Here is a 55190-nt window from a genome sequence, read left to right on the forward strand (position 1 = left end):
GAGCGGCTTGCCCGACATGCGACTGGCCGATCTCGCCGCACACGGCGAGCTGCTGCAGGCGGCACGTGACGACGCCAGGCTGGTCATCGACCGCGACCCCGACTTGGAGTCCCAGCGCGGCGCCGCTCTGCGCGCCCTCCTCTACCTCTTCCGCCGCGACGACGCGGTGCGGACACTGCGGGCGGGGTGAAGCGGAGGCGTCCTCGGTGACGAAGACGTTGCGCGCAACGGCCACCCGCATGGGATCGAACACATGGCCCGCCGCCTCGAGCTCATGCCGATACAGCGCGATGCGCTCCCCGATCTGCTGGGGCGACGCGAACTGGTCGAGCAGAAGATTGGAACCGCGCCGCGCGCAGGATGCGATCGAGCCTGCGCTGCCGGCGCCCTGCCAGAGCGGCGGATGCGGCCGCTGGTGCGACGGCGGCTCCACGACGATCTCGTCAAAGCGGAAGAAGCGTCCGCGGTGGGAGAAGGGCTCGTTCGAGCCCAGCGCACGCACCATGACGTCGAGCGCCTCCTCGTAGCGCGGCTCGGCCTCTTCGGGTGGCATGGCGAATCCGGCGAACTCGTTGTGCCGGTAGCCTTTGCCGACGCCGAGATCGAGCCGGCCGCGCGACAGGATGTCCAGAGCTCGGTGTCAAGAAATGCGGGTGGCCGACTCCCTTCGCTGGGACCGCCCGACTCCCGTGGCGCTGTCTCCTCCTCCCCAGCTTCGCTGGGGAGGTGTCGCCGTCTTCGGCGACGGAGGGGTCGTTGGCCATGGGCCCGCCGTCTCTCATGACTCATGACCCCTCCGTCCGCGAAAACGCGGACACCCAGCGAAGCTGGAGAGAAGAAGACAGCGTCACTGTAGGCGGAGGTTACTTCGCTTGAGGTGGCGCCGTCCCAGCGGATGACCTCGTTAGCCGAGCTGAGCTACGTACGTGCGCAGCGCATCGCGTGCCGCCTCGACGGCCTTGTTGGCCTCGGCGCGGCGCTTGGCGATCGCCTCGAGCTCGGTCTCCTGCTTGTCGAGCGTCGCGAGATAGCGGCGCTGCAGGTCGCTGTTCGCCGGCACGCGGGCAAGATTGTCCCGCAGCCGCGACTGTTCCTGCACGATCTGCTGGCGTTCCTGGTCGGCCTGCGTCACCCGGCGCTGGGCGTCGGCGACACCGGCCTGGAGCTGCAGCACGCGGCCCAGCGCCTCGCGCGTCTTGGCATCGAGCTCGCGCGCGTCGACATAGACCCGGATCTGATCGGCCGACGCGTCGACCAGGCGCAGCTCCTGGCGCTGGGTCTGCTCCTGCACGACCTCGAAGACCTGGGTCTGCTCGCCGCCCGGCAACTGGAACGGGATGCGATAGTTGCCTTCGCTCAGCTCCACGCCCTTCGCCTCCGGCTTGACCAGGGTCCAGCCCGGCAGGCGGCGCTGCACGACGATCAGCTGGCGCGGCTCCTTGGCCGGACCCTTGACGCGGTAGGTCATGGTCTGGCGGGCCACGCGCGAGATCTGAAGGGCGCCCTTGACGATCGTCCCGGTCGCCAGCCGGTCGGTCTGCGCAGCCTCGCGTTCGATGACGATCTTCTCGTCGAGCGCGTAGGCCAGCAGGCGGGTCTCGCCGATCGGGAATGCCGACAGCCGGGCGTCGCCGACATAGGCCACCGCCCCCGCCTTGTCGCGCTCGTAGAGTGTGATCACGCCAGGCGGCAGGCCAGTGTCGCCGTCATTGGTCAGCCGGATCGCGGCCAGCGGATTGCGCCCCGCCGTCTCGGCTTGATAGAGCGCCAGCCGCATCGCCGGCACCTGGCGATCGATGATCGGGATCGAGAGCGTGCGCCCGTTGTCGACGGTGACCGGGCGCGGAAACTTGAACACGACCTGGGTCGCTGCGTCGGTCGCCTCCACTTGGTCGGCGGCGGCTGCCATCTCGGCCGGCGGCGCACGGCCACCAGCTGCAGACTCGGCCTGGTAGCGGCGGGTTTGCGCCGGCGCGGCGGCCGGGGCCGGCGGAGGTGGCGGCGGTACGTCCTTGGCACGCTGCCGGGCCGCGTCGACGCCACCGCGATCGACACCGGGCATCAGCCTGCCGGCGACCTCGATCGGCACCTCGGGCCGGGCCACGTAGTAGGCATTGTAGAGGGCCTGGCGGAACGCCACCGGACGGCCCGACACCAGGGTGAGCTCGACATTCTTCCAGTCCTGGCCACTCATGTTCTCGACCGTGGCCCAGCCCTGCAGGCCCGAGCGCGGCGCCGTCGGATCAGCAGCAAGGGTCAGCCGATACGATGCCTTCCACACTGGCACCTCGACGATGTAGGCGACGCGCACCGTTCGCCGCCCCTCGCCGCGCATCGCGAGGTCGAGCGTGCGCGCCTCCTTGGCCCGATTGGTCTGGATGGCGAGCAACGCCTGGCCAACCTTGTCGCGCAGGCTCGCGTCGGCGAACTGCAGGTTCTCGGCGTCCTCGAGAATGAACTGCTGCAAGCCGCGATCGGTCAGCAGGGTCACGCGGGTGCGGGTAGTCGTGCCCTTGCCGTCGCCGAGTGCAACGGTCTCCTCCTGCACCGAGACGATCCGGCCAGTCATCGTCCGCCCGCCGCCCACGGTGACCTGGGCACCCTTGAGGGTCGACAGCAGCTCTGCGGGCGAGCCGAGCGAATCCTGATCGAACGGCAGGTCCTTGAACGCCTGCGCCAACGGCTCCCGCCCCGGCAGGCTCAGTCCACCGACGCCGCCCTTGTCGTCATAGACGACCAGGCTTTTCAGCACGTCGTCGACCTGCTGCAATCCGACCGTCAGCTTGAGCGTGGCGTCGCCCTCGACAGTGGCCTCGTACTCAAAATACCCCAGCCCGCCGGACGACAGCATGACGCGCTTCAGCGCAAGCTCCTGGGCGGCGGCCAGAGCGGGAAACGCAAGCAGGCCCACGAGGGCCATGACGGACAGAAGATGGTGCATGAGCTCTCCCGCGCGATGCTCGACTACCGTGAGCGTCGAGTGTGACACCACCGGGGCGAGAGCGCGACGAAACTAAGCGTGCTGATGCGTCGCCCTATCTCGCCTTCTCGATCGCCCGTCTAATGACGCGGGCCAGGTCCTCCTTGCGGAAGGGTTTCGTCAGGATGTCGAAGTCGGCCACGCGCTCCGGGGTGTTGGCATCGGGGTCGCCGGCATATCCCGTGGTCAGCAGGACGCCGAGAGTCGTCCAGCGTTGGCGAACGATCCGGCCGAGCGCCGGGCCGTCGATCCTGCCCGGCATGACCATGTCGCTCATCACGAGATCGAACCTGCCGGCGCTCTCCTCGAGCAGCTTCAAGGCGGCATCACCGCTGACCGCTTCGGTCACGCGATAGCCCAGCGACTTCAGCGTTTCGGCGACGGTTTCCCTCACGGCATCATTGTCGTCGACCAGGATGACGCTTTCGGTGCCGCGCGGGTATTTCGATACGGCAGGCTTCACCAGGATCGCCGATTGGACGACGGAGCGCGGCAGGAAGAGCCGCACCGTCGTGCCCTTGCCCACGATGCTGGCGAGTCGGATCGCTCCGCCCGATTGATGCACGAAGCCATGGACCATGCTGAGGCCGAGACCGCTGCCCCGACCGGCGCCCTTGGTCGAGAAGAAAGGATCGAAGGCCTTGGCCAGCGTCGCGGCGTCCATGCCGCCCCCGCAATCCCTGACCTCGACCAGAACGTGATCTCCGGCCGGAGCGTCTACCATGTCCCCAGGTGCGTTGAGCACCTCGATCGTAACCGTGCCGCCCGACGGCATGGCATCGCGCGCATTGTTGGCAAGGTTGATCATGGTGCTGTCGAGCTGCGCGCCATCGATCTTGACCGGCCACAGATTGGGAGCCACTCGCAGTTCCAGCGCGATGCGCTCGCCGACCGTGCGCCGGAGCAGCCGCACGACGTCGCCGATGCGCTCGCCGATGTCGAGCACCTTGGGATCGAGCGGTTGACGGCGCGAAAAGGCGAGCAGGCTGCGTGTCAGCTCGGCGCCGCGTTGCGCCCCGGAGATCGCGGCCTCGACCAGCTTGGTCGCTTCCGCATCGCCCTGTCCACGCTCGGCCAGCATGTCGAGGTTGCCCAGGATCACGGCCAGGTAGTTGTTGAAATCGTGCGCCAAGCCGCCCGTCAACTGGCCGATCGCCTCCATGCGCTGGGCCTGATGAAGCTGCTGCTCGACCATCTTGCGGTCATCGATATCGAGCACGACACCTTCGAGCGCCAGGACCTCGCCGCTCTCCGAGCGGATCGCCCTGGCGCGATCCAGAACCCACCGCCATTTGCCGTCGGCCCGACGCACCCGGTACTCCGCCTCGAAGGAATCGCCGAGATCGAGATCGGCCTTCACCTTGGCTCGAACCGCCGCGTGCTCGTCGGGGTGAATCAGCATCTGCGCCTGTATGCGGCCACTCATGAGGTCTTCCGGGGCAACGCCGATCAGCCCACGGCTGCCTTCGCTGGCGAACTCCACTGTCCAGAGAGCGCCTTCCTTGATGGTGCGATAGACCATCCCCGGAACGTTCGACATCAGGGTGCGCTGAAAGCGGTCGCTCTCGGCAAGCTCTACCGTCCGCTCGGAGATGCGTCTTTCGAGCGTTTCGTTGAGGTCGGCGAGGGCCTGCGCCGCCTCCTGCCGCTCCCGTTCGCTGCGCTTGCGCTCGGTGACGTCGAGATATATCGACACGGAGCCGCCTTCCGGCAGGCGGCCGCGGTGCATCTCGAAGGCAAGGCCGTTCGGCCGGACATGCTCGGCGAAATCCATCTCGCCGGCCAGCAGTCTCGCCGCCACCTGGTCGGCCAGCGCCTCCGGATCGACACCTGGGCCGTACTCGCCGGCACTAGCGCGAGCGGCAATGATCTCGTGTGCCGTCACGCCGAAACGGACAATGGACGGGTCCACTCCGACGATCTCGATCCAGCGCTCGTTCCAGGCGATCAGCTCGGATTTTCTGTTGTAGACGGCGATTCCGGCCGGAACGTTTGCAAAGATGACTTGCAGCAGGTCCGATTGACGCTGGAGCTCGGCCTGGCGCTGCTCGAGCGCCTCCCGTGCCTCCACCAGCGCCGTGATGTCGCGGCCAACGCCGCGATAGCCATCGAAGGCGCCGGTGGTGCTGTCGAACTTCGGATTCCCGCTGATCTCGCACCAGCGCGCAGGACCATCGCCGTAGGAGACGACATAGGGCAGGTTGCGAAACGATTCGCGCGCACGCACCTTAGCGTCGATGCATTCGAGCCGGGCGAGGTTGTCGGGGTCCTTCCGGACGAAGTCGCTGCGGACACGCCCAAGGAAGCCAACCAGGTCGAGGCCCTGCTGCGTCTCGGCAGTCGAAAAGTAGGTGAAGCGACCTGCGCTGTCGGTCTCCCAGAACCAGTCGGCGCCCATGAGCGCAAACTCCTGGAAGCGCTGTTCGTTGAGCATCGACATACCCCCACAGCGAGACTGGTCGAGCGCTGTCCTGGATGCACTCCCCTGCATCACCCCGCGATCGGGCGCCCCCGTCATGCCTTGGGGTCATCATAGCCCAGTTCCGATTTTCTGTCGTCCCGGGAAGAAGCTACGAAGCAGGCCTCAAGTTTTGCCAGTGAACTGGTGATAAACCGCTTCTGCGATCGGCAGCAGATCGGCCCGGCTTTCCATGCCTGTCACCGCAAATCCGAATCCTTGATCGATCCAAGCAAAGGTCGCGGTATCTCCTTCCTGCTGGAAGCGGAAGGCGGTCTCCGTTCCCGAAGCCGCGCGAACGTAAATGGTAAGTCGCCGACCGCTGGCGTCGTCGTACATCAATTGCGCAGCAGCGCCACTCTCGGCAGGCAGCAATCGCCCTCCCATCAGCCTATAGCCAAACTGTGACAGGTTCGGCGCCGCCAAAGGTCGACCGAGCCTCTTCGAAAGCCACTGCAGCAGGTGAGCTTCCTGCAATGCGGTCACTTCGACGGGATGGGCGACCTCGACAACGAAGGTGCGATAAGCGGCAGTCGCACCGTCGGTGATGCCCATGGTCCCGGGGATTTGGATGTCGGCGGGCTTGGCCGGCAGCAGTGCGCTGGCGAACCAACCACTGCCCGCACCGACGATGAAGATCATCAACCCTGCTGCGATGACCCGGGCACCTCGCACCCTCTGCGCTCGTCGTCGCGCCTGCACACTGGCGATTCGGAGTCTGGCGGGAACAGGTTCGGCGAACTTGCCGTCCAAACTGGCGCGAAGCAATGCAACATGGCGCCGCTCACCTGCGATCTGCTCGCGAACCTCGGGACGATCCGCAAGATACGATTCCACGGCTTCCCGACGTGTTTCGGGGAGGCGTCCATCCACATATGCCTGCAAGTCATCATCGCCAATGGGAGGTCCCGGCGAGGTCATTTCACTCTCCGAAGCAATGTCGCACGACCTGTCTCCAGAATCGATCGAAGCTTTTGCCGCGCGCGCGACAGCCTGGACATTACTGTCCCCAGCGGAATACCCAGTACGCGCGATGCCTCATCATATGAAAGATCCTCGACTCCGATCAGCAACAGAAGGGACTTCTGCTCTTCGGGAAGCTGATCGAGTGCCCCGAGGACGTCGTGGACCTCGAGCCCGACTTCCTGTCGGGCAGTCAACGCGGGTGATGCGATGCTGTCCAGACTGACATGCGGCCCGCGGCGTTGCCGTTGTCGGTAAGCGTTGATGAAAAGGTTGCGCTGAATGGTAAACAGCCAGGCCCGAACATCGGCGTCCGGTCGGCGCAGCGCCCAGCGCGACAAAGCCCGCTCGAGCGTGTCCTGCACCAGGTCGTCTGCGGCGTCATGGTCGCGCACGAGCGCGTAAGCATAACGTCGCAACGCAGGAATCAAAGGCTCCAGCTGGGATGTCGGATCGGCCATGTGGCCCTACTCTATCAGCGGCTGCCGGCCCCGAGGGCCGGCACCGCCGGGCCGGACGTTTATCAGGGCTTGGCGATGTGCCAGGCGCCGTTCAGGAATCCGTCGCCTGTAGTATCGCCCGGCTTGGTGTCCTTGATCCAAGCGTACACCGGCTTTCCTTTGTAGGCCCACTGCTTCATGCCATCGTCGCGGGTGATGAACGTCCAGTCGCCCGCGGGCTTGGCACCATCCCCGACGATTGCCGGCGGCCAATTGGTGGCGCACTGGCCGTTGCACATCGACTTGCCAGCCGTGTCCTTGTCGAAGGTGTACAAAGTCATACCCTTGGCCGTGACGAACATGCCGCCTTTGGCCGATGGGGGGACGGCACTCGCGGGTTCAGCCGCGAGAGCGCCTGGGGCCGCAAAGGCTGCGAGCAGAGCAGCGCCACAGAGTATTGATTTGAGCATCTTGGTCTCTCCTGTCTGAACGTGGTCAGCAGCGAAGAGACGTTTGGCAAGGGGCCGCTATTCCAGGTTCATGGAAATAAAAACCACGCCCTAGGTGAGTGCCTCGCCAAGAGCTTCGAACGGCAGCAGGACGCATTCCTGACGGGATTTGTGCGTTTTCACCGGAGCGAAGGCGGCAAAGGGTTCGGCTGCCTCTCCAGACTCGCGCCCGATGGCGCGTTCGGCATCGTGGCGGAGGGCGGCGATGCCGGCCTTGTCGCGGCCCACGGCAACCGAGGCCAGGGCGGAGGCCGAGGCCTGGCACAACAGGCAGCCACGGACCTGGTGAGCAATCTCGGCAATGCGGCCGTCGTCGCCCAGCCGGACGTCGATGGTGACGCGATCGCCGCACAGCGGGTTGTCGCGGCGCGCCGACCTGGCGGGCGGCGCGAGCTTGCCCGCTCCCGTCCTGGCCTTGGCCAGGGCGACGATGCGGTCCTGATAAAGCTGGTCGTTCATCGAAGGGTACGGGCAGCGTGCTTCACACCGGTGAGCAGCGCGTCGATATCGGTGTTGTCGTTGTAGGGCGCCATCGAGACGCGGGTCGTGCCGTCGAGGTCGAAGCGATCCATCAGCGGCTGGGCGCAGTGGTGGCCCGCCCTCACGGCGACGCCGAACGAGTCGAGCGTCTGGGCGACATCGTGCGGGTGCACGCCGTCGAGCATGAATGACACGACCGGGTAGCGGCTCTGCAGGCTGGCCGGCCCGAGAATGTGCGTGCCGTCGATCTCCTGCAGGCCGTCCAACAGGCGCTGCACCAGCGCCATTTCGTGGGCATGGGCTCCGGGCCAGTCGAGCCTCCGCATCCAGGCGCAGGCAGCCCCCAGGCCGATCGCCGGCCCGATTGGCGGCGTGCCGGCTTCGAAGCGCCGCGGCGGCGGCGCCCACGTGGTCTCGGCGAAGGTGACCCGGCCGATCATCGAGCCGCCGCCATGGAATGGCGGCATGGCGTCCAGAAGCTCGGGTCGCGCCCACAGCACGCCAATACCGTTCGGCCCGTAGGCCTTGTGGCCGGCGAAGACGTAGAAATCGATGCCCAGGCCCGGAACGTCTACCGGGCCATGCGGCGCGTACTGCGCGCCGTCGAGCATCACCCGCGCGCCGACCGTCTTGGCCGCGGCAACGACCGCGCGCACGTCGAGCAGCGCGCCCGTGACATTGGAGACATGGGCCAGGGAGATCAGCCTGGTACGCGACGTCAGCAGGCGCGGCAGGATCTCGAGATCGATGCGCCCATCCAGGGTCACCGGGATCACGTCGATCTCGATGCCGCTGCGGGCGCGCAGGAGCTGCCAAGGCACGATGTTGGAATGGTGCTCGAGCTCGGAGAGGATTATGCGATCACCGGGCTTCAGCAGCGAACCGTAGGAATGGGAGACCAGGTTGATCGCCGCCGTGCAGCCGCCGGTGAACACCACCTCCATCGGCGCAACTCCGAGGAACGCGGCGACCTCGGCGCGCGCATTCTCGTAGGCCTCGGTCGCACGCTCGGCGAGCCGGTGCACGCCGCGCAGCACGTTGGCGCGTCCGGTGGTTTCGTAGGTGCGTACCGCGTCGAGCACGGCGTCCGGCGTCTGCGCCGAGGCGCCATTGTCGAGATAGTGGACGGGTTGCCCGCCAATGATCGCCGACAGGATGGGAAACTGCCGGCGAATGCCGGCGACGTCGAACTTCATGGCGTGCTCCGCGCGCGCCAGGCGGCGAGCGCCTCTGGTGTATCGATGTCGGTGACTGCCGCTTCGCCCGTCATCTCGACCTCGCACACGAGGTCCGCATGCTCTCCGATCAGGTGCTTGGCGCCGCTGTCGCCGGACAGCCTGGCGATCTCCGGGAAGAAGCGGCGAGCCCATAGCACCGGATTGCCGCGCTTGCCGCCGACGGTCGGTACGCAGATAGAGCGCCCCTCGACCGGGCTGAACGCCGCCATCAGGCGGTCGAGCAGGGGTGCGCCGACCCCCGGCATGTCGCCGAGTTGCACCACGGCGGCATCGATCGTCGCACCGAGAGCAGCGATGCCAGTGCGCACGGAAGTGCTGAGCCCGTCGGCGAAATCGGGATTGACCACGAAACGCAGGCGAGCGCCGGCGGGAATGGCCTGCTCGATGGTGGCGCGCACCTCCCCTGCCATGTGCCCCAGCACGACCACGACCTCGACGGCCTGCGATGCGAGCGCCGCCTTCACCGCATGCACGACCAGAGGCTCTCCATGGGCCTCGACCAGCATCTTGTTCGGCCCGCCCATGCGCGTCGAGCGGCCGGCGGCCAGCACGAGAACGGCAACCCGCGGCGCCTGTTGCGGCCCCTCGCCTTCCGCCTCGCTGTCATCGCGCGGCTGCGGACGGCTCGCGATCTCGGCCAGCAGGCCACCCGCCCCCATACGCACGATCTCGGCCCGTCCGACCGGCAGTCCTGCCGCCAGCCGCTCCAGCACCATGTCGAAGCCGTTGTACTTCGGCGACTTGGCGCAGCCCGGCAGGCCGAGCACCGGCTTGCCGTCGAGCCTGGCCGTGAGCAGCAGGTTGCCCGGATCGACCGGCATGCCGAAATGGATGACCTCGCCGCCCGCTTCCTCGATGCCGGCCGGGACGACGTCGTGGCGGTCCACGATCGCCGACGCGCCGGCGATCAGAAAGATATCGCAGCCTTCGCCCTTCAATTCCTTGAGGGCGCCCGCAATTGCCTCTGCCTCGTGCGCCACGCGGCGCTCACCGACCAGGCTGCTGCCGAGCGAGGTGAGACGCTTGGTCGTCGTGCCCACGGCCTTGTCGAGCACCTTGTCCCGCGTCCCGGGCAAGCGGGTCTGGACCAGGCCGGCCCGCATCGCCTTGAACGGTGCGACCGAGACCAGCGGCTGGTTGGCTTCCTTGGCGACCTCGAGGGCGCGCTGCACGGCCGTACGCGGCGCGGCATAGGGAATGATCTTGACGGTCGCCACCATCTGACGAGGCTCCACCCGCGCGAACGGAGGCAGCGTGGCGACGGTGACGGACTCGTCGAGCTCGTTCAGAGCATCGATGCGCGCATGGTCGACCACGGCCAGCCCCGCGTCGCGGGCAAAATGGTTGCAGCGGCCGGTGAACGGCGCTGTGACCTCGATACCCTCGCCGGCCAAGGCGCGGGCCAGGGTGGCCGCCGCCTCGTCCTCATGCACATCCTCGGCATCTAGGCGGGCGGCAATGACGCTTTCAGCGCCGGCCGCCTTGAGCTTGGCGACGTCGTCACCAGACAGCACGCGACCCTTGGCGAAGTTGACGCCGTTGGCGCGCCAGCTGTGCGCGAGGATGGCGCCGGTCGCCTCGTCGATCGGGGTTTCGCCGAATCTCACGCTGCTACCACCTTCGGACCGGCCAGCTCCTCGAGACGGCGCGCCCGCACCTCGACGATCTGGCCCATGATGGATACCGCGATCTCGGCCGGCGACTTGGCACCGATATTCAGCCCGACCGGACCATGGATGCGCGCGAACTGCTCGTCGGTGATGCCGGCCTCGGAGAGGCGCTCCTTGCGCTTGGCGTGGGTGCGCCGGCTGCCCAGCGCGCCGACATAGAACACGTCGGACTTCAGCGCCGCCTCGAGCGCCGGATCGTCGAGCTTGGGATCGTGCGTCAGCGTCACCACGGCCGTCGAGGCGTCGAGGCCCATCTTCTCGAAGGCGTCGTCTGCCCATTCCTGCATCACCTTCACGCCGGGGAAGCGGCTGTCGGTTGCGAAGGCGCGGCGCGGATCGACCACGGTCACGTCGAAATCGAGCAGCGACGCCATCGGCGCCAGCGACTGCGCGATGTGCACCGCGCCGACGATGATGAGACGCGGCGGCGGGACGTAGACATTGAGGAAGATGCGCTGGCCGCCCACCTCGATCGTCTCGCTGCGGCCGATGCCGAGCGCGCGCCGGGCTGCGGCGACTACGGCCGGGTCGGTCGCGAGCGCGCCTTCGGCACGGTCGGTGTAGATCAGCGCTTCGGCGGCATCGCTCAGCCGGGTGGCGAGTGCCACTGCCTGACGCTGCGTCCGGGCATTCTGCAGGGCAGCCAGGGTTTCGCTTTTCATCGTCAGTTCACCTTCTCGACGAAGACCTGGACCTTTCCGCCGCAGGCCAGGCCGACATCCCAGGCCTGCTCGTCCGTGACGCCAAAATCGAGCAGCCGCGGCTGGCCGTCGGCGATCGAGGCCAAAGCCTCCTTGACCACCGCACCCTCGATGCAGCCGCCCGATACCGAGCCGACCATGGCGCCCGTGTCGTCGACGCCGAGCTGGCTGCCGACGGGACGCGGCGAGGAGCCCCAGGTGGTGATCACCGTGGCAATCGCGACGCCCTTGCCGCTCGCCTTCCACTTGCCGACCTGGTCCAGGACATCGAGTGCGTCGCTCATGGTCTAGTTCCTCTCCTTGCGCAGTTCCGTCTGCCAGCCCGCCAGCCGCCTGTCGCCGGCCGTCGGTGCGGTGCCCAGGGCCGCGATCAGTCCCGCAAGACTATCGAGATTGTGCACCGGGCGGAATTCATCAACGTGAGGCAGCATCGCCTTGTTGCCCTGAGACTTGGGCTCGTAGGCGCCATACCGCAAGAGCGGGTTCAGCCAGATCAGGCGTGAGCAGGATTTGTGCAGCCGTTCCATTTCCTCGGCCAGGCCGGCCGCACCCTCGCGGTCGAGCCCGTCGGTGATCAGGAGGACCACGGCACCCTGCCCCAGCACGCGGCGAGACCACTTGTTGTTGAACTCGTGCAGGGTCTGGCCGATGCGCGTCCCGCCGGACCAGTCCTCGACCTGGGTCGAGGCCTTCTGCAAGGCGACATCGACATCCTTGCTGCGCAGGGCCCGGCTGACGTTGCTGAGTCGCGTGCTGAAGGTGAAGCAGTAGACGCGGTCGCGGTCGTTGGTGATGGCGTGCATGAAATGCAGGAACATGCGCGTGTAGCGGGCCATCGAGCCGGAAATGTCGCACAGGATGACGAGCGGCGGTGGCCGCCGGCGCGGCTCGCGCTTGCGAAGCTCGGTCAGGCCTTCCGGCCGCAACGCGCGGCGCAGCGAGGCACGAAAATCCACGCGCGGGCCGCGCCGCGCCGGCTGGTAGCGCCGCGTCCGGCGCTCCGGCACGGGCAGGCGCAGGCGGGAGATGGCGCGCAACGCCTCGTCGATCTCGGCCTGCGACATCTGCTCGAAGTCGCGGTGCTGCAGCACCTCGCGATCGGAGACCGTGAACGTCGCCTCGATCTCCACCTCAGGCGGCTCGTTGTCGTCCTTGGGCGCTTCGCCGCGGCCGGGTTGCAAGGCTTCCTGCAGGCGGCGGCTGAGCTGCTTGCCCTTCTCCTGCTGCCCCGGCACCTCGACGTGCGGCAGCAGCATCTCCATCATCTTCTCGAGCAGGCGCGGATTGCGCCAGTAGACATGGAAGGCCTGGTCGAAGATCTCGCGCTGGTCCCGCCGGTTTACGAACACCGAATGCAGCGTCCAGTAGAAGTCATCACGCTTGCGCAGGCCCGCCGCTTCCACCGCCTCGATGGCGCGCAGCACCTGGCCCGGGCCGACGCGCAGGCCGGCCGTGCGCAACGTGCGCGCGAAGTGCACGATGTTGGTGGCGAGCCGGCCGGCCGGCTCGGGCGGTTCGGATTGTGTGACGACGTTCATGGTCGTCCGGATCGCGGGCGTCCGGACCGCCCGGCGCATTCATATGCGCCGATCATGAGCATGAGCGGGCGGGACGCCCGCGGTCCGGAAGACGCCCGCGGTCCGGAAGACGCCCGAGGTCCAGAAGATGCCCGCGGTCCAGAAGACGCCCGTAGTCCGCGAGAGGCAGAGACTCTCTTCACCGCCTCACCCCAGCGGCTCGGCGGCGATATCGGACTTCACCTTGCGCAGGATCTCGGCCGCCTCCGTTCCCTGCAGGCGCTGGATGTCGTCCTGGTACTTGAGCAGGATGCCCAGCGTGTCGTTGATGGTGCGCGGGTCGAGGTCGAGCTTGTTCAGCTCCGACAGGGCGGTTGCCCAGTCAATCGATTCGGCGACGCCCGGCGACTTGAAGAGGTCGAGCTTGCGCAGCTCCTGGACGAAGCCCACGACCTGGCGCGACAGGCGTGCGCCGGCGCCGGGCGCCTTGACCTCGAGGATCTGCAGCTCGCGCTTGAGGTCCGGATAGTCGACCCAGTGATAGAAGCAGCGCCGCTTCAGCGCGTCGTGGATCTCGCGCGTCCGGTTCGACGTGATGATGACGATCGGAGTCTGCGCCGCCTTGATCGTGCCGAGTTCGGGAATGGTGACCTGGAAGTCGGACAGCAGCTCGAGCAGGTAGGCCTCGAACGGCTCGTCGGTGCGATCGAGCTCGTCGATCAGCAGAATCGGCGCACCTTCGGTGTGGGGTTGCAGCGCCTCGAGCAGAGGTCGGCGAATCAGGAATCTTTCATCGAAGATGTCGGCGGCAAGCTGGCCGCGATCATGCACGCCCTGCGCCTCGGCAAGGCGAATCTCGATCATCTGGCGGGCGTAGTTCCATTCGTAAACCGCCGAGGCGACGTCGAGGCCCTCGTAGCACTGCAGGCGGATCAGCGGCCGGCCGAGCGTCGCGGCCAGGACCTTGGCGATCTCGGTCTTGCCGACGCCGGCTTCGCCTTCGCAAAACAGCGGGCGGCCGAGCTTGAGGGCGAGATAGAGCACGGTCGCGAGGCTGCGGTCGGCGATGTAGTTGCCGCCCTTCAGGAGGTCGAGGGTGGCGTCGATGGAGGCCGGCGTGGCGGAGGACATGAAACTCCCGGGATGCATGCGGCGCCCGACGGCGCCGGGACGCAGTGTAGCCGATGGGTGGGCGTGCCGATATGGTAGGAATTGGTAGCGAATTCAAGGATTTGGGAGGCAGCCATGCACGGCGAGATGTTCAAGGGCCGGACCGCCATCGTAACCGGCGGCGCGCGCGGAATAGGCCTTGCCTGCGCCGCCAGGATTACCGCTGGCGGCGGCCGCGTCGCCCTGTGGGACCGCGACATGACACGTGCCCGCCAATCGGCCGCCTCGCTGCCCGGCGCGCTCGCCGTCGAGGTCGACGTGACCGACGAAGGATCGATCAACGACGCCCTGGGCGAGACGGAAGCGCAGATCGCCCCGCCCGACATCCTGGTGGCGAGCGCCGGCATCACCGGCCCCAACACCACGGTCGTCGCCTACCCGGTCGATGCGTGGAAGCAGGTGATCGACATCAACCTTACCGGCGTCTTCCTCTGCAACCGCGCGGTGGCCGGCGGCATGGCGGCGCGCGGGCGCGGTCGCATCGTCAACATCGCCTCGGTCGCCGGCAAGGAAGGCAATCCGAATGCGTCCGCCTACTCGGCGTCGAAGGCCGGCGTGATCGGCCTCACCAAGTCGCTCGGCAAGGAGCTTGCCACCACCGGTGTGCTGGTGAATTGCGTGGCCCCTGCGGTGGTGAAGACCGAGCTGTTCAGCCAGATGACCGAGCAGCACATCCAGTACATGCTCGCCAAGATCCCGATGAACCGTTTCGGCGAAGTGGACGAGGTCGCCGAAATGGTCGCCTGGCTCGCGTCGGACCTCTGCACCTTCTCCACCGGCGCCACCTTCGACCTGTCAGGAGGGCGGGCGACGTATTAGCTTTAGTCTTCCTCCCCCATCAGGCTCAGAGCTATCGCACATGGAAAAGAATTCCGTCCTCCCGACAGGAGCCGAGCGTAGCGAGGCGTAGTGGAGGGACCTTTCTTTTTGCGGTGTCAGCAAGAAGGGTCCCTCGACTGCGCCACCCTTCGGGCGGCTCCGCTCGGGATGACGGCATTTTTTCAGTATGCGATAGCCCTGCCCGTAAGACAGGGCAAATGAGAAGGACCCCCCACCATGAACCTGCATGATCTCACCCTGGCCGAACTCGGCGCCGGGCTCGCCGCCAAGCGCTTCTCGTCGCGCGAAATCGTCGACGGGCTGCTGGCGCGCATCGAGAAGGCCGACGGCAAGCTGCATGCCTTCACCGAGCTCTACGCCAGTGAAGCCCGCGCGCTCGCCGATGCGGCCGATGCCGCGCGCGCCTCGGGCTTTCCACTCGGGCCCCTGCACGGCCTGCCGGTCGTCTACAAGGACCTGTGCGACATCGCCGGCAGGGTCGGCACAGGCGGCTCCAAGATGTTCGAGAAGCGCGTGGCGAGCGAGACCTCGAACACCGTCGAACGGCTGACCGCCGCCGGCATGGTGCCGCTCGGCAAGCTGCATATGGTCGAGTTCGCTTTCGGCGGCTGGGGCACCAACCCGCTGATGGGCGCGCCGTGGAATCCCTGGGACCTCGCCACGCATCGCGTGCCGGGCGGTTCCTCCAGCGGCACCGGCGTGGCCGTCGCCGCACGCCTGGCACCGGCCGGGATCGGCAGCGACACCGGCGGCTCGGTGCGCATTCCGTCGGCCTTCAACGGGCTCGTCGGCCTCAAGGTCACGTTCGGCCGCATCGGCCTCCATGGCACCATCCTGCTGAGCTGGACATTCGATTCGATCGGCCCGATGGCGCGCTCGGTCGAGGACTGCGCCCTGATGCTGAACGCCCTCGCCGCGCCCGATGCGCGCGACCCGACGACGCTAGGTCAGCCGCTCGAGGATTTCACCCTTGCCGCTCGACCGGGCTCGATCGAAGGCATGCGCGTGGTCATGCCCGATACCGCACAGCTTCCGAACTTCATGCACCCGGACGTGGTCAAGGCCTGGCAGGCGGCAGGGCTCACCTTCGAGAGCCTGGGCGCCACGGTCGAAGCGGTACGTGTGCCCGACTGGTTCTTCGACCTGTCGCGCCCGGCCGGCACGCTGATCGCCTCCGAGGCCTACTCGCTGCACCGCGACTACATCGAGGATGCCAGCAAGCCGATCGGCCCCGCCGTGCGCAGCCGCACGCTCGCCGCCAAGGGACTGCCGACCGCGGCCTATGCCGAGGAACTGCGCGCCGTTGCCGACCGCCGCCGCGCCTTCGCCGGCTGGATGGCGCCCTACGATGCCCTGCTGCTGCCGACCGTCGCCGTTCCCGCGATCCCCCTGGCCGAGGTCGACGAGACGTCCCCCATCCCGGGCTATCTCACCCGACCCGCCAACTACCTCGGCCTGTGCGGCCTCGCGATGCCCTCTGGCAATTCCGGCGGCTTGCCGCTCGGCATCCAGATCGTCGGCAAGCCATTCGCCGAAAGCACGATCCTGCGCCTCGGCAAGGCCTTCCAGGACACCACCGACCATCACCGACGCGCGCCGGACCTCACGGGTTTGGGATTGTAGAGACCTATGGACGCAATGCCGCTTCGAAAGCTCGAGCTCTACATCGACTACAAGAGCCCATATGCCTATCTCGCCAAGGGTCTCGCCTATCAGCTGGAGCGCGACACCGGGACCGAGATAGACTGGTTGCCGTACGTACTCGACATCCCCGCCTACCTGGGCAGCGCGAGGGTCGATTCCGAAGGCCGTGTACTGGAGCAGGACCGCAATGCCCACCAGTGGCGTCGGGTCAGATACAGCTACATGGATGTGCGCCGCGAGGCCAACCGGCTTGGGCTGACGATCCTGGGCACGCGAAAAATTTGGGCCTCTTCGCTTGCCGGCATCGGACTGCTCTACGCGAAACGGAGCGGCGTGTTCCGGGCCTACAACGACGAGGTGTTCGAGCGGTTCTGGAAGCGCGATCTGGACATCGAGAATCCCGAGGCTCTGAAAGACATTCTCGGCCGTGCGGGAGCCGATGCCGATGGATTCGACGCCTTTCGGACGGGCGACGGAGAACGCGAATTGAGAGCGGTTCAGGAGCGGGCCGAGGCGAACGGTGTGTTCGGCGTGCCGAGCTTTCTCTTCCCCGACGGTGATCTCTATTGGGGACGCGAACACCTGCCGCGTATCATCGAGCGACTGTCTACTTAGACTTTTCGCAGAGTCGGAACGCCGATGCACTGCCTACCTTTGAGAAATCCGGGTTAGCGCCGCGCCGGGGCGCAGGCGCTACTGCCGGCGCTGTGGCATGCCCTGCGGGACGACGGTCTCGATGATCGAGGAATCGAGCGCCTCGAATTCGTGATAGCCGATCGTCTGGTAGAGCTCGGCGCGGGTCTGCATGCGGTCGAGCATGTTCTGGGTACCGCCGTCGCGCCGGATCGCCGCGTAGAGGTCGGACTGCGCCTTGTTGGCAACCCGGAGCGAGGAGACTGGCCAGATCACCATCCTGTAGCCCATCACCTCGAACTCGCTTGCGGTGAAGAACGGCGTGCGGCCGAACTCGGTCATGTTGGCGAGCAACGGCACGCCCGGCATCGCACGGGCGAAAGCTCGGAACATCTCGGCGTCGTGCAACGCCTCGGGAAAGATCGCGTCGGCGCCGGCGGCAATGTACTGGCGCGCCCGCGCCACCGCGCCATCTAGGCCTTCGCTGGCCGCCGCGTCGGTGCGGGCGATGATGAACAGATGCCGCCGGGCCTTCGCCGCCGCCGCCACCTTGGCCGCCATGTCGTGCGGCGAGGCGAGCTTCTTGTCGTTCAGATGGCCGCACTTCTTGGGCAGGATCTGATCCTCGATATGCACCGCGGCAGCGCCGGCATCCTCGAATGCGCGCACCATATGCATCACGTTCAGCGCCTCGCCGTAGCCGGTGTCGCCATCGACCAGCAGCGGCAGGCCGCTGGCACGGCTGATCTGGCGGACGAAGAACGAGACGTCGTCCACCGTGATGACGCCGAGATCGGGCAGGCCCATCGAGGCCGACATGGCTGCCCCCGACAGGTAGAGCGCATCGAAGCCGGCGGCGCGCGCCTGCAGCGCCGCCATACCGTTGTGGACGCCGGGAAGCTGCAGGATGCCGGGCCGGGCCAGCATTTCGCGAAAGCGCCGGCCCGCGGGGGCGCACGGCAGGTCGGCGGCGACGAGATAGGGCATCCTCTCCTCCTTGGCCTCAGTTCTTGCGAGACGGCAGCCCAACCATGAGGCCGGCGCCGACGATGAGGCTCGAGCCCAGCCAGACGTACAGGTCGGGGACCTCGGAAAACATCAGGTAGCCCACGATCACAGAGCCGATCATCTGCGTATAGTTGAATGGCGCAAGGAAGTTCGCCGACGCATAGGTCATCGCCTGGGCGATGCAGTAGTGACCAAGCCCGCCCAAGGCGCCCAGCGAGCAGAGCAATGCCCAGTCGGTCCAGTTGGCCGGCGTCTTCCACACGAACGGCACCACGATCGACATCAGCACAGTCCCCAGCAGTACGCTGTAGAAGATAGACGTCGCCGGATGGTCCGTGCCGGCGACCCGCCGAATGATGATCTGGTACATGGCATAGCAGAGCGCGCTGCCGACCAGCAGCACCGAGGCCCACTCAAACACGGCGCTGCCCGGCCGGATCACCACCAGCACGCCGGCGAAGCCCAGCAGCACCGCGCCGAGGCGCACCGGCGTGATGCGTTCGCCGAGCAGCGGCCAGGCGAGGAACACGACCACGAGCGGCGCCACGAAGCTGACGGCGATCGCCTCGGCGACCGGGATGTCCTTGACGGCAAAGAAGAAGCAGAGCGTCGACAGCAGCATCATGACCGAGCTCGCTGCTTGCAGGTCGATGCGCCGCGTGCGGAAGAGTCCGAGGCCCAGCCGCGGCACGAACACCAGCGGCACCAACACGAGATGCATGGCGATGCGGAACCAAACGATCTGCGCCGGATCGTAAGTCGCGGCCAGCAGCTTCACGAAGCCGTTCATGATCGGGAACAGGGCACAGGCCGCGCACATCAGCAGCAGGCCCATGACCGGTCGCGACGCCCGCGCGGGCGCCTGGGAAGCCGCCATCGCCGTTCAGCGCAGGAAGCGTTCGAGGGAACCCAGCAGCAGGGTGCCGGCGGTGGCGATCACGATGAGCGAGGCGGCAATCGCGGTGTAGCGGCCGATCTCGCGCGCGCTGCCCTCGCCGATGATCAACCGGTGCGCCAGCATCGAGGCCATGCCGATACCAGCCAGGGTGATCGCCATGCCAAGCGCGATGGCGAGAACCCCGACCACACCGGCCCAGATGACGCCCAGCGCGACCGAAAGCAGGACAACCACCAGGGCGCCGGCACAGGGCGCGATGCCGGCCGCGGTCAGCAGCAGCCAGCCGGCGATCGTGCGCTGGCGTTGCCCATTGCCGCCATGATGGTGGTGATGATCGTGACCGTGGTCATGGCCATAGTGGTCATGATCATGGTCGCCGTGGCCATGCTCGTGGAAGCGTCCCGTGATGCCGGCCCACAGGCGCCAGATGCCGATCGCCAGGATCAGCGTATAGGAGACGATCTCGACATTGCGCACCTCGCGCAGCGCCCCGAACAGGCCCACGACAGAAAAGACCTTCAGTGCAGTGGCGAGCAGCAAGGCGGCGAGCGTGTGGGTGAACGCAATCCAGGCGCCGGCCAGGACGCCCTCGATCCAGGCACGCGGCCGGCTGCTGTCGAGGAAGTAGGCGACGACCACGGCCTTGCCGTGGCCCGGCCCCAGCGTGTGCACCACGCCATAGCCGAAGCAGACGACGACCAGGGTCCACAGGGCGGCCGAGCCGGAGCCCGACTGGACATCGCGCAGCGCCGTCGACAGTGTCCGCTGGATGCGCTGCTGGTAGTCAGCCGAAAAACGCGCCAGTTCAGCCACGCCGTCGCTGAAGATCAACGCGCCCACCAGAGCGACGACCAGCAGGATTCCGATCCACAGGAACGGCGAGCGCAGCGCGATCGATTTCACGGTGGTCGCCCTCATGGCAAACGACAGGTCACGCTATCGGCAAAGACCGGGTAGCCGCGCACGAACTCGGCCTTGTACGACGGATGCTTGGCCAGCGTGCAGCCGGCCGGCAGCGAGGTCTTGTCGACCTCGATGCGCATGAAATCGTCGGGGTCGTAGGTGGTGATCGACACGGTTTTGGACGGCTCCGGCAAAGCGAATCGCATGATGTAGACGAGATTGCGCGGCCCCCTCTTCTGCGGCGGCGGCGGTTCATTGGCGCGCTTGTTGGGCGGCATTGCCATGCCGCTATCGCCGGCCGAGCGATCCCAGTCGGGCAAGGTGAAGCTCGCCGGATCGTCGACGCGGGCGGAGAATTGCGGCAGCTTGGCCGGCCGGAAATCCTTACCGCCGGTGCTGAGCCAGGTGAGGTAGCCGATCTTGGCCAACTCGGGCAGCATCTCGCCACCCAGCACCTTGACTTCGCGGGTCGAGAACTTGCCGTCCTTATCCTCGTCGATCAGCGGGATCTCGATCTCGCTGGAGAACGGATCGAAGCGCCATTCGATCTCGACATGGGTGTACTTGCCGTCCTTGGCGACGACTCGCACCAGTTGCTGCAGCCAGAGATGCGGATGGGCGTGTGCGACGCCGGCGGCCAGCCAGGCGATGACGAGGCTCACCACCGCGAGGGCGCGCCACATGCTAGGCCTCATGTCGCCATCCCGGCCGGGACGGGCCGCGGCCGCCCCTCCTCGTCGATGGCGACGAACACGAAGGTGCCGTGGGTGACCTGGATGTCGGTCGCCTCGTGCCGGCGCTGCACCATGGTCTCGAGGTCGATGGTGATCGATGTGCGGCCCACCTTCTTCACCTCACCGTAAATCGACACCATGTCGCCGACCTTGATCGGCTGGACGAAGGTCATGGCGGCGATCGCCACCGTGGCCACCCTGCCCTTTGCGACCCTGGCCGCCAGCGCACCACCCGCGACGTCCATCTGCGACAGCACCCAGCCGCCGAAAATATCGCCATTGCCGTTCATGTCGCCAGGCTGCGGCACCGTCCTGATGATCGGGTCGCGGCTCCTCTCGGCCATCAAACCTTCCCCGGATATGGTTGATTTTCTGCGATTTTCCTACCATATCGATCCTTGACCGGCCATCAAGCGATCCCCTCGCGCGGCCGCGGAAAGACAAGAAGCATCCATGGCGAAAGAACGCGATCTGTTCGATCGGGCTGGCGGCAAGCGCGCAACGGGCAAGGACAACTCCTACACGGCGCGCGACATCGAGGTTCTGGAAGGCCTGGAACCCGTCCGCAAGCGCCCCGGCATGTATATCGGCGGCACCGACGAACGGGCCATGCATCATCTCGTCGCCGAGGTGCTCGACAATTCCATGGACGAGGCAGTGGCCGGCCACGCCGACACGATCCATGTCGAGCTGCTCGAGGGCAACCGGGTGCTGGTGCGCGACAATGGCCGCGGCATGCCGATCGATCCGCATCCCAAGTTCAAGACCAAGTCGGCGCTCGAGGTCATCCTCACGATGCTGCACTCGGGCGGCAAGTTCAACAACAAGCTCTATGCCACGTCGGGCGGCCTGCACGGCGTCGGCGTGTCGGTGGTCAATGCGCTGTCCGACGAGCTGGTTGTCGAAGTTGCACGCGACCGGCAGGCGTGGGTGCAGACCTACTCGCGCGGCAACCCCGTGACCAAGCTCAAGTCGGCCGGCGCCGCGCCCAACCGGCGCGGCACGACAGTGACGTTCCGTCCCGATCCGGAGATCTTCGGCAAGCAGACCTTCTCGGCCGAGCGCCTCTATCGCATGGCACGCTCCAAGGCGTACCTGTTCCGCGGCGTCGAGATCCGCTGGCGCTGCGACAAATCGGTGCTGCCCAAGGGCGGCGGCGTGCCGGAGGAGGAATCGTTCCACTTCCCCGGCGGCCTGAAGGATTACCTGATGTCGGAGGTCGGCGAGCGGCCGACCGTGGTGCCGCAGCCGTTCGCCGGTGAAGCCAGGAGCGAGACCAACGGAACAGCGGGCGGACGCGTCGAATGGGCGGTGTGGTGGCCGACCGACGAGGAAGGCTTCATCCGCTCCTACTGCAACACCGTACCGACGGCTGAAGGCGGCACGCACGAATCCGGCTTCCGCAGCGCCCTGGTGCGCGGCCTCAAGCGCTACGCCGAGCTGACCGGCAACCGCAAGGGCTCGATCGTCACCGCCGACGACGTGCTCGACGGCGCGGCCGGCCTGGTCTCGGTGTTCATCGAGCAGCCGCAGTTCCAGGGTCAGACCAAGGAGAAGCTGGTCAGCGTCGAGGCGACCAAGCTGGTCGAGACGATTGTCGGCGACAATTTCGAGCACTGGCTGACCGGCGACAAGGAAGCCGGCAACGTGCTGCTCGAGCACGTCATCGGCAAGGCCGAGGAGCGTCTGCGCCGCAAGCAGGACCGCGAGCAACAGCGCAAGTCGGCGACGCGCAAGCTCCGCCTGCCAGGCAAGCTCGCCGACTGCAGCAACACCGCGGCCGAGGGGACGGAGATCTTCCTGGTCGAGGGTGATTCGGCGGGCGGCTCGGCCAAGGCCGCGCGCAACCGCGAGACCCAGGCCATCCTGCCGCTGCGCGGCAAGATCCTGAACGTGGCCAGCGCCAGCGCCGAGCGCCTACGCGAGAATCAGGAGATCCAGGATCTCATCCAGGCGCTGGGCTGCGGCACCGGCGCCCACTACAACGACGAGCGCCTGCGCTATGAGCGCGTCATCATCATGACCGACGCCGACGTCGACGGCGCGCACATCGCCTCGCTCCTGATGACGTTCTTCTATCGCGAGATGCCGAAGCTGATCGAGAACGGCCACCTGTTTCTCGCCCAGCCGCCGCTGTTCCGCCTGAGTCGCGGCGACCGCATCGAGTATGCACGCGACGAGCAGCACAAGGACGAGCTGATCCGCGACGTATTCGGCGGCGCCAAGGTCGAGATCACCCGCTTCAAGGGTCTGGGCGAGATGCAGTCCGTCCATCTGCGCGAGACCACCATGGATATCACGCGGCGCACCCTGCTCAAGGTCGACGTGCCGACGGCCTCCGATGTCGAAGCGCGGACCGACGCCATGAAGACGCGATCGCTGGTCGAGGACCTGATGGGGCGCAAGCCGGAGAAGCGCTACGCCTTCATCCAGGAAAACGCCAGGTTCGCACGCGATCTCGATGTCTGAGGCTTTTTTACGTCCGCCCCCAAGGACCACACGCAATCTTGTGACGTGAATTGAAGGCCGTCCCCGCCTATCATGGCTACCGGCTACAAGAGAGGACGTCCGCAATGCGTCTCAAGAACAAGCTTGCCGCAGTCTTGCTCGGCCTGATGGCAATCCCCGCGACGGCGGCGGCGGCCGTCATCGGCGGAGTGTACTATGCACCGCAATACGACTATCGCGAGTTTTTCGCGGCAACCGACGGCCGCAATTTCCAGGTCATATTGGCCGGCACCCCCTTCCCCGGCGCTGATCCCAACACGGTGGCGCGCGACCTGTTGCCCATGATGCAGGCTGCCAAGCCGCGGCCTGCTCTCACTTTTACCTATGACGCGCCGCTCGAACGGCCGCGCCCGGACTACCGGCTGGTGCTGGTCTTCGACCCCGCGCTCGACCTGAACGCCGACACGGTGTGCAGGGGCGAGACCCGCTTCCGGCCGGGAAGCCCGGGCGTCTTCTATCTCTTTGCCGTCTATTGCCGAAACGACATGTCGATGTCGCAGACCACGGCGTGGACGCCGGCCAGCAGCCCGAACGACCCGCGGATCGGGGAGCTGTTCCGCGAGCTGTTCATGGTCGTGTTCAGCGATTCGCCGGCGCTGCGCCCACAGCTGGGCAAGGATCGGCGCTGAGCGACGAACGCTCCACAGGCTGGGTCTGGTAACCAGACGGCATGGCCGTCTGGTACACCCTTGCCAACCTCTACCTCTCGCGTGTCGACCCCGAGAGGGCCCATGCCCTCGCCCTGAAGGCACTGGCGAAAGGATGGCTTCCGGCTGACCCGAAGCCCGACCCGCCGTCCCTCGAGACTCATATCTGGGGAAAAACGCTTCCCAATCCGATCGGCTTGGCCGCCGGCTTCGACAAGAACGGCGAGGTCCCCGACGCCCTTCTCGGTCTGGGCTTCGGCCTGGTCGAGATCGGCAGCGTGACGCCGCAGCCCCAACCCGGCAACGATCAGCCGCGCCTGTTCCGCCTGCCCGCCGATCGCGGCGTCATCAACCGAATGGGGTTTCCCGGCCAGGGACTCATGACGGTGCGCGGACGCCTGGTCGGCCGCAAGCGCAGGGGCTTTGTCGGCATCAATGTCGGCGCCAACAAGAACAGCCAGGATCGGGTGCAGGATTACGTCGCTTGCGCCGCGGTCATGGTGCCTCATGCCGACTATCTCGTGTGCAACGTCTCCTCGCCCAATACACCGGGCTTGCGCGACCTGCAGGGGCGCGCCGCCCTCGCCGAGCTCCTGAGGCGGGTCCGCGAGGTCATCGGCGTCAAGGCCCCGCCGCTCCTGGTCAAGATCTCTCCCGATGCCACGGAGGATGAACTCGACGACATCGTCGCGGTGTGCCGTGATCAGCGCATCGACGGCATCATCGTGGGCAACACGACGCTGTCGCGGCCGCCGTCGCTGCGCAGTGCCCATCGCGGGGAGGCCGGCGGGCTGTCCGGGGCTCCCCTCATGGCGCTGTCCACCGAAGTGCTGCGCCGCACCGCCCGCCGGGTCGAGCGCCAGTTCCCGCTGATCGGCTGCGGCGGCGTGGGCTCGGGCGCCGACGCCTACGCCAAGATCCGCGCCGGCGCCAGCCTGGTGCAGCTCTACTCCGCCCTGGTGTTCGAAGGCCCGACACTGGTCCGCCGCATCAAGCGCGAGCTTGCCGCCCTGCTCGCCCGCGACGGCTTCGCCTCGGTCAAGGACGCGGTCGGCGCGGATTTGTAGTCGCTGGGAGCGCGCCACTTTGTGGCGCTCATGCCGACCGCGGGCGTCTCGCCCGCTCATGATTCATGAGCATGAGCGGGCGACACGCCCGCGGTCCAGAAGAGCATGAACGTGCGCCGCTACTCCACCTTGGCGCCCGACTGGCGGATCAGCTCGGCCCAGATCGGCGTTTCGCGGGCCAGCACGTCGGCCAGCTCCTTGGGTGTCGAGCCGACCGACGTCTGTCCCTGGGCGACCATCTTGTCGGCAACGGCGGGCAGATCGATCACGGCTTTGATGGCCTGCTGCAGACGGTCGATGATGTCGGCCGGCGTGCCGGCGGGCGCGTAGGCGGCGACGAACAGGTTGAGGTCGAAGCCGGCGACAAGCTGCTCGCCGAAGGTCTTGAGATCGGGCATCGATGCCGAGCGCTTGGCGCCGGCGACGGCCAGCGGCTTGACCCGGCCGGCCGCGATCTGCGGCTTGGCGCTGGTCGGGCTCGCCCAGGTGATGTCGAGGGTGCCGTTGGCGACATCCTGCAGTGCCGGCACATCGCCTCGGTATGGCACATGGTTGTACTTGCCGCCCAAGGCGCTCTCCAGCATGAGGCCGTACAGATGGCCGCTCGAGCCGATGCCCCAGCTGCCGTACGTCGCCGGCCGGCCGAGTCCTTTGACCCAGACCCCCATGCCGCGCAGGTCGTCGAACGGCGCGTCGGCCTTCACTGCCAGCAGGATCGTGCCCAGCGAGATCAGCGATACCGGGATCAGCTCCTTGGCGGGATCGAACGGCAGCCTGACGTAGAGACTCGGATTGTTGGTGTGCGTCGAGTTGGTCGTGATCAGGAACGTATAGCCGTCCGGCGCCGCCCGGGCGACGATCTCGGATCCGACGATGGTGTTGGCGCCGGGCTTGGGATCGACCAGCACCTGCTGGCCCAGTCGCTGCGTCAGCCCCTCGGCGATGACCCGCACCAGCGCATCGATGGCACCGCCTGGATTGAACGGCACGACGATGCGGATCGGCCTGGTCGGCCAATTGGCCTCGGCGCGCGCCGCGAACGGCATCGCCAACGCGCCGGCGACAAGGGCCCGTCGTCCGATTTCTCGTTTCATGGTCACGCTCCCCCCCCGACGTCCCGAGTATCACACCTTTCTGGCCCAGAAATCATCAATACCGAGGTGAGATCGCCAGCTCGCCGTGGCCGCTGCCTTTTCCGGCTCCAGACGGATGCCCGAGCCGTCGGCGACGCGGGTGATGGCATCGAAACCGGCGATGACGGCGGCCGCGTCCACCATCGCTGGCTCACCGAGGCGATCAACGACCGCATCGCGCGACTGGTCAAGGTCCGTTGCGCCGTCGATCACCGAATCGGCGAAAGCGAGCAGCGCCTTCTCCGCGGCAACGCCGCTGGCAACGCGATTGGTGTCGTCGCCCTGAACGATGCCGGTGAACTCGTAGTCCTTGCCGCTATGCCTGCCGCTCGCCCCGAGCAGGGCCAGATGGCTGGTCGTTCAATAGACGCACTGGTTGCGAACGGCCACGCGGGCGGCAAGCATCTCGATCTGGGCATGCTCGACGGCACGGTACTCGCGGGCGAAGTCCCGCATCGCGTCCTGCGGCAGGTACATCGTCTCGAACAGGTCCCAGAACTGCATCATCGCCTGGGGCACCAGGCTGAGCGCGCGATGGACATTGCCGCCGCTGCGTCCGGCCGAGGTGTAGAGCGGCGGATCCTCGGCGCCGACATCCTCGGGCGCGAGCATCGGCATCCAGCCGAGCCCGGACTTCGCCCCCTTGGGACGCCGTCGTGTCGGCGCCCCGGGCTGGGCCTCGGGCAGGGTGCGCGGCGACGAGCCACGGCCGCGATCGAACGTGTCGACCGCCGTCGTGATCGCCACGACCGACAACAGCTCGACATAAGCCTCCTCGCTCAAGCCTCCGCCGACTTGGCCGCCCTCGACGATCTCGCGGAACCAGGCCTCGGACAGCCGGCCGGGGTCGGTGACGATACGATGGATCGCCTCGACCGCAGCCCGCGGCAGGTCGGTCGAGGACTGATGCTCACCGGCAATCGTGCTCGGCAGCAGAGCTGCCTTGCGTGTGCGCCGCACAGCGCGCAGGCCCGGGCCGCACGCACCTCGCGCGCGATCGTCGTGCGCTCGGCGGCGGTCCACCATTCACCCGGGTCGCCCAGCGCTCGCCATGCCGTCGAGAGCGCATCTCGCAGTTCTTGTCGCATCGTGAAAATCAATCTAGCAGACGCCGGAACACCGACGCCATAGACTGGTCGGCGGAGGAACCGTGCCGCTCTGGATACCGATAACCGTCTTCGCCGCGCTCTGTCAGAACATCCGCACGACACTGCAGCAGAAGATTCGCGGCGTGCTGAGCGTCGACGGCGCGAACTTCGTCCGCTACCTCTATGGTGCGCCGCTGGCGCTGGGGACTCTGGCCTTCCTTGTCCTTTTCACCGGTCGACACGTGCCCGCCCTGTCGGCGTCGTTCCTGCTCCTGGTTACGATCGCAGGGGTTGCCCAGATCGTGGCGACGTCGCTCATGATCCATGCCTTCTCGCTGCGCAACTTCGCGGTCGGTACGGTCTACTCGAAAACCGAGACGGTGTTCGTGGCGCTGTTCGCCACCTTCATCGCCCATGAGCCCCTGAAGCTCGGAGCGTGGACCGGCATCCTGATCTGCCTGGGCGGCGTGGCGATCCTGAGCGTGCGCGGCTCGTTCGCCAACATCCGCTCGGTGCTCGCCGACCTCACCCACAAGGGCGCGCTCTACGGCATCCTGTCGGGTGCCATCTTCGCCATCGCCGCCGGCACCATCCGCGAGGCCTCCAAGCTGCTGCCCGACGGCGACTTCATGATCCGCGGGATCACCGTGCTCGCCTGCATGAACACCATCCAGGTCGTGCTCATGGCTGCCTACCTGTCGCGCCGCGACCGACCGCAGCTCGGCAAGGTCTGGGTCAACTGGCGCTCCTCGGCGTGGGTCGGCATCTTCAGCGTGCTCGGCTCGGCCGGCTGGGCGCTCGCCATGACGCTCGAGAATGCCGCCCTGGTGCGGGCCGTCGGCCAGATCGAGCTGGTCTTCACCTTCATTTCCTCGCACATCGTCCTCAAGGAGCGGCCGTCCGCTGGAGAGTGGATCGGCAGCGTTCTCGTCGTAGGCGGCGTCGTCCTCATCCTGATCTTCCGGTGACCCAATGAGCGAAACCAATCCGCGGCCCCTGCACGGCGTCCGCGTCCTCGATTTCTCGACCACCATCGCCGGCCCGCATTGCAGCCGCCTGCTGGCCGACATGGGCGCCGACGTCATCAAGATCGAGGCGCCCGAAGGCGAGCTGATGAGGAGCCGCCCGGTGCAGCGCAACGGCGCCGGCACGATGTTCGGCCAGCTCAACGCCGGCAAGCGCTCGATCGTGCTCGACCTCAAGCGGCCAGAAGCGGTCGCCGCGGTGAAGAAGCTGGCGGCCGGCGTCGACATCGTCGTCGAGAACTACCGGCCGGGCGTGATGAAGCGGCTCGGTCTCGACTATCCGGAGCTGGCCAGGATCAATCCGAAGCTCGTCTATTGCGCCATCTCGGGCTACGGCCAGACCGGGCCGGGCGCCGGTCGGCCGGCCTACGCGCCGGTGATCCATGCCGCGACCGGCTTCGACCGCGCGCATCTGTTCTACCAGCAGGGCCGCGAGCGGCCGGACAATTGCGGAATCTTCGTCGCCGACTATGCGAGCGGCGCCTATGCGCTGGGCGGCATCCTGGCGGCGCTGCACCAGCGCCACGTCACCGGCAAGGGGCAGATGGTCGACGTCTCGATGTTCGAGGCGCTGGTCGGCATGCTGCTGGGCGAGGTCAATCGTGCCCAGTTCGATTTCGAGATGCCGTCTCGGCCGATGTACGGCCCGGTCGAGGCCAAGGACGGCTACGTCATGCTGGCCACGGCGAGCGAGCGCACCTTCCAGGACATGGCGACGGCGGCCGGCCGGCGCGACTGGCTGACCGATCCACGCTTCGAGAAGTACGCCGACCGGCGCATGAACTGGGACCAGTTCGTCGACGAGTTCGAGGCGTGGTCCAGGACGCTTACGGTCGAGGAGTGTGTAGCGGTCCTCGACAAGCATGGCGTGCCGTGCTCGCCCTACTACACTGTTACCGAGGCCCTGCAGGATCCGCAGGTCGCCCATCGCGGCACGCTCTGCACCATCGAGGACAGCGCCGGCTCCTATAAATCGCCGGCTCCGCCCTTCCGCTTCTCCGGCTCTGCCCTGCAGAGCGGCCCCAGGGTTTCGAGCCTGGGCGAGCATACGCGGGAGATTCTCGAGGAAGCCGGCCTCTCGCCCGCCGAGATCGAGGCGCTCGCCAAGTGATTGATCCGCGCACGCCCATCCTGGTCGGCTGCGGCCAGATCACGGATACGACCGGCCAGCCCTCGAGCGCACGGTCGAACGTCGCCTTCTCCGCCGAGGCGGCCCGCCTCGCCCTCGCCGATGCCGGCGCGTCGATCGGCGCCGAGGCCCTGGGTCGCAAGATCGACGCGGTCGCAGTGCTCGAGTTCTTTCCCGACGTCAGCCCGCGCTTCGCCTCGCCTTTCGGTCGCTGCACCAATCCGCCCAAGGCCGTCGCCAACCGCCTGAACGCGACGCCGCGCCAGCTCATCTACACCCACCAGGGCGGCAACACGCCCCAGTACATGGTCAATCGCTTCGCCGAGGAGATCGCCAGCGGCGAGACCGGGCTGGCGCTGATCTGCGGCGCCGAGCTGCTGCGCTCGACTCAGAATGCCCGCAAGGCCGGGCTTGCCATTGACCACAACGAGGATCCCGGCGGCGAGCCGATGCGGATCGGCGACAAGCGCCTGGGCTTCTCCGACGAGGAGGGGCGGCACGAGCTCCGGGCGGCCATCCACTTCTACCCGCTGCTGGAGAACGCGATCCGCGGCGGGCTCGGGCGGGATGTCGAAAGCCACTTGGCGACCATGGGTCGCCTGTTCGAGCGCCTTGCCGCCGTCGCCCGGGACAATCCGCTGGCGACCCGCCGCGAGGGCTACAGTGCGGAACGGCTGGCGACGATCTCCGACGACAACCGCTGGATCTGCTTCCCCTACCCGCGGCTGATGAATGCCAACGCCATCATCGACCAGGCGGCCGCCGTGCTCGTGACGTCGGTCGAGAAGGCGCGCGAGTGGGGCATCCCGCCGGTGCGGTGGGTGTTCCTGCACGGCTGCGCCGACGGCACCGACACCTGGGTGGTGTCCGAGCGCCCGCGACTGGACGCGTCGCCGGCGATTCGTGGCTGCGCCCGCACCGCCCTCGACATGGCCGGCAAGTCGGTCGCCGACGTGGCGGCCTTCGATCTCTACAGCTGCTTCCCGTCGGCGGTCGAAGTGGCGATGAAGGAGATCGGCCTCGCCGAGGACGACCCGCGCCCGATCAGCGTCACCGGGGGCCTGCCCTTCTTCGGTGGCCCGGGCAACAACTACGTCACCCATTCGATCGCCGAGATGATGAACGTGGTGCGCAGGAAGCCCGGTTCGTTCGGTATGGTGACGGCCAACGGCAACTATCTCACCAAGCATTCGGCCGGCCTCTACTCGACCGCGCCGGTGCACGGCCCGTGGCGGCGCGAAGACCCCAGGAAGCTCCAGGCCGAACTCGACGCCGGCGCCAGGCAGCGTGTCGACACCAGGCCGACGGGAACCGGCACGATCGAGACATACTGCGTCGCCTACGGCAAGGATGCCCCCGAACGGGCCTACGTCCTGGGCCGCCTCGACGCGACCGGTGACCGTTTCATCGCCGTGGCCCAGGGCGACCCGGCGCTGCTGTCCGACATGCTGACGCGGGAACAGCTGGGGCGTAAAGTAACCGTGTCCGAGAAGGACCGCCGCAACGTGTTCCGGCCGGTGTAGAGTTTCGTCTGTTGTCCGAGCTTTCTCAGTCGTCCTGAGCGCAGCGAAGGACCTTATCGCCGCCGGCTACGGATTGTTCCAAAGCTTCTGGCGATGAGATCTTTCGCTTCGCTCAGGGTGGCGCAGCGACCGTTCCGGAGATCAGCATGTCGCGAGCCATTGTCAGGCGCTGGGGCAAGAACCTCGCCGTTCGTGTTCCTCACGACGTCGTCGAGCGAACCGGACTGGTCGACGGCGAGCGCGTGGCAGTCGAAGAACAGGATGGCAACATCGAGATCCGCCGGGCCGCAAGCACACGCGACGCGATCGCGGCGGCTGAAGAGACTATCAATGAACGACTGCGCTATCGTCGCGACCGGAGAGCTATATCGCGGCTGATTGCCGAAGGCCGACGCGGACATTCGAGCTGACAAGCAGCGAGGGAACATGCCGAACCAGCTAAGCCAGGCGCAGATGGCGGAATTCGACGACAAGGGCTTCACCTACGCGCGCGGCCTGTTCGCCCCCGACGAGATCGACCTGCTGACGCGCGCCATGGAAGAGGACCCCGCGGTGCGTGGCAGCATCCTCGACCGGCGCGATGGCGAAGGCCGCTCGACGCGCATCGCGCTCTGGAACCGCGCCGGCGACAGCGTCTACGGGCTGGCGGCGCGCTGCCGGCGCATGGTCGACACCTCGGTGGCGCTGCTGGGCGGACCAGTCTACCACTACCAGTCCAAGCTGACTGCCAAGGAGCCTGAGGTCGGTGGCGCCTGGGAATGGCACCAGGACTACGGCTACTGGTACTACAACGGTTGCCTGCGGCCCGACCTGCTCTCGGTGATGATCGCGCTCGACAAGACGACATGCGAGAATGGCTGTCTGCAGATCGCCACGGGCTCGCACAAGCTCGGCCGCATCGACCACACGCCCTTGTCGCCGACCCAGAACGAGGTCGACCCCAAGCGCATGCCCCACATCTTGGAGAAGTGTCCGATCGAGTATTGCGAGCTCGACAAGGGCGATGCGCTGATCTTCCACTGCAACGCCATTCACCGCTCCGACGCCAACCGCTCCGCCAACCGGCGCTGGACCCTGCTGATCTGCTACAACCGGGTCGACAACGACACGTTCGTCAAGGCCGACGACCGCTACTTCGTGCCGCTCGAAGCGGTCGACGACGACGCGCTGCGCACCGCCGGCCTGCGTTTCGCTCGCGGCGACAATCAGGAGCACTTTGCCAGCCGGCCCTACGTGCCGGACCTGCGCAAGGCCTCATAGCCGGCGGCGGCTGCCTTGGAGGTCCGCAAAGCCCAGACGGCCGATCTCAAGGCGACCGTCGAGCTGGCGGAACGCAGCCGCCGGCCGCTCCACAAGTACCAGCCGACTTTCTGGCGCAAGGCGGCGAACTCGACAGCGGCAACCGAGACATTCTTCACGCAGCTGTTGACCGAGCCGGACACGATCTTCCTGGTCGCCGTCGAGGGAAGCCGGCACCTGGGTTTCCTGATTGCCCGCAAGTTCCCCAACCCGCCGGTCTTCGATCCGGGTGGCGATACCTGGATAATCGACGATTTCTGCGTGGCCGAGCCGCACCTCTGGCTCAGCATCGGCGAGGCGTTGCTTTCCTACGTCTCCACCCTGATCCACGAACATGGCGGCGTGCAGATCGTCGTCGTCTCGGCCGACCGCGACCTCGCCAAGACCGAGATGCTGCGCCGCTCCGAGATGACCATTGCTTCGAACTGGTGGACCAAGCCGTTGCGCTGAAAGCCAACGCATATGCTCCGGCAGGTCGTTTCGTCCTTCAGCACCTCTGCCCGTCCGGCATAAGATCGACGTCACAATCTTCTCAGAATTTCCGTCGCCGCCTCGATCAGCCGATGGGTATCCTCTTCCGTCCCCACGGTGATGCGCAGATAGGGCGCCGTGCGCGGTTTATTGAAATGCCGCACCAGCACCGCGCGCTCGCGCAGCGCCGCCGCGAGCTCTGCACCCCCCTGATTCGGATGCCTCGCATAGACGAAATTCGCGCTCGAGGGCAGGACGGCGAAGCCCAGCCGGACAAGCTCGCGCGTCATTGCTTCGCGGGCCGCGACGACCCGGGCGCAGCTCACGCGGAAGTAGGCGTCGTCGCGCACCGAGGCCGTCGCGCCCGCCTGGGCAACACGGCCGATCGGGTAGGAATTGAAGCTGTCCTTCACACGGCGCAGCGCCTCGATCAGCCCCTCCTCGCCGAGCGCGTAGCCGACGCGCAGGCCGGCGAGCGCGCGTGACTTCGACATCGTCTGCACGACCAGCAGGTTCGGATGATCGGCGATCAGCGGGGCCGCGCTCTCGCCGCCGAAATCGACATAGGCCTCGTCGATCAGCACCGGAATGTCGCGATGTTCGTCGAGCAGCCGGGCGACCTCCGCGCGCGGCAGCGCGATGCCGGTCGGCGCATTGGGATTGGCGATCACGATCGACCCGGCCTCGCGCCGATAGTCCTGGACCCGCACGCGCATGTCGTTGTCCAGCGGCACGGTCTGGCAGGCGATGCCGAACAACTGCCCCCACACGGGATAGAAGCTGTACGTGACGTCCGGATACAGCAGCGGCCTGGGCTGCTTCAGCAGCGCCACAAAGGCGTGTGCGAGCACTTCGTCCGAGCCGTTGCCGACGAACACCTGCTCCGGCCTGACGCCGTGATGGTTGGCCAATGCCTCCCGCAATTCGGTCGCCTCGGGATCGGGGTAGAGCCGCTGGCTGTCGGCCGCGGCGGCACGCATCGCCTCGAGCGCGCGCGGCGACGGCCCGAATGGGCTCTCGTTGGTGTTGAGCTTCACCAGATTGGCAATGCGCGGCTGCTCGCCCGGCACATAGGGCGAAAGCTCGCGCGCGATCTGGCTCCAGAACGGGTTCATCGGGAGGTCCGTGGTGAGATCGAGCGGCGGCTTATGCCACTGACGAACTGGCTGCGCCAGCTTTAGAGCCCACTGTCGACCATCGCGAGCGCCTTGTCCTCCTGAGCGCAGCGAAGGATCTCTTCGCCCGCAGTCCCAGAGCGCGCCGGCCACCTCCTGCGATGAGATCCTTCGCTGCGCTCAGGAGGACGGCCAAGCCCGACGCAATATCTCGTAGTTTCGTGCCCGGTACTTCGACCCGTCGCTTTCGCCGATTGCCACGAAGTCCAGCCGGCGCATGAGGCGATGCGAGCGTTCGTTCGGCAAGTCTACGCCGGCCAGGATGCGCGGGAGTTTCAGGACCTCGAAGCCGTGGCGCAGGGCCGCCTGGGCAGCCTGGTACGCCACGCCCCTGCCCCAGCAGCGTTCGCTGATGACGATCAGAAGCTCCCGATCGGCGCCGGTCGGCCGCAGCGACGTCAGACCGACGATCACGCCATCGAGGATGATCACCCAGGCGCCGTGCTCGCACGCGGCCTCGACATGCGCCTGCGTCTGGTCGCGGCGAAGCAGGATGTCGTCGAACAGGTACTGCTTCACGCCGTGTTCGGTGAAGATGGCGTGCAGCTCATCGCCATCCCCAGGCTCGACGGGACGCAGGGCCAGGCTCAAGCGCGCGCTCTCACGCCCTTACCCCCATCACGCCCCTTCACGCCCCCAGGCGCTCCAGCGCCGCGCTGAGGCGCGCGCGCGTCTGCTCGGCGGCTTGGCGGCGCTCGCGCTGCTCCTCGACGACTTCCTCGGGCGCGCGCGAGACGAAGGCCTTGTTGCCGAGCTTGGCGTCGATCTTGCCGACCTCGTCGCCGAGCTTCTTGATCTCCTTCTGCAGGCGCGCGCTCTCGGCCTTGAGGTCGATGACCTCGCCCACCGGCAACGCATAGGTCGCCTCGCCGACGACGATCTGCAGCGCCGCCCTGGGTGCCGCCGCGGCGGGCCCGACGCCCTCGATGCGGGCCAGGCGCTCGATCGCAGCGCGGTGCGTGTCGAGGCGCTGGCGCGTGGTCGCGTCGGCACCCACCACCAGCAGCTTGAGCTTGGCGCCCGCCGGCACGTTCAGCTCGGCGCGCGCCGAGCGGATGTCGGAGATCAGCTTCACCAGCCAGCCGATCTCGGCGTCGGCCGCCCGATCGGTCGGCGCCGGCACGGGCCAGGGCTGCCTTATGAGCATGCCGTGCCGGGCGCGATGGCCGAGCTTGTCCCACAGCTCTTCGGTGATGAAGGGCATCACCGGGTGCAGGAGCTTGGCGGTCTCGCGGATCACGAAGGCGGTGACGGCGCGCGTCTCGTCCTTGGCCAGACCGTCCTCGCCCCCCAGCACGGGCTTGCTGAGCTCGACGTACCAGTCGCAGACGATGCCCCAGATGAATTCGTACAGCGCGCCGGCCGCCTCGTTCAGGCGGAACTCGGCGATTGCCTTGTCGATCGCGGCGTTGGCGCGCGCCAGCTCGCCCAGCACCCACTTGTTGATGGTCAGCCGGGCGCTCGCCGGGTCGAAGCCTTCCGGTAGCGCGGCGCCGTTCATCTCGGCAAAACGCGTCGCGTTCCAGAATTTGGTGGCGAAGTTGCGCGAGCCTTCGACGCGCGCCGGCGCGAGCCGCAGACGGCCGGCATTGTTTGCGGCAAGCGCCGTCATGGTGAAGCGCAGGGCATCGGCGCCGTACTTGTCGATCAGCTCCAGGGGGTCCATGGCGTTGCCCTTGGACTTGGACATCTTCTGGCCCTTCTCGTCGGTCACCAGGCCGTGCAGGTAGACGGTGCGGAACGGCACGTCCTTCATGAAGTACATGCCCATCATCATCATGCGGGCGACCCAGAAGAACAGGATGTCCCAGCCGGTCACCAGCACGTCGGTCGCGTAGTACTTTTTCAGGGCGGCGGTCTCGTCGGGCCAGCCCAGGGTCGAGAACGGCCACAGCGCCGAACTGAACCAGGTGTCGAGCACGTCGGGGTCACGCTCCAGGGTCACGTCCTTGCCGTAGTGGGCGCGCGCCTCTTCCTTCGCCTCTGCCTCCGACATCGCCACGAAAATCTTGCGGTCGGGTCCGTACCAGGCCGGGATCTGATGGCCCCACCAGAGCTGGCGTGAGATGCACCACGGCTCGATGTTCTCCATCCAGCGGAAGAATTCCTCGCGCCCGCGTTCCGGTACAAAGGTCACGCGGCCGTCGCGCGCCGCCGCGATCGGCTGTTCGGCGAGTTTCCTGGCGTCGGCGTACCACTGCTCTGTCAGGAAAGGCTCGACCGGCACGCCGCCGCGATCGCCGTAGGGCACCGAGTGGGTGTGCGGCTCGATCTTCTCAACCAGTCCCGCCGCCTCCATGTCGGCGACGACCTGCTTGCGCGCATCGAAGCGGTCGAGGCCGCGGTATTTCTCCGGCGCCTTGTCGTTCAGCCGCGCGAACTTGTCGAAGATGCCGATCGCCTCGAGCTTGTGCCGCCGCCCGACCTCGAAATCGTTGAAATCGTGCGCCGGCGTGATTTTCACCGCGCCCGAGCCCTTCTCCGGGTCGGAATATTCGTCGCCGACGATCGGGATGCGCCGCCCAACCAGCGGCAGGATGACGTGCTTGCCGATCAGGTGCTTCCACTTGGGATCGTCGGGGTGCACCGCGACGGCTGTGTCGCCCAGCATCGTCTCGGGCCGCGTCGTCGCCACCACGATGTGCTCGTCGCTGCCCTCGATCGGGTACTTGAAATACCAGAGATGGCCCTTGACCTCGTGCTGCTCGACCTCGAGGTCCGAGATCGCCGTCAGCATTTTCGGATCCCAGTTGACCAGCCGGTTGTCCTTGTAGATCAGGCCGGCCTTGTAGAGATCGACGAACACTTTCAGCACGGCCGCCGACAGGCCCTCGTCCATGGTGAAGCGCTCGCGGCTCCAGTCGCAGGACGCACCGAGGCGGCGCAGCTGTCCGGTGATGGTGCCGCCCGAAAAGGCCTTCCACTCCCAGACCTTGGCCAGGAATTCCTCGCGCGTCAGGAGCTTCTTGTTGCCGTCGCTGGCGGTTGCGCCCTCGACGGCGAGGCCGATGCCTTCCTGCGCCAGATTGCGCACCACCACCATCTGGGTGGCGATGCCGGCATGGTCGGTGCCGGGCTGCCACAGCACGTCGTCGCCCTTCATGCGGCGCCAGCGGATCAATACGTCCTGCAGCGTGTTGTCGAGCGCATGGCCCATGTGCAGGCTGCCGGTGACGTTGGGCGGCGGGATGACGATGCAGTACGGCGGCTTCGCCGACTCGGGATGGGCGCGAAAGGCGCCTTCGCTCTCCCATTGCGGATAGAGGCGGGCTTCGATTTCCTTCGGGTCGTAGGTCTTGTCGAGCATCTCTAGGCCTTCAAAACAAAAACGCCACGGTCCTGGCGCCGTGGCGTTCAATTCGGTGGGCGCCTGGGGTCAGCGGCGTGTCAGCCGGACAATCTCGCGTTCGACATAGCTTTCGACGATGCCGGGCAAGTTGCGATCCAGCCAATCCTTGAGCATCGGCCGCAGCATCTCCTTGACGAGGTCCTCGATCGTCTGCGGTTTGCCGCCGACCAGCATTCCCGGGTCGCCGGCGGCGGGCATAGGGACACTTTCCTGCACCGCCAGGCTCAAGCGGGAGAATGCGTCCGTAGCCGCCCCGGCCGCCGACCCGTCGATCAGAGGCGAGTCGGGGCCCAGGCCGACGCCCGCCGGGCGCGCCGGCTCCGCATCTCGCACGGCCGCTTCGGCGAGGCGCGACGGCTCCGGCGGACGCGCAGCCTCCACCGCACGCGGGAGTTCGCTGCTCGACTGCAGGCTGAGCGGCGCCACGACCTCGGCGGGACGCGGGGTGGTGGCCTTGGGGTCTTCCATCAGATCCTCGGTGAGCAACAGCACATCGTCATGCTCTGCCGAGCGCATCCTTGACTCCGGCCGCGGAGGCTCGGGCGGCGGCACGACCGAGAGCCTTGCAGGCTGGCCGGGCGCCTGCGGTCCGCTCGTCCTCTGGTTCGTCATCTGGGCTCGGGCCTCGTCGTCGGAAATGATCTTGCGAATCGATGCCAGGATATCGTCCATTGACGGGTCGCCACCGCCATTCCTGGGATCGCTCATCATCTGCTCCCGAAAGGCGGGCTGGTCGTCGTGGTCGGCGCGGGCATCGGGGGCTTGCCGCCCGAATCACTGGTTCCCCAACCGATCCACTTGGACCCGACCTCGTTGTAGTACCTCTCCTCATCATAATACTCGACCGGAAGGGTCAGTGCACGAGCGGTCAGCCGGCCGACGCCCGCCAGAACACTGTAGTAGGCAACCTGAACCGCGCGACGCGCCTGCACCAGGCTGACCTGGGCGTTCAGCAGCTCCTGTTCCGCGTTCAACACGTCGAGCGTGGTGCGCGAGCCGACCAGTGCCTCCTGGCGGACGCCGTTCAGCGCAACCTCGTTGGCGCGGACCTGGGCTTCGAAGGAAGTCACCTGCGAGCGCGAGGAGTCGAGCTGCCGCCAGGCGCGGATCACGTTCTCGGCGACGGCGCGACGGGCGCTGTCGAGTTCGTTGCGGCGCTGGGCGACCAGCTCCTTGGCCTGGCGGACGCGCGACCATTCACTGCCGTTCTGATAGATCGGCACGACGGCCTGCACGCGGATGCCGTAGGTGTAGTACTGGTCCGTCGGCACCGACAGGTCGAACTGCTGCTGGATGACACCCACCAGGTTGACCTGGGGCAGCAGGTCGCCGATCGCCGTGTTGACGCTGTAGCTCGCCGAGGAGATGCGATGCTGCGCCGTGACCGCACGCGGCCCCATATCCATGGCCAGGCTGATCGCCTCGTCCTCGCTGGCCGGCAGCCCGCCGACAAGGGGAATCTCGCCCAACCGGCCGGGCTTCTGGCCGATCGTGCGCTGGTAGGCTGCCTCGGCGATGCGCACGTCGGTCTCGGCCTGCACCAGGCTGGCGCGCGCGCCTTCGAGACGCGCCTCGGCCTGGGCGACGTCGGTAATGGTGAGCTCGCCCACCCGGAACCGTTCGCGCGTGGCATCGAGCTGCTGGATCAGCACCTTGACGTTGTTCCGCCTGGCCTCGGCGATGGCGATGTTCTGCACCAGGTCGGCATACGACGTGACCGCTGCCAGCAGGACGCTCTGCTCGGTGTCGGCGAGCGCGGCGCGCTGCGCCTGGATGTTGGCTTGGGCCGTCTTGGTTTCCGAGATGGTCTTGCCGCCGCGGAACAGTGGCTGGATGGCCTGCAGGGTAGTGAACCGGCCGTTCAATATGTAGTAGCTCGGCGCCGTGCGGATTGGGATCGAGTCCTGCTCGACCTTGTTCCACTCGACGGTGAGCGTGATGCGCGGGCGCCAGTTGGCAACTGCCTGCGCAAGACCTTCATCGGTCTGACGCAGGATGGCACGGGAAGCCAGCAGATCGGGATTACCATTGTAGGTCGTCGACAACGCCTCGATCAGGCTCTGCGACCAAGCATTGGAGCCGAATCCCAATCCGACGGCGAGGGCGCACACAGCCAGTGTGCGCGCGACCCTCAAGCTGGGTCGGATACGCATTGCAATACCCTCATGTGTTGATCGTAGCCTACCACTGGTCGGAACGGCATGGGTAGCCTCGCAACTGACCAGACAACGTTTCAGAATGTAAAGCGCGGCGGCGGCGCGAAGCCGGGCAGCAGGGGCGTGCCGGCATCGAACAGCGGGCGAGCCGACGCCACGTCGCCTTCCTTCACGAAAAGCTGGGCGACACCGAGCACGCCCTCCGGTCCGGCGACGACGGTGGCCAGGCGTCCGCCGGAGGCCAACTGGCCGAGAATGGCCTGCGGCACTTGGCGCACGGCGCCCTCGATCAGGATCGCCTCGAATGGCCCACTCCACCTGTCGCCGTCCTCCAGCGGGCCCACGACCTGCCGGACTCCCGGCAGCGCTAACTCCTTCGCCGTCCGCTCGGCCGCCGCGGCGAGATTGGCATCGCTCTCGACGGCGACCACCGATTTCACCAGCTTCGACAGAAGCGCCGCGCCATAGCCACGCCCGGAGGCGACGACCAGTGCCTTGTCCCCGGCCTGCGGCTGCAGTGCCTGGATCAGGCGCGCCAGCACCATCGGTTCCATCAGGTAGCGGCCACCGCCCAGCGGCACGTCGTCGTCGGCGTAGGCAATGGACTGCAGGCCTTCCGGCAGGAAGCGCTCGCGCGGCAGGTCGTTGACCGCCGCCAGGAGTTGGGCATTGGTCACCCGGTTGGGCCTCAACTGACCGTCGATCATGTTGCGCCGCGCCAGAGCAAAATCCGCCATGCCTACCTCAAGATATCGTACGATCTTATACGCATCAGGCAGCGAGAGCGTCAAAGGTCGCGCGGTCGCGCCGGCTTGACCGGCTCGCAGGCCGTCTGCATCCCCGCGCCTACATTGACGGGCGCGAGGATGGATTTCCCCGCTGTCGCAGCGAGGGGCGGGTTGCCGGCGTGGACGGCGTCGCTCTCGAGCAGCGCTCGCCGGGCGGGGACGCCGGCGCTTCAGATGACGTCGAGACGTCGACGTCCGGCCTGAACAATTGCTCGCATGTGCCTGCCTGCCGCTGTCGATGAAGTGAGTGCCCTGCTTCGTGGGGAAAGGCTGCGGAGCGTCACCCGCCTGTATCACGTCGAAACAGGCTTCGACCCTGTGGACACGCCGCGCACAGGAACCGCAGGTGAACATCGCACTTCCGCTGTGCCCGAACTTGTGTCACAAGACGCCGCCTTGCACTCAAGGGTCGAAGCTAACGCTTTGATTTCGTTGGCAAGGGCCTGGTGGCAGAGTGGTGATGCAGCGGACTGCAAATCCGCGAATGCCGGTTCGATTCCGGCCCAGGCCTCCAGCGCGCGGACGTTTTGATCGCAGGCCTTGCGTGCGCAGGTCGGCTCTGTCAAAACACCGCGCCTTCGCACCCGGTCTACCGCGCCGGCGCGGGGGCTCTTGATCCGGGGTAGCTCAGCGGTAGAGCAATCGGCTGTTAACCGATCGGTCGCCGGTTCGAATCCGGCCCCCGGAGCCATTTCGGGCCGCTCTCGCAAGAGAGCGGCCCTTCTTGCATCCAGGGTCCGTTCATGTCGTCTCGTCCCTTGCCCAACGAAACCGTAGAGCTGGTCGATCATGTCGTGGCGTTCCAGGGTTATTTCAGGGTCGGCCGCTACTTCTTTCGCCATGGCCTTTACCAGGGCGGACAGAGCGGCGTGCTGCGGCGCGAGGTGTTCGAGCGCGGCCAGGCGGCTGCAGTGCTGCCCTACGACCCACGGCGCGACGAGGTCGTTTTGATTCGCCAGTTCCGGGCCGGCGCCTACGTCGCCGGACGGCATCCCTGGACCTGGGAGATCGTCGCCGGCATCGTCGAGGACGGCGAGACGCCCGAGGCGCTGGTCCGCCGCGAGGCCGTCGAGGAGGCCTCGCTCGAGCTGCGCGACGTCGTGCCCGTGCACGATGTGATCCTGAGCCCCGGCGCCTGCTCCGAAGGCTGCTCGATCTTCGTAGGCCACGTCGACACGACCAACGCCGGCGGCGTGTTCGGCCTGGAGTCGGAAGGCGAGAACATCCTGGTCAAGGTCCTGTCCTTCGCCGAGGCGCGGTCGATGCTCGAGCACGGCGAGATCGGCAACGCGATCGGCGTGATCGCCATCCAGTGGCTCGCCCTCCACCGCGACCAGATCCGGGCACGCTGGAGCTAGCCCGACTCCTACGTTGGGAGCGCGCCACTCCGATGGCGCTCATTGGATGAGCAATCATCAAGAAGAGCGCCATCGGAGTGGTGCGCTCCCAGCGAATGAGTTGCGCTGGCCTCGAGCCACGAGGCAGCCGCCGACCGTATGGGTGCAGGCCTCGACGCGCGCGCCATAGGCGCAGGGGCAGCCATCTACCGTTTCGCCGGCAATCCCCCCTCTCCTCTCGTGGTTGCCTTCGAGGCGGGTCCCTGTTTACCGTCCGGCAGGGAAGCAAACGGCCTAGCAGCCTAGCAGAGCGAGCACTCCATGAACGTCCGGTCGGGTTTCATCGACAGCATCGGCAACACACCCCTGATCAAGCTGCGCGCCGCCTCGGCGGCGACCGGGTGCGACATCTACGGCAAGGCCGAATTCCTCAATCCCGGCGGCTCGGTGAAGGATCGTGCCGCGCTCGCCATCATTGAGGACGCCGAGAAGCAGGGTAAGCTCCGGCCCGGCGGCGTCATCGTCGAAGGCACGGCGGGCAACACCGGCATTGGCATCGCCCTGGTCGCCAATGCGCGGGGCTACCGCTCGGTCATTGTCATGCCCGAGACGCAGAGCCAGGAGAAGAAGGACATGCTGCGCCTGTGCGGCGCCGATCTCCGGCTGGTGCCCGCGGTGCCATACGCCAATCCCGGCAATTACGTGCGCTATTCCGGCAAGCTCGCCGAGGAGCTCGCGGCAACCGAGCCCAACGGCGCGGTGTGGGCGAACCAGTTCGACAACACCGCCAACCGCGACGGCCACTACCGCACCACCGGACCGGAAATCTGGGAACAGACCGAGGGCAAGGTCGACGGGTTCACCTGCTCCGTCGGCACCGGCGGCACCCTGGGCGGCATTGCGCGTGCGCTGAAGGAGCGCAATTCCAACGTCAAGATCGCCGTCAGCGACCCGATGGGCTCGGCGATCTACAACTGGTTCGCAAAGGGCGAGCTGAAGGCCGAGGGCAACTCCGTCACCGAAGGCATCGGAAACGGCCGGGTGACGGCCAACCTCGAAGGCACGCCGATCGATCTCGGCTACCAGATCACCGACGAGGAGGCGCTGCCCGTCCTGTTCGACCTGATCGAGCACGAGGGCCTGGTGCTGGGCGGCTCGACAGCCATCAATGTCGTCGGTGCCATGCGGCTCGCGCGCGATCTCGGGCCGGGCAAGACAGTCGTAACCATCCTCGCCGATGGCGGACAGCGCTACCAGTCGAAGCTGTTCAATCCGGTGTTCCTGCGCGAGAAGAACCTGCCTTTGCCGCCCTGGATGAAGTGAGCACCTTCTCCGACGGGCACCTTTCATGAGCCAGGGCATTAGCAGATGTAAAAAAATACCGTCATTCCGAGCGGAGCCGCCCGGAGGGCGGCGCAGTCGAGGGACCTTTCTTGGTGATGCTGCAACAAGAAAGGTCCCTCCACTACGCCTCGCTTCGCTCGGCTCCGGTCGGGATGACGGTTTTTTTGCAATGTGCGAATGCCCTGCATCATGAGCCGGGTCGTCGTCTGTGGCAGCCTCAACATGGATGTCGTGGTCCAGAGCGCGCGTCGGCCGGCGACCGGCGAGACGCTGCTGGGGGCCACGGTATCGTTCCTGCCGGGCGGCAAAGGGCTGAACCAGGCCGTCGCCGCCGCGCGCCTCGGCGCGCCGACGGCGATGATCGGCGCGGTAGGCAACGATGCCTTCGGTAACGGCCTGCGCAGTTTCCTGGCGAGCGAGGACATCGACGCCACCGGCGTTCGCGAGATCGACGGCCCGGCAACCGGCGTTGCCCTGATCCAGGTCGCCGGCAAAGACAACGCGATCACCGTCGCCTCCGGCGCCAATCATCGCTTCACGCGGCGCATGATCCGCCACGCGCCGCACCGCGGCGAGGTGTGGCTGGCGCAGTTCGAGATATCGGTCGCCGAGACCGAGGCCATCCTCAAGCGCGCCAAGGCGGCCGGGGCACGCACGGTGCTGAACCTCGCGCCCTACGTCGCCCATTCGGATCGACTGATGAGCCATGTCGACGTTGCCGTGCTGAACGAGATCGAGCTTGCGCAGTCGACCGGCACCCGGTTGCAGGCCCGGAGCTCGATGCGGGACCTTACGGCCGCCGCGCAGAAGCTGCGGGCCAAGGGTGCCGGTACCGTCATTGCAACGCTCGGTGCGCGCGGCGCGGTCGTCGTCACGGGCGAGGCCGCCAAAGTCGTGCCGGCGTACAAGGCCAGCGTGGTCGACACTACGGGCGCCGGCGACTGCTTCGTCGGCGCCCTCGCCGCCCGCCTGCTGGGCGGCGCCTCGCCGGTCGAGGCCGCCCGCTTCGCTGTCGCCGCAGCGTCCTGCTCGGTCGAGAAGCTGGGCGCCGCGCCGGCTATGCCGATGGCCCGGGACGTTGCGGCGCGGCTGGCGAGGGCCTAAATCCCTGCCATGTTCGAAGAACTCTTTCGCCAGGACGCCTATCTCAGGGAAGCCGATGCGACGGTGACCGCGCTCGAGGAGCGCGGCCTGCGCCTCGACCGCTCGATTTTCTACCCGACCGGCGGTGGTCAGCCCGGCGATACCGGCATCGTGCGCTGGGACGGCGGTGAGGCGCGGATCGTCGACTCGATCAAGGCCGAGAGCGGCGACGTGCTGCACGTGCTCGCGCCCGACTCGCCGCGTCCGGCGGTCGGCGCCAAGGTCCATACCGCGCTCGATTGGGAGCGGCGGATGCGCCATATGCGCATGCACACTGCGCTGCACGTCATGTCGGCAGTCATCCGCGGCAACGTCACCGGTGGTCAGGTCGGCTCCGACAGGAGTCGCCTCGACTTCAATCTCGAGGGCGAGGTGCCGGCCAAGGATTGGGTGACCGCGGAGGTCAACAAGCTGATCGCGCTCGACCGGCCGGTCACGCCGCAATGGATCACCGACGAGGAGCTCGAGGCACGGCCCGAGCTGGTCAAGACCATGAGCGTGCGCCCGCCGATGGGTGCCGGCCGCGTGCGCCTCTTGTCGATCGAAGGCATCGATTTGCAGGCCTGCGGCGGCACGCACGTGGCGCGCACCGGCGAGATCGGCCCGATCGAGTGCGTCAAGATCGAGAACAAGGGCAAGATGAACCGCCGCTTCGTCATCGCCCTGACGTGATCAAACTGGACCGCGGGCGTCCCGCCCGCTCATCGTCATGATGAGTGGGCGGGACGCCCGCGGTCCAAATGAAAAGAGCCCGAAAGGTTTAAGGAACCCAAGATGGACTACGCAAGACCCGACGCTCTCGTCAGCACGACCTGGCTCGCCAGCCGGCTCAATGCGCCCGACGTACGGGTTGTCGACGGCTCGTTCTACCTGCCCGCGCAAAAGCGCAATCCCAGGCAGGAGTATGTCAACCAGCACATTCCGGGCGCCGTCTTCTTCGACATCGACGAGATCGCCGACACATCGAGCCCGCTGCCGCACATGCTGCCGTCGCCGGAGAAATTCTCTGCACGCGTTCGCAAGCTCGGCCTGGGCGATGGCAGCAAGATCGTGGTCTACGACACCACGCCGATGCTGGGCGCCACCCGCGTGTGGTGGATGTTCCGCGCCATGGGTCACAAGGACGTGTCGGTGCTGGATGGCGGCCTGACCAAATGGATGGCCGAGGGCCATCCCGTCACCGACGATCCGACGCCGCCGCGAGATCGGCACTTCACCGCCCGCCTCGACAACACCCTGGTCCGTTCGCTCGACGACGTGCGCGGCCTGATCGACAGCCGGCGCGAGCAGATCGTCGATGCAAGGGCGGCCAACCGTTTTCGCGGCGAGGCGCCCGAGCCGCGGCCGGGCCTGCGCTCCGGCCACATGCCGGGCGCGTTCAACCTGCCCTACAACGACCTGATCGACCCGTCGACCGGCACCATGCTGTCCGCCGACAAGCTCGCCGCCCGCATCGCCGCCTCGGGCATCGACCCGGCCAGGAAGGTGACGGCAAGCTGCGGCTCGGGTGTCAGCGCCTGCGTCGTGGCCCTGGGGCTCTATCTCACCGGCGCGCCGGAAGCGGCGATCTATGACGGTTCATGGACGGAATGGGGCGGCCGGGCCGACACGCCAATTGTCACCGGATCCTGACCTCTTTCGCCATCAGCCGCCGCCGCGCGCCGACGGCTGGCTGCCGGTCACCATCACGCATCTCGAGATGGAGCCGTCGGCCTGGACGCGTCGCGGCAGGCCGCCGGCGTTCGAGGTCCGGATCGAGCACGTCGGCGCGCCGACGGTCGCCGCGTATCGCGAGCTCTACGACAGGGTCGGTCGGCCATGGCTATGGTACGAGCGGAGGCTCTGGACCGACGAGGCACTGCAGGCTTTGCTGCTGCGGCCGGGGCACGAGTTGCACGTGGCGCATGACGGGTCTGCACTCGTCGGCTTCTTCGAGCTCGGCGACGACGAGCTTGCCTTCTTCGGCCTGACCCTGGACTACATCGGCCGACGAATCGGGCCCTGGCTGCTCGACCGCGCCATCGAGCGCGCCTTCGCCCTCGGCGCGCAGCGGCTGCGCCTCAACACCAACACCGTCGACCATCCGCGTGCACTCGACACCTATCGCAAGGCGGGCTTTCGTTCCACGGGAAGCGAGCGCGTCGAATTGCGCGACCCGCGTGTGATGTGGCCGGACGTCTACCGCTGGCCGCCGGTCTGAACGCCGTGCCATAGTGGATTCATGACTTCCAAGAAGACCTACACGCGCGCCGACACCGTTCTTGCTGTCGCGGGCCGCGATCCCGCCAACAATTTCGGCATCGTCAATCCGCCCGTCTATCACGCCTCGACGATCCTCTCCCCGACCATGGAGAAGTTCGAGAATCGCGTGCCCTTCGAAGGGTTCGGCTACGGCCGCAACGGCACGCCGACCCAGAAGGCGCTGGAGGACGCGGTGGCCGCCATCGAGGGCGCCCATCGCTCGATCGCCGTCCAGTCGGGCCTCGGCGCGGTGACCGGCGCCATCGTCGGCTTTCTCAAGGCCGGCGACCACATGCTGCTCACCGACAACGCCTATGGGCCAGCGCGCCGCTTCTCCAATACGACGCTCAAGAACTTCGGCGTCGAGACGACGTTCTTCGATCCCATGATCGGTGCCGGCATCGAGCGTCTGATCCGGCCCAACACCAAGGTGGTGTATCTCGAAGCCCCGGGCTCGCAGACCTTCGAGGTGCAGGATGTCGACGCCATTGCCAGCGTCGCCAAGAAGCATGGCGCGGCCGTGATGATCGACAACACCTGGGCGACGCCGCTTTACTTCAAGCCGTTCGACCATGGTTGCGATCTGTCGATCCACGCCGGCACCAAGTACATCGTTGGCCACTCCGACGCGATGATGGGCATCATCTCTTGCGCCACGCGCGAGATGTTCGAGATCGCCAAGACGGCCTGCCAGAATTTCGGCTTCCATGCCGCGCCCGACGATTGCTACCTGGCGCTGCGCGGCTTGCGCACCATGGGTGTGCGACTGCGTCACCACGAGAAGAGCGGCATCGAGATCGCCCATTGGCTCAAGGCGCGGCCCGAGGTCGACAAGGTGCTGCATCCCGCCCTGCCCGACTGCCCGGGCCACGACAACTGGAAGCGCATGTTCAAGGGCTCTTCCGGCCTGTTCTCCTTCACCTTGCGCGACGGTTACAGCCGCAACGCGCTGGCGGCGATGCTCGACGGCATGGACATTTTCGGTATGGGCGCGAGCTGGGGCGGCTACGAGAGCCTGATGATCCCGGCCCATCCCGACAAGTACCGCACCGCCGTGCCCTGGCCCGAGAACAAGCATCTCGTGCGCGTCCACATCGGGTTGGAAGACGTCGAGGATCTGAAGACCGATCTCGCCGAGGGTTTCGACCGGCTCAACCGGGCGCACAACGCGTAACGCAGGCAACGCAGGCGAAGTAACCTGGGCCGCCAGTGGCGCCCTTCCCGTCCTCCTCCCCGGCTTCGCTGGGGAGGTGTCGCGGTCATACCGCGACGGAGGGGTCATAGGCCCCCTCGCGTGACTCATGCCCCCGCCGTCCGCGATTACGCGGACACCCCAGCGAAGCTGGGGAGGAGAATGATCTCAGTCCACGTCCGCTGGAAAGATGTGATTGCCATCGGCGCCAAGAGGTAGAGGTCGCACCGACAGCACCGCTGCCGTCGGCAGAAGTCCGTAGAGATGCGGAAAAAGATCGCCATCCCGTGAAGGTTCGTACCTCAGCGCGCCGCCGAGGCTTGCATCGTCGACCGCCACGAGGACGAGACCGTCCTGCCGCTTGAAATACAGTTGGGCCGTTCGCCTTACCTGCCGCCCCGTGGAGAGATGGATGAAGCCGTCCTGCAAATCCATGCCGGCACCGGCAAAAACGCCGTCGTGTTCCGCCGCCTTCCACAGATCAGCGGCGATGATTTTGTAGACTGTCATCCTGAGGGATCAGCCTGAACGATGCCGTCTATGATTTGCGGCAGTCGGCACAGGTGCCGGTGACTTCCAGGGTCATGTCGCGGGCGGCGAAGCCACGGCGGCCGGCGCTGGCGACAATCGTGTCGGCGAGGCCGTTGCTGTGCAGCTCCTCGGCATTGCCGCATTGGCCGCAGATCAGGAAAAAGCCGCGATGCGACTCGCCGGGATGGCTGCAGCCGATGAAGGCGTTCATGCGCTCGATGCGATGGATCAGCCCGTGCTCGATCAGGAAATCGAGCGCCCGATACACGGTCGGCGGCGCCGAGCCCAGATCCTCGTCGTGCAGCTGGTTGAGGAGCGCATAGGCGCCGACCGGCTTGTGACCGGACCACACGAGCTCGAGCACACGCCGGCGCAGCGGCGTGAAACGCAGGTTCCTGTCGGCGCACAGCTTCACGGCCGCGGCGAGTGCATCCTCGATGCAGTGTTCGTGATCGTGGTTGCGATCAACGCTCTTGGCTGTCTTCTTCACGGGCAATCCGATTTGCCAAGCAGTATTGCGACGACTATACGCCCCGTTCCCCAGCGAGGCCAAGCCATGCCCATTGCCGCCGCCCCCTCATCCACAGCGATCGACACCTTCCTTGCGGCCGTCAAGTTCGACGCCCAGGGCCTCGTGCCGGCGATCGCCCAGCAGCACGATACCGGCGAGGTGCTGATGATGGCGTGGATGAATCGCGCCGCCGTCGTCGAGACGCTCAGCACCGGACGCGTCTGTTACTGGTCGCGCTCGCGCCAGGCGCCGTGGCGCAAGGGTGACACCTCCGGCCACGTCCAGACCCTGGTCGACCTGCGGGTCGACTGCGACGGCGACACGTTGCTGGCGCTCGTCGATCAGACGGGCGTCGCCTGTCATACCGGCCGACACAACTGCTTCTTCCGCGCCCTGCGCGGCGAGGGGCTGGAGGAAATCGCGCCGGTCGTCGTCGACATGCCAGCGGAGAGCAGAGCTTGAGCGCATTCGTGACGTCACGGCGCACCCTCGTCGCGGCCGCTTCGGTCCTCGCCGCTTCCCTCGCCATTAGCGCCTGCTCGGGTGGTCCCTTGGGCCGGCAGCCGCGTCACACCCTGTCGCCGCGCGGCGACCGCCTGGTGCGTTGGCTCCAGGTCGACGGCAGGGACAACATGATGGCGCCAGAGGCGCTCGCCCTCATGGGCATCACCAACGAGGGACGCGACATCCCGGTGCGCCAGATCGGCGAGGACGGCGCCGACGGCCGCTACGTCGTGAGCCTGGTCAACATCCGCAAGATCCACGAGCTCGTCTTCCACCGCCGACAAGGCGACGTGCTGATCCTGCATCTCAGCGACACGAAATTCGCGAGGTTGGCGAGCGTTCGCTACCCGCGCAACGGCAAGCCCTCGCCGATCATCGACACCGCCTTTGCCGAGAGCGACTTCCAGCAGCAGATCGCTTTTTGGTTCAAACGCATGCCGGGGCGGTAGTATTGTGACAGGGAGATGACAGTTGGCGTCTCCTCTTCCTGCTCGCCGCGGCGAACGCTCACGGTTTGCGGCGGGGCGCACGCCCTGCATGACGGCTTCACCGACCTTCTGAACGTCCTGTATCCGCTGCTGCAGGCGCAGTTCGGCCTGAGCTACGCCACCATTGGCGCACTAAAGACGGTCTATTCCGGAGCCATGGCGAGCGGCCAGATCCCGTCCGGCATGCTGGCGGTGCGGCTGGGCCCGGTGCGCGTGCTCGCCGTCGGCACGGCGCTGATCGCGGTCGGCTATGGACTGGCCGGCCTCAGCGGATCGCTCTATGGCGTGATCGCGGGCCTGCTCCTGGCGGGGCTGGGCGGCAGCACGCAGCATCCGATCGGCTCCAGCCTCGTCTCGGCAGCTTACCCCGGGCTGCGCTCCCGGACCGCGCTCGGCACCTACAATTTCACCGGTGACGTCGGCAAGGTGCTGCTGCCGGCGCTGTTCGCGGTTGTCGCGGCGGCGCTCGGCTGGCAGCAGGCCCTGGTCATCGTCGGCGCGCTGGCCGTGCTCGGCGCCGGCCTCATCATGAGCTCGCTGCGGCCGATCCCTCTGCACGATCAGGCAAGCAAGGCAAAGGCGAAGGCAATGGCAGGGCAGGATCGGCCCTGGGCCTACTGGCTGCTGTTCAGCATCCACATCGCCGACGATCTGGTGCGCACCGGCTTCATGATCTTCCTGCCATTCCTGCTGCGCGACAAAGGCGCCGACCTGCCGACGATCGGCCTCGGCCTGTCGCTGCTGTTCGCCGGCGGCGCGGCGGGCAAGCTGGTGATGGGCTGGGTCGGCGACCGCCTGGGCGTCGTGACATCGGTGATCCTCACCGAGGCCGCGACCACGTTCCTCATCCTGGCGCTGCTGCCGATGTCGTTGTCCGTGACGCTGGTCCTGCTGCCGGCCGTCGGCCTGATGCTGAACGGCACGTCTTCCGTGCTCTACGGCACCATTCCGGAGTTCGTCAGCCCCGAGCGGCGCACCCGCGCCTTCGCGATCTTCTATACCGGCGGTTCGGTCGCCGGCGCCACCGGCCCGCTGCTGTCCGGCCTGCTGGGCGACGCCGTCGGCCTGCCGATCGCCCTCGCCGCGGTAGCCTGCATCGCCCTCACCACCGTGCCCATGGTGTGGGCGCTGAAGCCGGCGTTTCGCGACGCCTGATCATCCTCCTCCCCAAGCTACGCTTGGGGAGGTGACCGCGTCTTCGCGGACGGAGGGGTCATGCTCTCTTGGACCGCGGGCGTCCCGCCCGCTCATGCCTCTTGATCATGAGCAGGCGGGACGCCCGCGGTCCAAAAGAGCATGAGCGCCGCCGGAATGGCCTACTTCACTCCGTTCCACACCGGGCCCATTGGGCGCAAGCGAACGCCCTTGCGCAGATGGCGGTATGGCATGTCGACCGGATCGGTCATGTGCGCGCCGGGTGACTGCACCACGAGGATCGTCTCGGCGATCGGCTGGAAGTCGGCGCGGAAGTGCACGGTCGATTTCAGGCCGAGAATAGGCACTTTCGAAGGCTCGACTCCGACATGGCGGAACATCTCCTGGTCGGCGGCCTGGATGCGCTTTGACGCGAGCACAGCCGACACGCCGCTCGCCTCGTCGGTGACCAGGGCCATGGGGCCGATCTGGAATCGGGCGCCGCCGTAGAACGGACCCGTGCCGATGAACTTGCCGTCGCCGATTTTGACCACGCGCCAGTCGGCTTGGACCGGCTTCTCGCCGCCGTAGCCCACGACCGCGCCGATGCCGCGACGCATGATGTTGCCCTCGCCGGTCGCCACCGCCTCGTGTGCCGCGCCCTCGTCGACGATCATGCCGATCACGGCGCCCTTGGCCTTGTTGTGCATCAGGGCAGCCAGCAGGCCTACCGTGTCCGAGGTGCCACCGGCACCGGGATTGTCCTGCACGTCGGCGAGCACGATCGGCTTGCTGGCCTTGCGGGCCAGCGCGATGGCGCGCAGCGCCGCGGCATCGGGATCGAGCAGCTCGCCGGCGAAGGCCTTCTCCTGCGCCCGCACCGTCTGGGCGAGCTTGTCGGCGGCCGCCTCGACGGCCTCCTTGTCGTGGCCGTAGACCACCAGCGCCGGACCGCACTGGGCGATGTCGGCCGGCGGAAAGCCGGGCGTGTGGGTGACGCTGACGATGCCCTGGTTATGGCTCTTCTCGCCGGCCTCGAGCTCGCTCACCAAATCGAAGATGCTCTTCGCCGGCTCGATGAAGGTGCACTGCCAGACCAGCGGGATCAGGAAATCGAGCTGGCGGTAGGCGCGATAGACCGGCCGCTTCTCGGCCAGCAGGCGATCGAGCAGCTCGACCGCGCGCCTGCCGGTCACCGCCATGTCGATATGGGGATAGGTGCGGTAGCCGACCAGCGCCGTGGCGAGCTTCGCCATCTCGGGCGTGAGGTTGGCGTGATAGTCGAGGCTCGCCACGATCGGAAGCGTCTCGCCGACGACGCCGCGGATGCGGCGCAGCAACTCACCTTCGCCGTCCTCTGTGCTCTCCGCCACCATGGCGCCGTGCAGGTCGAGATAGATCGCGTCGAACGGGCCGTGCTTCCTCAGGTCCTCGTCGAACAGCGCCCACATCCGTTCGTAGGCGTCGGCGGTCACGTAGGAGGCGGGCGCGGCGGCGGCCCAGGCGAGCGGCACGATCTCGTGGCCGAGCTCGGCAAGCCGCTTCACGGCGCCGGAGATCGGGATGTTGAAGCCCTCGACGGCCGGGATCATCTCCGGCCCGCGCAGCAGCGGCGGCCAGGCGTCGGCGCGCACGAATTCCTCCCACGTCGCCTGCTGCGGCGCAAAGGTGTTGGTCTCGTGCTGGAATCCTCCCACAGCGATGCGCGCCATCGATCTACCTCTCTAAACCTGTGCTCTCATGATCATGTTCTTCCGGACCGCGGGCGTCCCGCCCGCTCATGATTCATGAGTATGAGAAGAGCCGGCGGGACGCCCGCGGTCCGGAAGAACATGAGCTATGTCAGCCCTTGCCCGTGCCATCCTCGATGGCGCGCAGAAGTACCGGCCAGTATTCCTTGCCGTGGCCGAGCTCGGCCGCCCGCTCCATCAGCTCGCGCGCCACGTCGGCGCCGAGGGCGGGAACGCCGCGCTCCTCGGCCATCTCGATGGCGTAGGACAGGTCCTTCAGCGCGTATTCGGTGGAGAATGCGCGTTCGGGAAACACGCCGGGCAGCATTGCCTTCATGCCGTGATTGCGCAGCGCAAAGGAATCGGCCGAGCCCTTGGTCAGGGTCTCGAACAGAACCTTGCCATCGACGCCATGGGCCCGCGCGATCGACAACGCCTCGGCGAGCGCCACGCCGGTCTGGAACAGGATCATGTTGTTCAGGATCTTGACCGCCTGGCCGCTGCCGGCTTCGCCGCAGTAGGTCACCTCGCTCGCCATGTGGCGCAACAGCGGCTCGATGCGCTCGAAGCAGGCCGGCGTGCCGCCGACCATGATCGACAGCGTACCGTCGATCGCCGCCTGGCGCGTACGCGCCACCGGCGCGTCGGCGAAGGCCGACGCCATGCCCTCGAACTCGGCATAGAGGCGGCGCGCGAGGCTGACCGGAGCGGTGCTGAGGTCGATCACCGTCCAGCCGAGCTTCGCCTTGCTGACCAGGCCGCCCTCGCCCAGGCAGACCTGCTCCACCTCCTTGCCGCCGGGCAGCGACAGCAGGATGGTGCGGCAGCTCGCGGCGATCTCGTCGATCGAGGCGGCCTTCACGCCGTCGGCGGCGAGCCGTCTCAGCGGGGCATCGTCACGGTCGGCCGCCAGCACTTCGAGGCCACTCTTGCGCGCGAGGTTGCGGCACATCGGCTCGCCCATGGTGCCGACGCCGATGAATCCAATCCTGTCCGCCATGTCAGTCCACGATGAAGAGTTTGGCGCCGCCCTCGGTGCGCGAACGATGGGCCAGGGCGCCGTCGGCGACCTGGTAGCTCTGGCCCGGTTTCAGCACGACGGTGCGTCCGTCGGCCAGCTCGGTGTGCAGCTCGCCCTCGAGCACCAGCAGGACATGGCCCTTCTGGCACCAATGGTCGGCGAAGTAGCCCGGCGTGTACTCGACCATGCGCACGCGGATGTTGTTGAAGGTCCGGGTGCGCCAGAAGGCCTTGCCGGTCTCGCCGGGATGCTCCGTGCGCTCCACGTCGCTCCAGTCGGTCGTGCCGAACGGTATGTCGAACATCAGCATGGGGTGGCTTTTAGCACAGTTTGCGCCTGCCGATGGAAGCCGCCGTGCGTCAGGCCGGCGTTCTCCATGACCTCGCCGATCGAGGCGTCGGCGAAGCCCTTGCAGTTGAACTGGCGTCATGCGCCGGGTCCACGCCACTGGTGGGGGAGTAATCTCCGCCAAGATGGCGCTCTTCCTGCTGATTGCACGTCCCATGAGCGCCATCGGAGTGGTGCGCTCCCGGCGCATGAAGATGATGCTACCCCCAACTCTCCAGAGCCCGCGCCAGGCTTTCGGGGCCGCGGTAGAGCATCGCCCGCCAGCCGGCCATTCGCGCCCCGTCGACATTGGCCGCCGAATCGTCGACGAACAGGATCGACTGGGCCACCGTGATGCCCATGCGCGCCTGGGCGTTGGTGAAGAACACCCGCTCGGGCTTGCACACGCCGAGCGACGCCGAATAGATGATGTCGTCGAAATGCGCGCCGAGCCCGGCGTGCTCCTTCAACCAGGCGATCCGGTGGTGCTCCTGATTGGTGCCGGTAAAGCAGCGGCCGCCGGTGCGCCGGCGCCAGGCGTCGGCCTGGCCGAGCACGACCCTGTCCAGAACGGCGTCCTTGGCGAACCAGTAGCCGACGAACTCCTCCATCCGGTCGGCGAGGCCACGTGGCTCGAAAAAGCCATGCAGGGCGACGTAAAGATCGAGCCGGCCGCGCAACACCTCCATGAATTCGGGCGTTCTGAAGAAGCCGCGTTCGATCTCCTCGTAATCCAGGCCGAGGTCGGCCTTCAGTGTCGCGTACCACGGCTCGGCCGAGCCGGGATGCGCGGTCGACACGACACCGTCCAGATCGAGAACGAGCACGGGAGTGGAAGTCATGGTTCGCCATGCTATAGCAGCCGCCCGCCCGAGGGGACATTCTCTTGCACCTGGTCGTACCCGCCCTGCCCTATCTCGACAGCTACGCGGCTGCCCTGCAGCGCGGCTGGTCGCCTGACAATGTCAGGATCGAGGAGGCGCCGCGTGAGGAGTTGGTTGCGATAGAGCACGATGCCGGGGCATTCCTCGCCTCGCTCGACGATCGCGAGGCCAAGGGCGCGCCGATCACGCTGCCCGACGGCAGCACGGTGCCGCGTCTGCCCGGCTACCGGCGCTGGATGTGGGACGGCGAGTTCTGCGGCTCGATCGGCTTTCGCTGGCAACCCGGCACGGCGGCGCTGCCCGCCCATTGCCTTGGCCATATCGGCTACGCCGTCGTGCCCTGGAAGCGCGAGCGCGGCTACGCCAGCCGCGCTTTGGCGATGCTGCTTCCCGAGGCCCGCCGCGAAGGGCTCCCCTACGTCGAGCTGACGGCGGACCCCGACAATCTGCCGTCGCAGAAGGTCATCACCAACAACGGCGGCGTCCTCGTGAAACGCTTCCGCAAGGAACCGGCCTACGGCGACGTCGAGACCTTGCTGTTCCGAATCGCCCTCTAGCTGCTGCCGGCACGCACGACCGTTTCGACCATTGCCGACAGCACGGCAAGACCGCGTGCCTTGAGGGCGCGCGGTGAGTCCTTCTCGCCGATCTGCCCCTCG

55 protein-coding genes, 2 tRNA genes and 2 pseudogenes (1 of these 59 only partly in view) are annotated in these 55190 nt (G+C 67.0%); 26 read left to right on the forward strand and 33 right to left on the reverse strand.

Annotated features, from left to right (window positions below):
* Positions 1–190: hypothetical protein (locus tag AB7O82_RS06525; protein WP_428544261.1), on the forward strand; the 190-nt coding region annotated here is incomplete at its 5' end.
* A 60-nt stretch (positions 191–250) separates the two neighbouring features.
* Here AB7O82_RS06525 and AB7O82_RS06530 read toward each other — a convergent pair.
* The 13 genes and pseudogenes from AB7O82_RS06530 to AB7O82_RS06590 form a co-directional block, all read right to left on the reverse strand.
* Positions 251–631, reverse strand: a pseudogene (locus tag AB7O82_RS06530) (LLM class flavin-dependent oxidoreductase); the annotation flags it as partial.
* Between the two features lie 273 nt (positions 632–904).
* On the reverse strand, positions 905–2941 hold the full coding sequence (locus AB7O82_RS06535; RefSeq protein WP_428618952.1) for a DUF4139 domain-containing protein: 2037 nt from the start codon (positions 2939–2941) through the stop codon (positions 905–907).
* Positions 2942–3035: 94 nt separating this feature from the next.
* A complete protein-coding gene (locus tag AB7O82_RS06540; RefSeq protein ID WP_428544255.1) occupies positions 3036–5414 on the reverse strand; it encodes a PAS domain S-box protein in 2379 nt (792 codons plus the stop codon).
* A gap of 150 nt (positions 5415–5564) precedes the next feature.
* Complete coding sequence (locus AB7O82_RS06545) at positions 5565–6359, reverse strand: anti-sigma factor family protein (protein WP_428544252.1); 795 nt, start codon at positions 6357–6359, stop codon at positions 5565–5567.
* Complete coding sequence (locus AB7O82_RS06550; RefSeq protein ID WP_428544249.1) at positions 6356–6862, reverse strand: sigma-70 family RNA polymerase sigma factor; 507 nt, start codon at positions 6860–6862, stop codon at positions 6356–6358. Before AB7O82_RS06550 ends, AB7O82_RS06545 begins: the two co-directional genes overlap by 4 nt.
* Before the next feature lie 62 nt (positions 6863–6924).
* Positions 6925–7311: a COG4315 family predicted lipoprotein gene (locus tag AB7O82_RS06555; RefSeq protein ID WP_428544246.1), complete on the reverse strand. Its 387-nt coding sequence runs from the start codon at positions 7309–7311 to the stop codon at positions 6925–6927.
* Positions 7312–7401: 90 nt separating this feature from the next.
* Positions 7402–7809 carry an iron-sulfur cluster assembly scaffold protein gene (locus AB7O82_RS06560; RefSeq protein ID WP_428544243.1) on the reverse strand — a complete coding sequence of 136 codons (408 nt, stop codon included), beginning with the start codon at positions 7807–7809 and terminating at the stop codon, positions 7402–7404.
* The gene (locus AB7O82_RS06565) at positions 7806–9026 is read right to left on the reverse strand and encodes an aminotransferase class V-fold PLP-dependent enzyme (RefSeq protein ID WP_428544240.1); all 1221 of its coding nucleotides are present in this window, start codon (positions 9024–9026) and stop codon (positions 7806–7808) included. Before AB7O82_RS06565 ends, AB7O82_RS06560 begins: the two co-directional genes overlap by 4 nt.
* Positions 9023–10675, reverse strand: coding sequence for an NTP transferase domain-containing protein (locus AB7O82_RS06570; RefSeq protein ID WP_428544237.1), 1653 nt, complete (start codon positions 10673–10675; stop codon positions 9023–9025). Before AB7O82_RS06570 ends, AB7O82_RS06565 begins: the two co-directional genes overlap by 4 nt.
* A complete protein-coding gene (locus tag AB7O82_RS06575; RefSeq protein ID WP_428544234.1) occupies positions 10672–11400 on the reverse strand; it encodes an XdhC family protein in 729 nt (242 codons plus the stop codon). Before AB7O82_RS06575 ends, AB7O82_RS06570 begins: the two co-directional genes overlap by 4 nt.
* Before the next feature lie 2 nt (positions 11401–11402).
* Positions 11403–11723 (reverse strand): XdhC family protein, encoded by a 321-nt coding sequence (locus tag AB7O82_RS06580; protein WP_428544231.1) that lies wholly within the window; start codon positions 11721–11723, stop codon positions 11403–11405.
* 3 nt (positions 11724–11726) lie between these two features.
* Positions 11727–12977 carry a vWA domain-containing protein gene (locus AB7O82_RS06585; RefSeq protein ID WP_428544228.1) on the reverse strand — a complete coding sequence of 417 codons (1251 nt, stop codon included), beginning with the start codon at positions 12975–12977 and terminating at the stop codon, positions 11727–11729.
* 186 nt (positions 12978–13163) lie between these two features.
* Entirely contained in the window at positions 13164–14087 is a 924-nt protein-coding gene (locus AB7O82_RS06590) for an AAA family ATPase (RefSeq protein ID WP_428544225.1), read from the reverse strand.
* A 114-nt stretch (positions 14088–14201) separates the two neighbouring features.
* Between AB7O82_RS06590 and AB7O82_RS06595 the strand changes: the two genes are divergently transcribed.
* The 3 genes from AB7O82_RS06595 (at position 14202) to AB7O82_RS06605 (ending at position 17225) form a co-directional block, all read left to right on the forward strand.
* A complete protein-coding gene (locus AB7O82_RS06595; protein WP_428544222.1) occupies positions 14202–14945 on the forward strand; it encodes an SDR family NAD(P)-dependent oxidoreductase in 744 nt (247 codons plus the stop codon).
* Between the two features lie 237 nt (positions 14946–15182).
* Positions 15183–16589, forward strand: a complete 1407-nt coding sequence (locus tag AB7O82_RS06600; RefSeq protein ID WP_428618954.1) for an amidase — start codon at positions 15183–15185, stop codon at positions 16587–16589.
* Between the two features lie 6 nt (positions 16590–16595).
* Entirely contained in the window at positions 16596–17225 is a 630-nt protein-coding gene (locus AB7O82_RS06605) for a DsbA family protein (RefSeq protein ID WP_428544216.1), read from the forward strand.
* A gap of 78 nt (positions 17226–17303) precedes the next feature.
* Here the strand turns inward: AB7O82_RS06605 and prpB are convergent, their stop codons facing one another.
* Genes prpB through AB7O82_RS06630 form a run of 5 tightly spaced genes read right to left on the reverse strand, consistent with a single transcriptional unit; the run spans position 17304 to position 21130 of the window.
* The gene (prpB, locus tag AB7O82_RS06610) at positions 17304–18230 is read right to left on the reverse strand and encodes a methylisocitrate lyase (protein WP_428618956.1); all 927 of its coding nucleotides are present in this window, start codon (positions 18228–18230) and stop codon (positions 17304–17306) included.
* Positions 18231–18246: 16 nt separating this feature from the next.
* Complete coding sequence (locus AB7O82_RS06615) at positions 18247–19086, reverse strand: DMT family transporter (protein ID WP_428618957.1); 840 nt, start codon at positions 19084–19086, stop codon at positions 18247–18249.
* Positions 19087–19134: 48 nt separating this feature from the next.
* Positions 19135–20052: a hypothetical protein gene (locus AB7O82_RS06620; RefSeq protein ID WP_428544207.1), complete on the reverse strand. Its 918-nt coding sequence runs from the start codon at positions 20050–20052 to the stop codon at positions 19135–19137.
* Between the two features lie 11 nt (positions 20053–20063).
* Positions 20064–20747: a DUF1007 family protein gene (locus tag AB7O82_RS06625; RefSeq protein ID WP_428544204.1), complete on the reverse strand. Its 684-nt coding sequence runs from the start codon at positions 20745–20747 to the stop codon at positions 20064–20066.
* Positions 20744–21130 (reverse strand): acyl-CoA thioesterase, encoded by a 387-nt coding sequence (locus AB7O82_RS06630; protein WP_428544201.1) that lies wholly within the window; start codon positions 21128–21130, stop codon positions 20744–20746. The genes AB7O82_RS06625 and AB7O82_RS06630 overlap by 4 nt, the downstream gene beginning before the upstream one ends.
* A gap of 109 nt (positions 21131–21239) precedes the next feature.
* Here AB7O82_RS06630 and parE point away from each other — a divergent pair, with 109 nt between their 5' ends.
* The 3 genes from parE (at position 21240) to AB7O82_RS06645 (ending at position 25008) form a co-directional block, all read left to right on the forward strand.
* Complete coding sequence (gene parE, locus AB7O82_RS06635; RefSeq protein WP_428544198.1) at positions 21240–23255, forward strand: DNA topoisomerase IV subunit B; 2016 nt, start codon at positions 21240–21242, stop codon at positions 23253–23255.
* Positions 23256–23359: 104 nt separating this feature from the next.
* Positions 23360–23923, forward strand: coding sequence for a hypothetical protein (locus AB7O82_RS06640; protein ID WP_428544195.1), 564 nt, complete (start codon positions 23360–23362; stop codon positions 23921–23923).
* Between the two features lie 41 nt (positions 23924–23964).
* Complete coding sequence (locus AB7O82_RS06645; RefSeq protein WP_428544192.1) at positions 23965–25008, forward strand: quinone-dependent dihydroorotate dehydrogenase; 1044 nt, start codon at positions 23965–23967, stop codon at positions 25006–25008.
* 119 nt (positions 25009–25127) lie between these two features.
* On the opposite strand, the gene AB7O82_RS06650 is transcribed toward AB7O82_RS06645, so the two are convergent.
* Both AB7O82_RS06650 and AB7O82_RS06655 read right to left on the reverse strand, forming a co-directional pair.
* A complete protein-coding gene (locus AB7O82_RS06650) occupies positions 25128–26102 on the reverse strand; it encodes a Bug family tripartite tricarboxylate transporter substrate binding protein (protein ID WP_428544189.1) in 975 nt (324 codons plus the stop codon).
* 30 nt (positions 26103–26132) lie between these two features.
* A pseudogene (locus tag AB7O82_RS06655) lies at positions 26133–27229 on the reverse strand (alkylhydroperoxidase-related (seleno)protein).
* Between the two features lie 62 nt (positions 27230–27291).
* Between AB7O82_RS06655 and AB7O82_RS06660 the strand changes: the two are divergent.
* The 6 genes from AB7O82_RS06660 (at position 27292) to AB7O82_RS06685 (ending at position 32655) form a co-directional block, all read left to right on the forward strand.
* Positions 27292–28197 (forward strand): EamA family transporter, encoded by a 906-nt coding sequence (locus AB7O82_RS06660; RefSeq protein ID WP_428548723.1) that lies wholly within the window; start codon positions 27292–27294, stop codon positions 28195–28197.
* A gap of 4 nt (positions 28198–28201) precedes the next feature.
* Positions 28202–29365, forward strand: a complete 1164-nt coding sequence (locus tag AB7O82_RS06665) for a CaiB/BaiF CoA transferase family protein (RefSeq protein ID WP_428548720.1) — start codon at positions 28202–28204, stop codon at positions 29363–29365.
* Positions 29362–30906, forward strand: a complete 1545-nt coding sequence (locus tag AB7O82_RS06670; protein WP_428548717.1) for an acetyl-CoA acetyltransferase — start codon at positions 29362–29364, stop codon at positions 30904–30906. Before AB7O82_RS06665 ends, AB7O82_RS06670 begins: the two co-directional genes overlap by 4 nt.
* Positions 30907–31052: 146 nt before the next feature.
* Positions 31053–31316: an AbrB/MazE/SpoVT family DNA-binding domain-containing protein gene (locus AB7O82_RS06675; protein WP_428548714.1), complete on the forward strand. Its 264-nt coding sequence runs from the start codon at positions 31053–31055 to the stop codon at positions 31314–31316.
* 16 nt (positions 31317–31332) lie between these two features.
* Positions 31333–32166 carry a phytanoyl-CoA dioxygenase family protein gene (locus AB7O82_RS06680; RefSeq protein WP_428548711.1) on the forward strand — a complete coding sequence of 278 codons (834 nt, stop codon included), beginning with the start codon at positions 31333–31335 and terminating at the stop codon, positions 32164–32166.
* Between the two features lie 15 nt (positions 32167–32181).
* Positions 32182–32655 carry a GNAT family N-acetyltransferase gene (locus tag AB7O82_RS06685; RefSeq protein WP_428548709.1) on the forward strand — a complete coding sequence of 158 codons (474 nt, stop codon included), beginning with the start codon at positions 32182–32184 and terminating at the stop codon, positions 32653–32655.
* Between the two features lie 71 nt (positions 32656–32726).
* Here AB7O82_RS06685 and hisC read toward each other — a convergent pair whose 3' ends face one another.
* From hisC to AB7O82_RS06715, 6 genes are all read right to left on the reverse strand, one after another.
* Complete coding sequence (gene hisC, locus AB7O82_RS06690) at positions 32727–33791, reverse strand: histidinol-phosphate transaminase (protein ID WP_428548706.1); 1065 nt, start codon at positions 33789–33791, stop codon at positions 32727–32729.
* 180 nt (positions 33792–33971) lie between these two features.
* Positions 33972–34442: a GNAT family N-acetyltransferase gene (locus tag AB7O82_RS06695; protein WP_428548703.1), complete on the reverse strand. Its 471-nt coding sequence runs from the start codon at positions 34440–34442 to the stop codon at positions 33972–33974.
* 37 nt (positions 34443–34479) lie between these two features.
* On the reverse strand, positions 34480–37158 hold the full coding sequence (locus AB7O82_RS06700; protein WP_428548700.1) for a valine--tRNA ligase: 2679 nt from the start codon (positions 37156–37158) through the stop codon (positions 34480–34482).
* Between the two features lie 69 nt (positions 37159–37227).
* Positions 37228–37872 (reverse strand): DUF2497 domain-containing protein, encoded by a 645-nt coding sequence (locus AB7O82_RS06705; RefSeq protein WP_428548697.1) that lies wholly within the window; start codon positions 37870–37872, stop codon positions 37228–37230.
* A gap of 35 nt (positions 37873–37907) precedes the next feature.
* Positions 37908–39353, reverse strand: a complete 1446-nt coding sequence (locus AB7O82_RS06710; protein ID WP_428548694.1) for a TolC family outer membrane protein — start codon at positions 39351–39353, stop codon at positions 37908–37910.
* A gap of 80 nt (positions 39354–39433) precedes the next feature.
* Complete coding sequence (locus tag AB7O82_RS06715; RefSeq protein WP_428548691.1) at positions 39434–40093, reverse strand: protein-L-isoaspartate O-methyltransferase family protein; 660 nt, start codon at positions 40091–40093, stop codon at positions 39434–39436.
* Between the two features lie 491 nt (positions 40094–40584).
* Between AB7O82_RS06715 and AB7O82_RS06720 the strand changes: the two genes are divergently transcribed.
* The 9 genes from AB7O82_RS06720 to metC all read left to right on the forward strand — a co-directional run bounded on the left by AB7O82_RS06720 (position 40585) and on the right by metC (position 47383).
* Positions 40585–40658: transfer RNA gene (locus tag AB7O82_RS06720), tRNA-Cys, on the forward strand.
* Positions 40659–40760: 102 nt separating this feature from the next.
* Positions 40761–40835 (forward strand) — tRNA-Asn (locus AB7O82_RS06725).
* A 52-nt stretch (positions 40836–40887) separates the two neighbouring features.
* A complete protein-coding gene (locus AB7O82_RS06730; protein ID WP_428548688.1) occupies positions 40888–41502 on the forward strand; it encodes an NUDIX domain-containing protein in 615 nt (204 codons plus the stop codon).
* Positions 41503–41802: 300 nt separating this feature from the next.
* Entirely contained in the window at positions 41803–42804 is a 1002-nt protein-coding gene (locus tag AB7O82_RS06735) for a cysteine synthase A (RefSeq protein ID WP_428548685.1), read from the forward strand.
* Between the two features lie 210 nt (positions 42805–43014).
* Positions 43015–43929, forward strand: coding sequence for a ribokinase (locus tag AB7O82_RS06740; protein ID WP_428548682.1), 915 nt, complete (start codon positions 43015–43017; stop codon positions 43927–43929).
* A gap of 9 nt (positions 43930–43938) precedes the next feature.
* Positions 43939–44640 (forward strand): alanyl-tRNA editing protein, encoded by a 702-nt coding sequence (locus AB7O82_RS06745; RefSeq protein WP_428548680.1) that lies wholly within the window; start codon positions 43939–43941, stop codon positions 44638–44640.
* A 102-nt stretch (positions 44641–44742) separates the two neighbouring features.
* Positions 44743–45600: a 3-mercaptopyruvate sulfurtransferase gene (sseA, locus tag AB7O82_RS06750; protein ID WP_428549889.1), complete on the forward strand. Its 858-nt coding sequence runs from the start codon at positions 44743–44745 to the stop codon at positions 45598–45600.
* A complete protein-coding gene (locus AB7O82_RS06755) occupies positions 45584–46168 on the forward strand; it encodes a GNAT family N-acetyltransferase (protein ID WP_428618959.1) in 585 nt (194 codons plus the stop codon). The genes sseA and AB7O82_RS06755 overlap by 17 nt, the downstream gene beginning before the upstream one ends.
* A 21-nt stretch (positions 46169–46189) precedes the next feature.
* Complete coding sequence (gene metC / locus AB7O82_RS06760) at positions 46190–47383, forward strand: cystathionine beta-lyase (protein WP_428549893.1); 1194 nt, start codon at positions 46190–46192, stop codon at positions 47381–47383.
* A 186-nt stretch (positions 47384–47569) separates the two neighbouring features.
* On the opposite strand, the gene AB7O82_RS06765 is transcribed toward metC, so the two are convergent.
* Positions 47570–47911, reverse strand: coding sequence for a DUF952 domain-containing protein (locus AB7O82_RS06765; RefSeq protein ID WP_428618961.1), 342 nt, complete (start codon positions 47909–47911; stop codon positions 47570–47572).
* A gap of 28 nt (positions 47912–47939) precedes the next feature.
* Positions 47940–48422: a Fur family transcriptional regulator gene (locus AB7O82_RS06770; RefSeq protein ID WP_428549899.1), complete on the reverse strand. Its 483-nt coding sequence runs from the start codon at positions 48420–48422 to the stop codon at positions 47940–47942.
* Between the two features lie 66 nt (positions 48423–48488).
* Between AB7O82_RS06770 and hisI the strand changes: the two genes are divergently transcribed.
* Genes hisI through AB7O82_RS06785 form a run of 3 tightly spaced genes read left to right on the forward strand, consistent with a single transcriptional unit; the run spans position 48489 to position 50590 of the window.
* The gene (gene hisI, locus AB7O82_RS06775) at positions 48489–48905 is read left to right on the forward strand and encodes a phosphoribosyl-AMP cyclohydrolase (protein ID WP_428549901.1); all 417 of its coding nucleotides are present in this window, start codon (positions 48489–48491) and stop codon (positions 48903–48905) included.
* The gene (locus tag AB7O82_RS06780; RefSeq protein WP_428549904.1) at positions 48902–49396 is read left to right on the forward strand and encodes a hypothetical protein; all 495 of its coding nucleotides are present in this window, start codon (positions 48902–48904) and stop codon (positions 49394–49396) included. The genes hisI and AB7O82_RS06780 overlap by 4 nt, the downstream gene beginning before the upstream one ends.
* Positions 49397–49411: 15 nt before the next feature.
* Positions 49412–50590 carry an MFS transporter gene (locus AB7O82_RS06785; protein ID WP_428549906.1) on the forward strand — a complete coding sequence of 393 codons (1179 nt, stop codon included), beginning with the start codon at positions 49412–49414 and terminating at the stop codon, positions 50588–50590.
* A 161-nt stretch (positions 50591–50751) separates the two neighbouring features.
* Here the strand turns inward: AB7O82_RS06785 and AB7O82_RS06790 are convergent, their stop codons facing one another.
* From AB7O82_RS06790 to AB7O82_RS06805, 4 genes are all read right to left on the reverse strand, one after another.
* A complete protein-coding gene (locus AB7O82_RS06790; RefSeq protein WP_428549909.1) occupies positions 50752–52281 on the reverse strand; it encodes a M81 family metallopeptidase in 1530 nt (509 codons plus the stop codon).
* Positions 52282–52411: 130 nt separating this feature from the next.
* On the reverse strand, positions 52412–53299 hold the full coding sequence (locus tag AB7O82_RS06795; protein WP_428549912.1) for an NAD(P)-dependent oxidoreductase: 888 nt from the start codon (positions 53297–53299) through the stop codon (positions 52412–52414).
* Position 53300: 1 nt separating this feature from the next.
* The gene (locus AB7O82_RS06800) at positions 53301–53630 is read right to left on the reverse strand and encodes a DHCW motif cupin fold protein (RefSeq protein ID WP_428549915.1); all 330 of its coding nucleotides are present in this window, start codon (positions 53628–53630) and stop codon (positions 53301–53303) included.
* Positions 53631–53868: 238 nt separating this feature from the next.
* Positions 53869–54489 (reverse strand): HAD-IA family hydrolase, encoded by a 621-nt coding sequence (locus AB7O82_RS06805; RefSeq protein WP_428549918.1) that lies wholly within the window; start codon positions 54487–54489, stop codon positions 53869–53871.
* Between the two features lie 44 nt (positions 54490–54533).
* Between AB7O82_RS06805 and AB7O82_RS06810 the strand changes: the two genes are divergently transcribed.
* On the forward strand, positions 54534–55088 hold the full coding sequence (locus AB7O82_RS06810) for a GNAT family N-acetyltransferase (RefSeq protein ID WP_428549921.1): 555 nt from the start codon (positions 54534–54536) through the stop codon (positions 55086–55088).
* On the opposite strand, the gene AB7O82_RS06815 is transcribed toward AB7O82_RS06810, so the two are convergent.
* On the reverse strand, positions 55085–55190 hold the 3' end of the coding sequence (locus AB7O82_RS06815) for a TetR/AcrR family transcriptional regulator (RefSeq protein WP_428549923.1). It continues 515 nt past the right edge of the window; 106 of the gene's 621 nt are visible here — the last part of the coding sequence; the start codon falls outside the window, past its right edge — the gene reads right to left on this strand; its stop codon occupies positions 55085–55087. The genes AB7O82_RS06810 and AB7O82_RS06815 overlap by 4 nt on opposite strands.

This window comes from Reyranella sp. (assembly GCF_050185545.1).
Lineage (GTDB): Bacteria > Pseudomonadota > Alphaproteobacteria > Reyranellales > Reyranellaceae > Reyranella.

What these genes read in the sequence shown, in the direction of transcription:
- AB7O82_RS06535 (WP_428618952.1), bottom strand. Translation starts at nt 2,941, where the DNA reads ATGCACCATCTTCTGTCCGTCATGGCCCTCGTGGGCCTGCTTGCGTTT.
- AB7O82_RS06540 (WP_428544255.1), bottom strand. Translation starts at nt 5,414, where the DNA reads ATGCTCAACGAACAGCGCTTCCAGGAGTTTGCGCTCATGGGCGCCGAC.
- AB7O82_RS06545 (WP_428544252.1), bottom strand. Translation starts at nt 6,359, where the DNA reads ATGACCTCGCCGGGACCTCCCATTGGCGATGATGACTTGCAGGCATAT.
- AB7O82_RS06550 (WP_428544249.1), bottom strand. Translation starts at nt 6,862, where the DNA reads ATGGCCGATCCGACATCCCAGCTGGAGCCTTTGATTCCTGCGTTGCGA.
- AB7O82_RS06555 (WP_428544246.1), bottom strand. Translation starts at nt 7,311, where the DNA reads ATGCTCAAATCAATACTCTGTGGCGCTGCTCTGCTCGCAGCCTTTGCG.
- AB7O82_RS06560 (WP_428544243.1), bottom strand. Translation starts at nt 7,809, where the DNA reads ATGAACGACCAGCTTTATCAGGACCGCATCGTCGCCCTGGCCAAGGCC.
- AB7O82_RS06565 (WP_428544240.1), bottom strand. Translation starts at nt 9,026, where the DNA reads ATGAAGTTCGACGTCGCCGGCATTCGCCGGCAGTTTCCCATCCTGTCG.
- AB7O82_RS06575 (WP_428544234.1), bottom strand. Translation starts at nt 11,400, where the DNA reads ATGAAAAGCGAAACCCTGGCTGCCCTGCAGAATGCCCGGACGCAGCGT.
- AB7O82_RS06580 (WP_428544231.1), bottom strand. Translation starts at nt 11,723, where the DNA reads ATGAGCGACGCACTCGATGTCCTGGACCAGGTCGGCAAGTGGAAGGCG.
- AB7O82_RS06585 (WP_428544228.1), bottom strand. Translation starts at nt 12,977, where the DNA reads ATGAACGTCGTCACACAATCCGAACCGCCCGAGCCGGCCGGCCGGCTC.
- AB7O82_RS06590 (WP_428544225.1), bottom strand. Translation starts at nt 14,087, where the DNA reads ATGTCCTCCGCCACGCCGGCCTCCATCGACGCCACCCTCGACCTCCTG.
- AB7O82_RS06595 (WP_428544222.1), top strand. Translation starts at nt 14,202, where the DNA reads ATGCACGGCGAGATGTTCAAGGGCCGGACCGCCATCGTAACCGGCGGC.
- AB7O82_RS06600 (WP_428618954.1), top strand. Translation starts at nt 15,183, where the DNA reads ATGAACCTGCATGATCTCACCCTGGCCGAACTCGGCGCCGGGCTCGCC.
- AB7O82_RS06605 (WP_428544216.1), top strand. Translation starts at nt 16,596, where the DNA reads ATGGACGCAATGCCGCTTCGAAAGCTCGAGCTCTACATCGACTACAAG.
- prpB (WP_428618956.1), bottom strand. Translation starts at nt 18,230, where the DNA reads ATGCCCTATCTCGTCGCCGCCGACCTGCCGTGCGCCCCCGCGGGCCGG.
- AB7O82_RS06615 (WP_428618957.1), bottom strand. Translation starts at nt 19,086, where the DNA reads ATGGGCCTGCTGCTGATGTGCGCGGCCTGTGCCCTGTTCCCGATCATG.
- AB7O82_RS06625 (WP_428544204.1), bottom strand. Translation starts at nt 20,747, where the DNA reads ATGAGGCCTAGCATGTGGCGCGCCCTCGCGGTGGTGAGCCTCGTCATC.
- AB7O82_RS06630 (WP_428544201.1), bottom strand. Translation starts at nt 21,130, where the DNA reads ATGGCCGAGAGGAGCCGCGACCCGATCATCAGGACGGTGCCGCAGCCT.
- parE (WP_428544198.1), top strand. Translation starts at nt 21,240, where the DNA reads ATGGCGAAAGAACGCGATCTGTTCGATCGGGCTGGCGGCAAGCGCGCA.
- AB7O82_RS06640 (WP_428544195.1), top strand. Translation starts at nt 23,360, where the DNA reads ATGCGTCTCAAGAACAAGCTTGCCGCAGTCTTGCTCGGCCTGATGGCA.
- AB7O82_RS06645 (WP_428544192.1), top strand. Translation starts at nt 23,965, where the DNA reads ATGGCCGTCTGGTACACCCTTGCCAACCTCTACCTCTCGCGTGTCGAC.
- AB7O82_RS06650 (WP_428544189.1), bottom strand. Translation starts at nt 26,102, where the DNA reads ATGAAACGAGAAATCGGACGACGGGCCCTTGTCGCCGGCGCGTTGGCG.
- AB7O82_RS06665 (WP_428548720.1), top strand. Translation starts at nt 28,202, where the DNA reads ATGAGCGAAACCAATCCGCGGCCCCTGCACGGCGTCCGCGTCCTCGAT.
- AB7O82_RS06675 (WP_428548714.1), top strand. Translation starts at nt 31,053, where the DNA reads ATGTCGCGAGCCATTGTCAGGCGCTGGGGCAAGAACCTCGCCGTTCGT.
- AB7O82_RS06680 (WP_428548711.1), top strand. Translation starts at nt 31,333, where the DNA reads ATGCCGAACCAGCTAAGCCAGGCGCAGATGGCGGAATTCGACGACAAG.
- hisC (WP_428548706.1), bottom strand. Translation starts at nt 33,791, where the DNA reads ATGAACCCGTTCTGGAGCCAGATCGCGCGCGAGCTTTCGCCCTATGTG.
- AB7O82_RS06700 (WP_428548700.1), bottom strand. Translation starts at nt 37,158, where the DNA reads ATGCTCGACAAGACCTACGACCCGAAGGAAATCGAAGCCCGCCTCTAT.
- AB7O82_RS06705 (WP_428548697.1), bottom strand. Translation starts at nt 37,872, where the DNA reads ATGGACGATATCCTGGCATCGATTCGCAAGATCATTTCCGACGACGAG.
- AB7O82_RS06710 (WP_428548694.1), bottom strand. Translation starts at nt 39,353, where the DNA reads ATGCGTATCCGACCCAGCTTGAGGGTCGCGCGCACACTGGCTGTGTGC.
- AB7O82_RS06715 (WP_428548691.1), bottom strand. Translation starts at nt 40,093, where the DNA reads ATGGCGGATTTTGCTCTGGCGCGGCGCAACATGATCGACGGTCAGTTG.
- AB7O82_RS06730 (WP_428548688.1), top strand. Translation starts at nt 40,888, where the DNA reads ATGTCGTCTCGTCCCTTGCCCAACGAAACCGTAGAGCTGGTCGATCAT.
- AB7O82_RS06735 (WP_428548685.1), top strand. Translation starts at nt 41,803, where the DNA reads ATGAACGTCCGGTCGGGTTTCATCGACAGCATCGGCAACACACCCCTG.
- AB7O82_RS06740 (WP_428548682.1), top strand. Translation starts at nt 43,015, where the DNA reads ATGAGCCGGGTCGTCGTCTGTGGCAGCCTCAACATGGATGTCGTGGTC.
- AB7O82_RS06745 (WP_428548680.1), top strand. Translation starts at nt 43,939, where the DNA reads ATGTTCGAAGAACTCTTTCGCCAGGACGCCTATCTCAGGGAAGCCGAT.
- sseA (WP_428549889.1), top strand. Translation starts at nt 44,743, where the DNA reads ATGGACTACGCAAGACCCGACGCTCTCGTCAGCACGACCTGGCTCGCC.
- metC (WP_428549893.1), top strand. Translation starts at nt 46,190, where the DNA reads ATGACTTCCAAGAAGACCTACACGCGCGCCGACACCGTTCTTGCTGTC.
- AB7O82_RS06765 (WP_428618961.1), bottom strand. Translation starts at nt 47,911, where the DNA reads ATGACAGTCTACAAAATCATCGCCGCTGATCTGTGGAAGGCGGCGGAA.
- hisI (WP_428549901.1), top strand. Translation starts at nt 48,489, where the DNA reads ATGCCCATTGCCGCCGCCCCCTCATCCACAGCGATCGACACCTTCCTT.
- AB7O82_RS06785 (WP_428549906.1), top strand. Translation starts at nt 49,412, where the DNA reads ATGACAGTTGGCGTCTCCTCTTCCTGCTCGCCGCGGCGAACGCTCACG.
- AB7O82_RS06790 (WP_428549909.1), bottom strand. Translation starts at nt 52,281, where the DNA reads ATGGCGCGCATCGCTGTGGGAGGATTCCAGCACGAGACCAACACCTTT.
- AB7O82_RS06795 (WP_428549912.1), bottom strand. Translation starts at nt 53,299, where the DNA reads ATGGCGGACAGGATTGGATTCATCGGCGTCGGCACCATGGGCGAGCCG.
- AB7O82_RS06800 (WP_428549915.1), bottom strand. Translation starts at nt 53,630, where the DNA reads ATGCTGATGTTCGACATACCGTTCGGCACGACCGACTGGAGCGACGTG.
- AB7O82_RS06805 (WP_428549918.1), bottom strand. Translation starts at nt 54,489, where the DNA reads ATGACTTCCACTCCCGTGCTCGTTCTCGATCTGGACGGTGTCGTGTCG.